Source organism: Novosphingobium sp. HR1a (genome assembly GCF_015594425.1).
Lineage (GTDB): Bacteria > Pseudomonadota > Alphaproteobacteria > Sphingomonadales > Sphingomonadaceae > Novosphingobium > Novosphingobium resinovorum_A.
On sequence record NZ_JABXWS010000023.1, the window covers coordinates 57,672 to 115,342 of the forward strand.

49 protein-coding genes (2 of these 49 cut by a window edge) are annotated in these 57,671 nt (G+C 66.8%); 33 read left to right on the plus strand and 16 right to left on the minus strand.

The window, feature by feature from the left end:
* Positions 1 to 697, minus strand: partial view of an acyl-CoA dehydrogenase gene (locus tag HWN72_RS03970; RefSeq protein ID WP_211149916.1) — the 5' end (the start) only. It extends 1,058 nt beyond the left edge of the window; the window shows 697 of its 1,755 coding nt (coding positions 1-697); it begins with the start codon at positions 695 to 697; the stop codon falls past the left edge of the window.
* Positions 698 to 834: 137 nt separating this feature from the next.
* Between HWN72_RS03970 and HWN72_RS03975 the strand changes: the two genes are divergently transcribed.
* Positions 835 to 1,410: a TetR/AcrR family transcriptional regulator gene (locus HWN72_RS03975; RefSeq protein WP_211149917.1), complete on the plus strand. Its 576-nt coding sequence runs from the start codon at positions 835 to 837 to the stop codon at positions 1,408 to 1,410.
* On the opposite strand, the gene HWN72_RS03980 is transcribed toward HWN72_RS03975, so the two are convergent.
* The 5 genes from HWN72_RS03980 to HWN72_RS04000 are packed head-to-tail and all read right to left on the minus strand — an operon-like array spanning position 1,392 to position 6,184.
* Entirely contained in the window at positions 1,392 to 2,264 is an 873-nt protein-coding gene (locus tag HWN72_RS03980; protein WP_211149918.1) for an acyl-CoA thioesterase II, read from the minus strand. The two genes, HWN72_RS03975 and HWN72_RS03980, sit on opposite strands and share 19 nt — an antisense overlap.
* On the minus strand, positions 2,257 to 2,676 hold the full coding sequence (locus tag HWN72_RS03985; RefSeq protein ID WP_008832270.1) for a MerR family DNA-binding transcriptional regulator: 420 nt from the start codon (positions 2,674 to 2,676) through the stop codon (positions 2,257 to 2,259). Before HWN72_RS03985 ends, HWN72_RS03980 begins: the two co-directional genes overlap by 8 nt.
* Positions 2,673 to 4,391, minus strand: coding sequence for a long-chain fatty acid--CoA ligase (locus HWN72_RS03990; RefSeq protein ID WP_008832269.1), 1,719 nt, complete (start codon positions 4,389 to 4,391; stop codon positions 2,673 to 2,675). Before HWN72_RS03990 ends, HWN72_RS03985 begins: the two co-directional genes overlap by 4 nt.
* Positions 4,391 to 5,689 carry an OmpP1/FadL family transporter gene (locus HWN72_RS03995; protein WP_008832268.1) on the minus strand — a complete coding sequence of 433 codons (1,299 nt, stop codon included), beginning with the start codon at positions 5,687 to 5,689 and terminating at the stop codon, positions 4,391 to 4,393. The genes HWN72_RS03990 and HWN72_RS03995 overlap by 1 nt, the downstream gene beginning before the upstream one ends.
* Before the next feature lie 54 nt (positions 5,690 to 5,743).
* Complete coding sequence (locus HWN72_RS04000) at positions 5,744 to 6,184, minus strand: DUF2147 domain-containing protein (RefSeq protein ID WP_211149919.1); 441 nt, start codon at positions 6,182 to 6,184, stop codon at positions 5,744 to 5,746.
* A gap of 219 nt (positions 6,185 to 6,403) precedes the next feature.
* Between HWN72_RS04000 and HWN72_RS04005 the strand changes: the two genes are divergently transcribed.
* The 3 genes from HWN72_RS04005 to HWN72_RS04015 are packed head-to-tail and all read left to right on the plus strand — an operon-like array spanning position 6,404 to position 11,693.
* Positions 6,404 to 7,540, plus strand: coding sequence for a thiolase family protein (locus tag HWN72_RS04005; RefSeq protein ID WP_008832266.1), 1,137 nt, complete (start codon positions 6,404 to 6,406; stop codon positions 7,538 to 7,540).
* Entirely contained in the window at positions 7,537 to 9,861 is a 2,325-nt protein-coding gene (locus HWN72_RS04010) for a 3-hydroxyacyl-CoA dehydrogenase/enoyl-CoA hydratase family protein (RefSeq protein ID WP_211149920.1), read from the plus strand. Before HWN72_RS04005 ends, HWN72_RS04010 begins: the two co-directional genes overlap by 4 nt.
* A 41-nt stretch (positions 9,862 to 9,902) precedes the next feature.
* Positions 9,903 to 11,693, plus strand: coding sequence for an acyl-CoA dehydrogenase C-terminal domain-containing protein (locus HWN72_RS04015; RefSeq protein ID WP_211149921.1), 1,791 nt, complete (start codon positions 9,903 to 9,905; stop codon positions 11,691 to 11,693).
* Positions 11,694 to 11,888: 195 nt separating this feature from the next.
* On the opposite strand, the gene HWN72_RS04020 is transcribed toward HWN72_RS04015, so the two are convergent.
* The gene (locus tag HWN72_RS04020; RefSeq protein ID WP_008832263.1) at positions 11,889 to 12,938 is read right to left on the minus strand and encodes a Glu/Leu/Phe/Val dehydrogenase dimerization domain-containing protein; all 1,050 of its coding nucleotides are present in this window, start codon (positions 12,936 to 12,938) and stop codon (positions 11,889 to 11,891) included.
* A gap of 135 nt (positions 12,939 to 13,073) precedes the next feature.
* On the opposite strand from HWN72_RS04020, the gene HWN72_RS04025 reads away from it, so the two are divergent.
* From HWN72_RS04025 to HWN72_RS04050, 6 genes are all read left to right on the plus strand, one after another.
* Entirely contained in the window at positions 13,074 to 13,535 is a 462-nt protein-coding gene (locus tag HWN72_RS04025; protein WP_036522468.1) for an Lrp/AsnC family transcriptional regulator, read from the plus strand.
* A 144-nt stretch (positions 13,536 to 13,679) separates the two neighbouring features.
* Complete coding sequence (locus HWN72_RS04030) at positions 13,680 to 15,002, plus strand: MFS transporter (protein ID WP_211149922.1); 1,323 nt, start codon at positions 13,680 to 13,682, stop codon at positions 15,000 to 15,002.
* A gap of 321 nt (positions 15,003 to 15,323) precedes the next feature.
* Positions 15,324 to 15,962: an aldehyde dehydrogenase iron-sulfur subunit PaoA gene (paoA, locus tag HWN72_RS04035; RefSeq protein ID WP_211149923.1), complete on the plus strand. Its 639-nt coding sequence runs from the start codon at positions 15,324 to 15,326 to the stop codon at positions 15,960 to 15,962.
* Positions 15,959 to 16,909: a xanthine dehydrogenase family protein subunit M gene (locus HWN72_RS04040; protein WP_211149924.1), complete on the plus strand. Its 951-nt coding sequence runs from the start codon at positions 15,959 to 15,961 to the stop codon at positions 16,907 to 16,909. Before paoA ends, HWN72_RS04040 begins: the two co-directional genes overlap by 4 nt.
* Positions 16,906 to 19,101 carry an aldehyde oxidoreductase molybdenum-binding subunit PaoC gene (gene paoC, locus HWN72_RS04045; protein ID WP_211149925.1) on the plus strand — a complete coding sequence of 732 codons (2,196 nt, stop codon included), beginning with the start codon at positions 16,906 to 16,908 and terminating at the stop codon, positions 19,099 to 19,101. The genes HWN72_RS04040 and paoC overlap by 4 nt, the downstream gene beginning before the upstream one ends.
* Before the next feature lie 194 nt (positions 19,102 to 19,295).
* On the plus strand, positions 19,296 to 20,201 hold the full coding sequence (locus tag HWN72_RS04050) for a LysR family transcriptional regulator (RefSeq protein ID WP_211149926.1): 906 nt from the start codon (positions 19,296 to 19,298) through the stop codon (positions 20,199 to 20,201).
* Positions 20,202 to 20,303: 102 nt separating this feature from the next.
* Here the strand turns inward: HWN72_RS04050 and HWN72_RS04055 are convergent, their stop codons facing one another.
* On the minus strand, positions 20,304 to 21,290 hold the full coding sequence (locus HWN72_RS04055) for an aldo/keto reductase (RefSeq protein WP_211149927.1): 987 nt from the start codon (positions 21,288 to 21,290) through the stop codon (positions 20,304 to 20,306).
* A gap of 193 nt (positions 21,291 to 21,483) precedes the next feature.
* Between HWN72_RS04055 and fumC the strand changes: the two genes are divergently transcribed.
* The 19 genes from fumC (at position 21,484) to HWN72_RS04150 (ending at position 42,288) form a co-directional block, all read left to right on the plus strand.
* The gene (gene fumC, locus HWN72_RS04060; protein ID WP_211149928.1) at positions 21,484 to 22,866 is read left to right on the plus strand and encodes a class II fumarate hydratase; all 1,383 of its coding nucleotides are present in this window, start codon (positions 21,484 to 21,486) and stop codon (positions 22,864 to 22,866) included.
* 270 nt (positions 22,867 to 23,136) lie between these two features.
* Complete coding sequence (locus HWN72_RS04065; RefSeq protein ID WP_155986136.1) at positions 23,137 to 23,313, plus strand: hypothetical protein; 177 nt, start codon at positions 23,137 to 23,139, stop codon at positions 23,311 to 23,313.
* Complete coding sequence (locus tag HWN72_RS04070) at positions 23,310 to 24,665, plus strand: AtzE family amidohydrolase (protein WP_211149929.1); 1,356 nt, start codon at positions 23,310 to 23,312, stop codon at positions 24,663 to 24,665. The genes HWN72_RS04065 and HWN72_RS04070 overlap by 4 nt, the downstream gene beginning before the upstream one ends.
* Positions 24,666 to 24,670: 5 nt before the next feature.
* Positions 24,671 to 26,038: an NCS2 family permease gene (locus HWN72_RS04075; protein ID WP_069707407.1), complete on the plus strand. Its 1,368-nt coding sequence runs from the start codon at positions 24,671 to 24,673 to the stop codon at positions 26,036 to 26,038.
* A complete protein-coding gene (locus HWN72_RS04080; RefSeq protein WP_211149930.1) occupies positions 26,038 to 26,979 on the plus strand; it encodes a 5'-methylthioadenosine/S-adenosylhomocysteine nucleosidase in 942 nt (313 codons plus the stop codon). Before HWN72_RS04075 ends, HWN72_RS04080 begins: the two co-directional genes overlap by 1 nt.
* Before the next feature lie 8 nt (positions 26,980 to 26,987).
* Complete coding sequence (locus HWN72_RS04085; protein ID WP_211149931.1) at positions 26,988 to 28,565, plus strand: gamma-glutamyltransferase family protein; 1,578 nt, start codon at positions 26,988 to 26,990, stop codon at positions 28,563 to 28,565.
* 151 nt (positions 28,566 to 28,716) lie between these two features.
* The gene (locus tag HWN72_RS04090) at positions 28,717 to 29,961 is read left to right on the plus strand and encodes an allantoate amidohydrolase (protein WP_211149932.1); all 1,245 of its coding nucleotides are present in this window, start codon (positions 28,717 to 28,719) and stop codon (positions 29,959 to 29,961) included.
* Between the two features lie 43 nt (positions 29,962 to 30,004).
* Entirely contained in the window at positions 30,005 to 31,186 is a 1,182-nt protein-coding gene (locus tag HWN72_RS04095; protein ID WP_211149941.1) for an alanine--glyoxylate aminotransferase family protein, read from the plus strand.
* A 118-nt stretch (positions 31,187 to 31,304) separates the two neighbouring features.
* A complete protein-coding gene (puuE, locus tag HWN72_RS04100) occupies positions 31,305 to 32,195 on the plus strand; it encodes an allantoinase PuuE (RefSeq protein WP_211149933.1) in 891 nt (296 codons plus the stop codon).
* Positions 32,182 to 32,577, plus strand: a complete 396-nt coding sequence (hpxZ, locus tag HWN72_RS04105; protein ID WP_211149934.1) for an oxalurate catabolism protein HpxZ — start codon at positions 32,182 to 32,184, stop codon at positions 32,575 to 32,577. Before puuE ends, hpxZ begins: the two co-directional genes overlap by 14 nt.
* Positions 32,574 to 33,014: a 2-oxo-4-hydroxy-4-carboxy-5-ureidoimidazoline decarboxylase gene (gene uraD / locus HWN72_RS04110; RefSeq protein ID WP_069707412.1), complete on the plus strand. Its 441-nt coding sequence runs from the start codon at positions 32,574 to 32,576 to the stop codon at positions 33,012 to 33,014. The genes hpxZ and uraD overlap by 4 nt, the downstream gene beginning before the upstream one ends.
* Positions 33,011 to 34,441: an FAD/NAD(P)-binding protein gene (locus HWN72_RS04115; RefSeq protein WP_008832245.1), complete on the plus strand. Its 1,431-nt coding sequence runs from the start codon at positions 33,011 to 33,013 to the stop codon at positions 34,439 to 34,441. Before uraD ends, HWN72_RS04115 begins: the two co-directional genes overlap by 4 nt.
* Positions 34,438 to 34,770, plus strand: coding sequence for a hydroxyisourate hydrolase (gene uraH / locus HWN72_RS04120; protein ID WP_008832244.1), 333 nt, complete (start codon positions 34,438 to 34,440; stop codon positions 34,768 to 34,770). Before HWN72_RS04115 ends, uraH begins: the two co-directional genes overlap by 4 nt.
* Positions 34,706 to 36,190: a xanthine dehydrogenase small subunit gene (xdhA, locus tag HWN72_RS04125; RefSeq protein ID WP_248005803.1), complete on the plus strand. Its 1,485-nt coding sequence runs from the start codon at positions 34,706 to 34,708 to the stop codon at positions 36,188 to 36,190. Before uraH ends, xdhA begins: the two co-directional genes overlap by 65 nt.
* Positions 36,183 to 38,489 (plus strand): xanthine dehydrogenase molybdopterin binding subunit, encoded by a 2,307-nt coding sequence (xdhB, locus tag HWN72_RS04130; protein ID WP_069707414.1) that lies wholly within the window; start codon positions 36,183 to 36,185, stop codon positions 38,487 to 38,489. Before xdhA ends, xdhB begins: the two co-directional genes overlap by 8 nt.
* The gene (xdhC, locus tag HWN72_RS04135) at positions 38,486 to 39,409 is read left to right on the plus strand and encodes a xanthine dehydrogenase accessory protein XdhC (protein WP_069707415.1); all 924 of its coding nucleotides are present in this window, start codon (positions 38,486 to 38,488) and stop codon (positions 39,407 to 39,409) included. Before xdhB ends, xdhC begins: the two co-directional genes overlap by 4 nt.
* 136 nt (positions 39,410 to 39,545) lie before the next feature.
* A complete protein-coding gene (gene guaD, locus HWN72_RS04140; RefSeq protein WP_008832240.1) occupies positions 39,546 to 40,814 on the plus strand; it encodes a guanine deaminase in 1,269 nt (422 codons plus the stop codon).
* Positions 40,811 to 41,821 carry an adenosine deaminase gene (locus HWN72_RS04145; protein WP_069709099.1) on the plus strand — a complete coding sequence of 337 codons (1,011 nt, stop codon included), beginning with the start codon at positions 40,811 to 40,813 and terminating at the stop codon, positions 41,819 to 41,821. The genes guaD and HWN72_RS04145 overlap by 4 nt, the downstream gene beginning before the upstream one ends.
* 179 nt (positions 41,822 to 42,000) lie before the next feature.
* Positions 42,001 to 42,288, plus strand: coding sequence for a GIY-YIG nuclease family protein (locus tag HWN72_RS04150; protein ID WP_008832238.1), 288 nt, complete (start codon positions 42,001 to 42,003; stop codon positions 42,286 to 42,288).
* An 8-nt stretch (positions 42,289 to 42,296) separates the two neighbouring features.
* Here the strand turns inward: HWN72_RS04150 and HWN72_RS04155 are convergent, their stop codons facing one another.
* From HWN72_RS04155 to HWN72_RS04165, 3 genes are all read right to left on the minus strand, one after another.
* Positions 42,297 to 42,875 (minus strand): TIGR00730 family Rossman fold protein, encoded by a 579-nt coding sequence (locus tag HWN72_RS04155; protein ID WP_008832237.1) that lies wholly within the window; start codon positions 42,873 to 42,875, stop codon positions 42,297 to 42,299.
* A 2-nt stretch (positions 42,876 to 42,877) separates the two neighbouring features.
* A complete protein-coding gene (locus tag HWN72_RS04160; RefSeq protein WP_036522491.1) occupies positions 42,878 to 43,411 on the minus strand; it encodes a phosphoribosyltransferase in 534 nt (177 codons plus the stop codon).
* Between the two features lie 82 nt (positions 43,412 to 43,493).
* Positions 43,494 to 44,435 carry a LysR family transcriptional regulator gene (locus HWN72_RS04165; RefSeq protein WP_008832235.1) on the minus strand — a complete coding sequence of 314 codons (942 nt, stop codon included), beginning with the start codon at positions 44,433 to 44,435 and terminating at the stop codon, positions 43,494 to 43,496.
* A 292-nt stretch (positions 44,436 to 44,727) separates the two neighbouring features.
* On the opposite strand from HWN72_RS04165, the gene HWN72_RS04170 reads away from it, so the two are divergent.
* The 4 genes from HWN72_RS04170 (at position 44,728) to HWN72_RS04185 (ending at position 51,167) form a co-directional block, all read left to right on the plus strand.
* Complete coding sequence (locus HWN72_RS04170; protein WP_197524411.1) at positions 44,728 to 45,837, plus strand: purine nucleoside permease; 1,110 nt, start codon at positions 44,728 to 44,730, stop codon at positions 45,835 to 45,837.
* On the plus strand, positions 45,834 to 47,369 hold the full coding sequence (locus HWN72_RS04175; protein WP_069707418.1) for an adenosine deaminase: 1,536 nt from the start codon (positions 45,834 to 45,836) through the stop codon (positions 47,367 to 47,369). Before HWN72_RS04170 ends, HWN72_RS04175 begins: the two co-directional genes overlap by 4 nt.
* Before the next feature lie 146 nt (positions 47,370 to 47,515).
* Complete coding sequence (locus tag HWN72_RS04180) at positions 47,516 to 49,981, plus strand: TonB-dependent siderophore receptor (RefSeq protein WP_231958109.1); 2,466 nt, start codon at positions 47,516 to 47,518, stop codon at positions 49,979 to 49,981.
* A 67-nt stretch (positions 49,982 to 50,048) separates the two neighbouring features.
* Positions 50,049 to 51,167, plus strand: coding sequence for a purine nucleoside permease (locus HWN72_RS04185; protein WP_083274555.1), 1,119 nt, complete (start codon positions 50,049 to 50,051; stop codon positions 51,165 to 51,167).
* Positions 51,168 to 51,313: 146 nt separating this feature from the next.
* On the opposite strand, the gene HWN72_RS04190 is transcribed toward HWN72_RS04185, so the two are convergent.
* The 5 genes in view from HWN72_RS04190 to HWN72_RS04210 are tightly spaced (at most 31 nt apart) and all read right to left on the minus strand, a layout consistent with a single transcriptional unit that may run on beyond the window.
* A complete protein-coding gene (locus HWN72_RS04190; RefSeq protein ID WP_051586665.1) occupies positions 51,314 to 52,000 on the minus strand; it encodes a cytochrome b/b6 domain-containing protein in 687 nt (228 codons plus the stop codon).
* 8 nt (positions 52,001 to 52,008) lie between these two features.
* Positions 52,009 to 52,485 (minus strand): cytochrome c, encoded by a 477-nt coding sequence (locus HWN72_RS04195; RefSeq protein ID WP_069707420.1) that lies wholly within the window; start codon positions 52,483 to 52,485, stop codon positions 52,009 to 52,011.
* Positions 52,486 to 52,516: 31 nt separating this feature from the next.
* A complete protein-coding gene (locus tag HWN72_RS04200) occupies positions 52,517 to 53,959 on the minus strand; it encodes an ankyrin repeat domain-containing protein (protein ID WP_248005804.1) in 1,443 nt (480 codons plus the stop codon).
* Positions 53,952 to 55,289: a DUF1552 domain-containing protein gene (locus HWN72_RS04205; protein ID WP_069707422.1), complete on the minus strand. Its 1,338-nt coding sequence runs from the start codon at positions 55,287 to 55,289 to the stop codon at positions 53,952 to 53,954. Before HWN72_RS04205 ends, HWN72_RS04200 begins: the two co-directional genes overlap by 8 nt.
* Positions 55,286 to 57,671, minus strand: partial view of a DUF1592 domain-containing protein gene (locus HWN72_RS04210; RefSeq protein ID WP_069709101.1) — the 3' portion only. The gene runs 242 nt beyond the window's last position; the window shows 2,386 of its 2,628 coding nt (coding positions 243-2,628); its start codon lies off the right edge, out of view; the stop codon is at positions 55,286 to 55,288. The genes HWN72_RS04205 and HWN72_RS04210 overlap by 4 nt, the downstream gene beginning before the upstream one ends.

Genomic DNA, 57,671 nt, shown 5'->3' on the forward strand with positions numbered 1-57,671 from the left:
CGAGCAGCAGGCTGATGCCCTTCACTCCGGCCGGAGCATCGGGCAGGCGGGCGAGGACGAGGTGGACGATGTTGTTGCCGAAATCCTGGTCGCCCGAGGATATGAAGATCTTGGTTCCGGTCACCGCATAGCTGCCGTCGCCGCGTGGCTCGGCGCGGGTGCGCAGCAGGCCGAGGTCGGTGCCCGCCGAAGCCTCGGTCAGCGCCATCGCGCCGCACCACTCGCCGGTCACGAGCTTGCCGAGGTACGTGGCCTTGAGTTCTTCCGAGCCGTGTGCGGCAAGCGCTTCCGCCGCGCCCCGGGTAAGGCCGGGGAACAGGCCGAAGGACAAGTTGGCGGCGGACACCATCTCGTCGAGCATGATCTGCACGGTGCGCGGCAGGCCCTGTCCGCCGAACTCGGGATCGCCTGCGAGGCCGGGCCAGCCCGCTTCGACGAATTCCGCATAAGCCTCCGCGAAGCCCGGTGCGGTGACGACGTTACCGTCGACCAGCTTCGTGCCCGCCGCGTCGCCCGGCAGGTTCAGCGGGGCTAGGCGTTCGGTGCACATGCGACCGGCCATCGTCAGGACTTCGCCTGCAAGCTCGCTCGTCACTTCCTCCAGTCCCGGCAGCGCGGCCATCTGCGCGTCGAAATCGAGCACGTGCTCCAGCAGGAAACGCATCGTCGCGACGGGGGGCTGGTAGGTCGAGGGCATGGTCGTCTCCACAGGGGCTTGCGTGCTTGCGCTACTTTCCATTTCACTGTACCAAACGATCGTTACAATCAAGGCGATGTTGCCATGATCCTTGAATTTCCTTGCCGATCGGTCGGCCGCGCGCCAACGCAGGCCGAATGAACGCACGCCATCCCGACAAGTCGAACCCGTCGCGCGAGGACGAGGTCGTGACCGCCGCCGCTGCCCTCTTCGCCGAGCGGGGCTATGCCGCGACCAGCATTCGCGACATCGGCGAGCGGGTGGGCCTGCTGGGCGGCTCGCTCTACCACTACATCAAGAGCAAGGACGCGCTTTTCGTGCGCATCCACGATGCGGCGCTGCAGGCGGCGGAAGACCGCATCCGCGCGGCGATCGAAGGGGTGGAGGAGCCCGCTGCGCGGCTGGCCAGGGCGTGCCGGGTGCTGCTGGCGATCCAGCTCGACCCGGCCTCGCTGACGATGCCGCTGATGAACGACTTTCGCGCGGTGCCCGACTCCGTGCGCGTGCAACTGGTCGCGCGGCGCGATGCGTTCGAGCTACTGTTCGCGGACCTCGTAGATGCCCTGCCGCCGCAGCCGGGGCGCGACCCGGCGATCTATCGCATCCTGCTGCTCGCCACGCTCAATTCGGCGAGCGAGTGGTATCGGCCGGGGCGCCTCACCCTCGATGAAGTCGCCGACCAGATCCTCGGGGTCTACGCGGTCGGTTCCTGAGCGGGGACGGCGCGGCAGAGTCCTTCCTGCGCCACGCTGGCGACTAGCGTTCCCGCGCGGTCGTAGAGGGCACCGCGCGCAAAGCCCCTCGCGTGGCCGGCCCAGGGGCTGTCCATCGCGTAGAGCAGCCAGTCGTCCACCGGCGGAGTGGAATGGAACCACACCGCATGGTCGAGGCTGGCGACCTGCATGCCGGGCGAGAAAATGGCCTTCGAATGGGGCAGGATCGCCGTGGAAACGAGTGCGAAGTCGCTGGCGTAAGTCAGCACGACGCGCCTGAGCACTTCGTCGCTGTCGATCGGCGCGGCCAGCCTGAACCACAAGAACTGGTGAGGGGTATCCGAGCCCTGCACGGCGGGCGGGCCGGGCCGGATCTCGAAAGCGGCAAGGCGGTCGAGCATGGCCTGCGGGAATTTCTGGCCCGTCGCCGCGAGTGCCGTGACGAGGTCCGGGCACTGCTCGGGCGAGGGCACTTGCGGCATGGCGGCGGCGTGGGCGAAGCCGTCCTCGCGCCGATGGAACGAGGCCGCCAGGTTGAGGATCGGCTTGCCGCCCTGCATCGCCACGACGCGACGGTTGGCGAAGCTGCCGCCGTCGAAGTCGCGCAGCACGCGGTAGATGATCGGCCGCGTCGTATCCCCGGCGCGCAGGAAATAGGCGTGGAGCGAGTGCGCCTGCCGATCGCTGCCCGCCAGATCCCGTGCGGCGGCCGCCAGCGCCTGCGCCACCACGAGCCCGCCGAACACGCGGCCGGGCCGTTCCTCGGAGGCGCCGCCACGGAACAGGTCGGTGTCGATCTCCTCGACTTCGAGGAGAGCGCGCAGTTCGGCGACGGCAGCAGCAGGGTCAGTCATCGACGGGCCTTAGCGGGGAGCCTTCGAGCCACGCAAGGGCCTGCCGCTCGATCGAGAGCAGTTCCTCCAGTGTCTGGTCGATCGCCCGCTTCTGCTTGCGCAAGTCGGCGATACGCTCGCCGACCTTGGACTTGAGGGCGCGGACCTGTTCGTGATGCTCGGGATCGACGTCGTAGAGATCGAGGAACTCCTTGATCTCCCGGATCGAGAAACCGAGCCGCTTGCCGCGCAGGATCAGTTGCATCCGCCCGACCTCGCGCCGCGAATAGATGCGGGTGGTGCCGACCCTCTGCGGCGCGATCAGGCCCTTGTCCTCATAGAAGCGCAAGGTGCGCATCGTCACGCCGAGCAGGGTTGCGGCTTCCTGGATGCCCAGAAGTTGCGGCGGTTCGGGAGCGGGCGCGGCGCTCAAGCTGTGGTTCCGCCCGAGCCTTGGCCAGAGTTTTGGCCCTCACGCTTGGCAGCTTCTTCCGCGACGAGGTCTTTTTTGGACAGCTTGCCTACCATGGTCTTGGGGAGCGAATCCCGGAACTCGATCGAGGCGGGCATCTCGATCTTGTTCAGCCGTTCACGCAGGAAGTCCAGCAATGTCTCCTGATCCAGGATGTCCCCCCCGTGCAGCACTACGAATGCCTTGGGAGCCTGCCCGCGATAGGCATCGGGGATGCCGATCACGACCGCCTCGGCGACCATCGGATGCTCGTAAAGCGCTTCCTCGATGATGCGCGGATAGACATTATAGCCCCCGCAGAGGATCACGTCCTTGATCCGGTCGACGAGGAACAGATAGCCGTCCTCATCCAGATAGCCGATATCGCCGGTGCGCAGGGCACCGTAGATGAAGGTCTTCTCGGTGTCCTCGGGACGGCCCCAGTAGCCCTGCATGATCTGCGGGCCGCGCGCGCAGACTTCGCCCTTTTCGCCGGGCGCGCAAAGGCGGGTGGGGTCGGAGGGATCGCGGATTTCCAGCGCGGTGCCGGGGAAGGCGGGGCCGCAGGCGTTGTCCTTGACCAGCCCTTCGAGCGGGTTGCAGGCGATGATCGGGCTTGCTTCGGAGAGGCCGTAGCCCTCGACGACGTTCACCCCGGTCTTCTCCTCGAACTCGCGGCGGACCTCCAGCGGCAGCGGCGCGCCGCCGGAGATGCAGACGCGTACGTTGTCGAACTCGCCGTGAAGCTGTTGGTGGTTGAGCGCGGTGTAGAGCGTCGGCACCCCGAAGAACTGCGTCGGCTTCGTGCGCTTGGCGGTGGCGAGGAAGGACTTCATCTCGAAACGGGGGAGCAGTATCATTTCCGCCGCCGTGTCGACCGAGTAGTTCAGCACCGTCGTCAGCGCGAAGACGTGGAACAGTGGCAGGACGCCCAGGGTGCGCTCCTGATGCTCGGGCATGTGGCCGACATGCGCGATCATCTGCGCCGAATTGGCGGCGAGGTTCGCATGGCTGAGCATCGCGCCCTTGGGGACGCCGGTGGTGCCGCCGGTGTACTGCAGCACGGCGAGATCGTTGGGATGGCGTTCGACCGGGTCCGGCTCGGCATCGCGGGCGATCAGGTTCGCCCAGCGGGCATAGCGCAAGTCGTGCGGCTCATGCGCGATGTCGTGGCGCTTGAAGAGCAGGAAGGCGCGGCGCTTGATCGCGGGCAGGGCGTCGGCGAAGGGGCAGACGACCACGCGCTTGAGGCAGGTCTTACCCACCAGCGGCTCCAGCTTGGGCAGGCAGAGCGCGAGATCGGTGGCGATCATCACCTCGCAGCCGGAGTCGGTGACCTGATGCGCCATCTCGCGCTCGGTGTAGAGCGGGTTGAAGTTCACCACGACAGCGCCAATCCGCAGCACCGCGAAGTAAGCGACCACGTAGTAGGGCGTATTGGGCAGGCACAGGCCGACACGGGTGCCCTTGGTGACACCAAGGTCCTGCAGGCCGCGGGCGGCTCGCTTCGCAAGCGCGCCGATTTCCGAATATGTCCACTTGCGGCCCATGAAGTCGACCGCCGGCCATGGCCCGTGGGCGTCCACGGCATGGTCGAGCAGGTCGGTCAGAAGACGCGGCGCGATCGGCGGCATCTCGTCCGTCGTTGAGGAGGCAGTGGCGGGAGCGACCCCGCCGATCGTCGCCGCGTCGATCATTAGAAGTGCATCCTTGCGCCGAGGGAGAAGACAAGAGCGGAAGCGTCCTTCAGCTCGCCGTTGGTGATCACCGGCGTCTGCACCGCCGTGCCCGCATAGGCAGCGGTGATGCGGTCGATCGGCGCATCCTTGAAGGTGATGTACGAGGCCGCCGCGTCGATGGTGAAGGCCGGGCTCGGCGAATAGCTGGTGCCTGCCGAGAAGTTCCAGCGGTTGCTGTCCGGCACGCGCGCGTCGCGGTTACCGTCCTGCGTCGGGGTGATGCCGCGCTGGAAGCCGGTGCGCAGGACCCACTGCGGGTTGACCTGATAATCGGCGCCGATCGCCCAGGTCCAGCTGTTGCGGTAGTTCTCGGGGATCGACTGGTTGATCGGCGCGCCGATGTCGATGGTGTCGAACTCGCTCCAGCCCATGCGCACGACCTGCGCGTTGAGGGTCAGGCTCTTGCTCATCTGCGCGCGGGCGCTGCCGATGAACATCCACGGTGTGCTGAACGAAGCCTTGGCGTCGATCGTACCGTTCTGCGCTGCGAGCGGACCGGCCAGCCCTTCGAGCGTCACCGTGCCATCCAGCTTGTGCTTGATCGAGGACTTGTAGGCAAAGCCCAGCGAGACCGGGCCGTCATGGTACTGCACACCGGCCGACCAGCCCACATCCCAGCCGTTGCCCTTGAGCGTCTGGTGCCCGTCCGCGAGCAGCGGCGACAGGTTGGGGAGGTAGTTGCCCAGCGTCGCATCGACGTACTCGATGTTCGCCGCGCCGCCGATGTAGAGGCCCTTGGCCAGTTCCACCGCGATCGAGGGCTGGATGTCGTAAGTGCGCAGCTTGGTCTTGTCGGCGCTGTAGCGCGCCCAGCTGTCGGCGTCGTAGTCGGTGGTGAACGAATAGGGTGCCGTCAGCGACAGGCCCACCGCCACGCGGCCAAACCCATAGGCGATCGCTCCCGAAGGCAGGTAGCCGTTATCGATCGGGTTCTTCGCCACCGGATTGCCGCCGACCGAGGCCGGGGCCTGCAGCGGCCGCACGATCACGGTGCCGTTGTCCACGACCTTGCCGCGCGGCAGGATCGCGCTGGCGCGCACGGATGCCTCGCCGCCCTGCATGCCCGCGATCGAAGCCGGGTTCCACCAGAGGGAATCGACGCCGGTATCAGCCGCCTCGCCCGAGAAGGCGCGGCCCTGTCCGCGGACGGACTGCTCCTGAAGGTAGAACGCCTGCGCGCTCGCCGATCCGCTCCACGCGAAGGCGACGACGCTGGCCGCGCTCGCAAGGAAGATGCGGTTGTACTTGGTATGCATTCGGTACTCTCCCTAGGTAATTGCTTTTTGGCAGCTACTTAACTGCCGTGCGGGCTACTTGATCCGCGTCCATGTCTGGGTTTTGCATAGCGGCCAGACGATGCAGCCCTTGAGCTTGAGGGTGTCCGCGCCCGCCGGGGTGATCGTGGCCTTGTAGGTGCCGCCGTCTTCCGGGTTGTAGATCGTCCCGCCCGACCAGGCGTTGCCGTCTTGCTTGAAGCCGCCGAGGATCTGAAGTCCCTTGAGGCGGCGGTCGCGCTTGGACGCGTCCTTGTTGTTGATGTCCTTGAGTTCCGGGTTCTTCAGGATGTTCTCGGAAGACACCAGCTTGCCGCAGATCGAACCGCCGCAGCGTTCGATCTCGACCACGCCATGCTTGGCAGGCGTGCGCCACGAGCCGGCCAGCGCGCCCGCATCCGCCGCCAGCACCGGCGATGCGGTGACGATGGCGGCGCTGGAACCCAACGCCAGCGTTGTCAGTTTAAGGAAGTGCATTTGCGACCTCTCCATCTCTCTCGCCCGGATTTCTAAGCTGGAACCGTGCCCCTGACTTCGCAGGTGACGACCGATCCCGACCGGATGGACTCGGCATATCCCAAAATTTGCTTGACGTATAGGGAAAGATTCGCACCTTAAGGGAAGACGTTCGGGAGAACGAGGATCGCTATGGATTCGGCACTCAAGCCGGCCGGGTCCGCCCATGGAGAGGAATGCATGCAAAGCGTCGTGATCGCGGGCTACGCCCGTTCGCCGTTTCACCTGGCCAACAAGGGCGCACTCGCCCGCGTCCGCCCCGACGACCTCGCCGCGCAGGTGATCCGGGGGCTGATTTCCAAGACCGGCGTGGAGCCCGCCGATATCGAGGACATTATCGTCGGTTGTGCTTTTCCCGAGGGAGAGCAGGGGCTTAACGTCGCGCGCCTGATCGGTCAGATTGCGGGACTGCCGCAGTCGGTCGGCGGGATGACGGTGAACCGTTTCTGCGGCTCCTCGATGAGCGCGATTCACATCGCCATGGGTCAGATCGCCGTAGGGGCTGGCGAGGTGTTCATCTGCGCCGGTATCGAATCGATGAGCCGGGTGCCGATGAGCGGCTTCAATCCGCTGCCGAACCCGGCGCTGGCCAAGTCGACCGCCGCTTACATCGGCATGGGCGAGACGGCCGAAAACGTCGCCACCCAGTATCAGATTTCGCGCGGCGAACAGGAAGCGCTCGCCGTCGAGAGCCAGAAGAAGGCCGCCGCCGCGCGCGAAGCCGGCAAGCTGGCCGACGAGATTGTCCCCATCGAAACCAAGGGCGGCACCGTCAGCGAAGATGGTACGATCCGTCCCGAAACCACCGCCGAAGCTCTTGCTGGCCTCAAGCCCGCGTTCGATGCCAACGGTTCGGTGACGGCGGGCACGTCCTCGCCGCTGACCGACGGCGCCAGCGCGGTGCTGGTGACCACCGAGGAATACGCGCGCGCCCACGGCTTGCCGATCCTCGCCCGCATCAAGTCGGTCGCGATCTCCGGCTGCGCACCCGAGACGATGGGCCTCGGCCCGATCCTCTCGAGCCAGAAGGCGCTGGAGCGCGCGGGGATTTCCGCCAGTGACCTCGACGTCGTGGAACTCAACGAAGCCTTTGCGTCCCAGGCACTTGCCTGCATCAAGGACCTGAACCTCGACACCGCCAAGGTGAACATCGACGGCGGCGCCATCGCCATCGGCCACCCGCTTGGCGCGACCGGTGCGCGCATCGTCGGCAAGGCGGCATCGCTGCTCAAGCGCGAGGGCGGCAAGTACGCGCTCGCCAGCCAGTGCATCGGCGGCGGTCAGGGTATCGCCACCGTTCTGGAGGCGGTGGAATGAGCGGCACCATCAAGAAAGTCTGCGTCATCGGCGCGGGCACTATGGGTGCCGGGATCGCCGCGCAGGTCGCCAACGCGGGCGTGCCGGTGCTGCTGCTCGACATCGTCCCGAAGGATGGCGCGAACCGCAATGCCGTGGCCGAAGGCGCGGTGGCGAAGATGCTCAAGACCGAGCCCGCGCCGTTCATGAGCAAGGCCGCCGCCAAGCTCGTCGAGACCGGCAACATCGAGGATCACCTTGAAAAGATTGCCGAATGCGACTGGGTGATCGAGGCCGTCATCGAGCGTCTCGACATCAAGCAGGGCCTTTATGCCAGGCTTGAGGCGGTGAAGCGCGAGGGGACGGCGGTGTCGTCCAACACCTCGACGATCCCGCTGGCGCAGCTGGTCGATGGCCGTTCCGAGGCGTTCAGGCGCGACTTCCTCATCACCCACTTCTTCAACCCGCCGCGCTACATGCGGCTGCTGGAGATCGTGACCGGGCCGGATACCGATGCCGGTGTCGCCGCCAAGGTCGAGCAATTCGCTGACGTGGCGATGGGCAAGACGGTGGTGAAGGCCAAGGACACGCCGGGATTTATTGCCAATCGCATAGGCACTTACTGGATTCAGCTGGGCCTCAACGCGGCCTTCGACCAAGGCTTGAGCGTCGAACTGGCCGATGCCGTCGCGGGTAAGCCCATGGGCGTGCCCAAGACCGGGATTTTCGGCCTCGTCGATCTCGTCGGAATCGACCTGATGCCGCATTTGCAGGCCAGCCTGACCTCGACGCTGCCCAAGGACGACCCCTACCACGCCATCGCGCGCAGCCATCCGCTTATCGAAAAGATGATCGCCGACGGCTATACCGGACGCAAGGGAAAGGGCGGATTCTACCGCCTTAACAAGGAGATGGGCCGCCGCAAGGAGACCATCGACCTTGCGACCGGCGAATACCGCGAGACCATCCGCGCCGCCGGTCCCTTGGGCAAGGCGGGCCGCGGCGACCTGCGCGCGCTGGTCGAGACCAAGGGGCCGATCGGCGAGTACGCCTGGGCGGTTCTGGGCGGGACGCTGGCTTATGCGGCCTCGCTGGTTCCCTCAGCGGCGGACGATGTGGTTGCGATCGACGATGCGATGAAGCTCGGCTACAACTGGAAGGCCGGGCCGTTCGAGATGATCGACAAGCTGGGCGCCGCCTGGCTGGCACAGCGCCTTGAATCCGAAGGAAAACCGGTCCCTGAAATCTTGAAGGTCGCGGGCGACAGGCCGTTCTATCGCATCGAAAACGGGGTGCGACAGGCACTGGCACTCAACGGCACCTACGGGGACATTAAACGCCCCCAAGGCGTCATCAGCCTCGCCGACGTGAAGCTGGCAGGCAAACCGCTGCTTAAGAATGCGTCCGCCGCGCTGTGGGACATCGGCGACGGTGTCACCGCCCTCGAATTCACCGGCAAGATGAACGCGCTCGACGGCGAGGTCATGAAGCTGATCGTCGAGGCGATCCCGCTGGTGGCTTCGAAGTACAAGGCCCTGGTTGTCTACACCGACGCCGACAACTTCTCGGCGGGGGCCAACCTCGGCCTCGCGATCTTCGCGGTGAATATCGCCGCGTGGAGCGAGATCGAGAAGCTCGTCGCCGGTGGGCAGATGGCGTACAAGGGCCTCAAGTACGCGCCGTTCCCGGTGGTCGGCGCGCCGGCGGGCATGGCGCTGGGCGGCGGGTGCGAGATCCTGCTCCACTGCGACGCGATCCAGGCCCATGCCGAGCTGTACATGGGCCTCGTCGAATGCGGTGTCGGCCTTGTCCCGGGCTGGGGCGGCAATGGCGAACTGCTCGACCGCTGGCAGAGCAATCCGATGATGCCCAAGGGGCCGATGCCCGCTGTCGCCAAGGTGTTCGAGACGGTGTCCACCGCCTCGGTATCGAAGTCGGCCGCGCAGGCGAAGGAGATGCTGTTCCTGCGCGCGGACGATGCGATCACCATGAACCGCGACCGCCTGCTCTACGACGCCAAGCAGAAGGCACTGTCGCTGGTCGATGGCTACAAGCCGCGCGAGGCCCCGCACTTCCGTCTGCCCGGCGAGAGTGGCCGCACCGCGCTGTCGATGGCGGCCGAGGGCTTCCGCAAGCAGGGCAAGGCCACCGACTACGACATGGTCGTCTCCGACGCGCTGGCGACGGTGCTGACCGGCGGCGAGGCCGATCTGGTCGATGTGGTGAGCGAACAGGAACTGCTCAAGCTGGAGCGCGAGGCGTTCATGCGGCTGGTGCGCAGCCCGCGTTCGATCGCCCGGGTGGAGCACATGCTCGAAACCGGCAAGCCGCTGCGCAATTAAGATAACAGGGCGGCCACCGCGCCGCCCGAGGAGAGTGACACATGCAAGTCTATGAGGCGCCCCTGCGCGACATGCGGTTCGTGATCCACGAACTCCATCAGGACGACGGCTTCGGCAATCTGGAGGCGCTGGAGGAATTCAGCCCCGACCTCGTCGACGCCGTGCTCGAAGAGGCGGCCAAAGTGGCGCAGGAAGTTCTGCTGCCGCTCAACCGCTCGGGCGACATCGAGGGCTGCGTGCTGGAAAACGGCGTGGTCCGCACCCCCAAGGGCTTCAAGGAAGCCTACGAGATGTTCCGCGACGGCGGCTGGTGCGCGCTCGCGTCCGATCCCGAGTGGGGCGGGCAGGGCCTGCCCGAGGCGGTGAACAAGATGACCGAGGAGATGATCTGCTCGGCCAACCTCTCGTTCAGCCTCTACCCCGGCCTGACGCACGGCGGCACCACTGCGATCGAGGCTTACGCCAGCGAGGATCTGAAGCAGTTCTACCTGCCGAAGATGGTCTCGGGCGAATGGTCGGGCACGATGTGCCTTACCGAGCCGCACTGCGGCACCGACCTTGGAATGCTGCGCACGAAAGCCGTGCCGCAGGAGGATGGGTCCTACAAGCTGACCGGCGCCAAGATCTTCATCTCGGCGGGCGAGCATGACCTGACGCCCAACATCGTCCACCTCGTCCTCGCGCGGCTGCCCGATGCGGCAGAGGGCGTGAAGGGGATCAGTCTGTTCCTCGTGCCCAAGTACCTGCCGAAGGACGACGGCACCCCCGGTCCGTCGAACGGGGTCTCGGTCGCGGCGATCGAGCACAAGATGGGGCTCAAGGCCTCGGCCACCTGCCAGCTCAACTTCGACGAGAGCACCGGCTGGATCGTCGGCAAGCCGGGCAAGGGCATGGAGGCCATGTTCAAGATGATGAACACCGAGCGCGTCTCGGTGGGCGTGCAGGGCCTTGGCGTCGGCGAGGCGGCCTATCAGTCGGCGGTCTACTACGCGAAGGACCGCCTGCAGGGCCGATCGCTCTCAGGCGTCAAGAACCCGAACGGCCCGGCCGATCCGATCATCGTCCACCCCGACGTGCGCCGCATGCTGATGACGATGCGCGCCTACAACGAAGGCTGCCGTGCGCTGGGCGGCTGGGTCAGCCGCGCGCTCGATGCCGAGAAGCACGCCACCGACCCGGCGGTGAAGCAGAACGCCGAGGACTTCATCGCGCTGATGACCCCGGTGGTGAAGGCGCTGTTCACCGACCTCGGCCACGAAAGCGCCAATCTGGCGGTGCAGGTCTATGGCGGTCACGGCTACATCGCCGAGAGCGGCGTGGAGCAGTACGCCCGCGATGCGCGCATCGCGATGATCTACGAGGGCACCAACGGCATCCAGGCGCTCGATCTGGTGGGCCGCAAGATGCCCGCGCACATGGGGCGCTATCTGCGCAGCTTCTTCCATCCGGTGTCGGCTTTCGTCGAGGCGAACAAGGCGGACGCGCAGTTCGGTCCGATGATCGCCGCGCTGGAGAAGGCGTTCGGTGCGCTGCAGCTTTCCACCGGCACCATCGCGCAGAAGGGCATGAAGGATCCCGAGGAAGCAGGCGCTGCGGCGACTGATTACCTGCGGCTGATGGGGCTGGTGGCGATGGCCTACTGCTTCGCGAAGTCGGCGATGATCGCGCGGGACAGGCTGGGCGAAGGCAGCGAGGACGCGGGCTTTTACAAGGCGAAGCTGGCGACGGCGCAGTTCTACTTCGACCGCATCCTGCCGCAGACGACGGCAGCGTTCCTGGCGATCAAGGCGGGCAAGGCCTCGATGATGGCGCTGGAAGACGCGGCGTTCTGATGGGGGAGGGGTGGGGGTTGCCCACCCCCTCGTTCTAAAATCCGTCATCCCCGCGAAGGCGGGGACCCATCTGATGCCGGTGCAACAGGCTCTGTCATCAGTTGGGTTCCCGCCTTCGCGGGAATGAAGACGTGTAAACGAGAGTGACCTCTCATTCCCCTCCCGCTTGCGGGAGGGGGCAGGGGTGGGCCTCTATTAAGCCGCCACCGTCTCCGGCCGCATCAGTTCCTCGGCCATGCGATCGGCCACGACCGGCGGCGGCAGACCGTCGCTGGCGGCGGTGTCCAGCAGTTCGCGCATGCGCGGACCGATCGCCATGACCCGGCCGCGCACTTCGCTTTCGCTCTCGCCGAGGTATTCGGCCGCGACGTTGATGATGCCACCCGCGTTGGCGACGTAGTCCGGGGCATAGGCAATGCCGCGCTCCATCAGCAGGTCCGCGACATGCGGCGCGGCAAGCTGGTTGTTGGCCGCACCGCACACGACCTTTGCGTGCAATGCCTCGACCGTCGCGTCATCTAGCGCACCGCCCAGCGCGCAGGGCGCGAAGACTTCGGCCTCCACGGCGGCGATGCCCGCGATCCCCATGATCCGCGCGCCGGTTTCCTCGGCGAGACGCGCGCAGCGCAGCGGGTCGATGTCGGCAACCACCAGCTTCGCGCCCGCGCCGTGGAGCAGCCGCGCCAGCCCCGCGCCGACATTGCCGACGCCGGAGATCGCCACCGTCACGCCCGCAAGGCCGCTTCCGTAGCGGAACTCGACCGCCGCCTTCATCGCCTCGAACACGCCGAGCGCCGTCCAGGGCGAGGGATCGCCGCCGGCCAGACCCGGCAGCGCGGTGCGTCCGGCGACATGGCGGGTATGGCGGGCCACGCACTCCATGTCGGCGACGCCGGTGCCGACGTCCTCGGCGGTGACGTAGCGGCCATCGAGCTTCTCGACCGCCTCGCCGAATGCCTCGAACAACGCGCGGCGGTCGAAGTCACCGGCGGGGCGGCGTAGCACGGCCTTGCCGCCGCCGAGCGGCAGGTGGGCCATGGCGTTCTTGTAGCTCATGCCCTCGGCCAGCCGGAAGGCGTCGCGCATGGCGGCTTCGGGGTCGTCGTATGTCCACAGGCGGCAGCCGCCCGCCGCAGGCCCGCGCGCGGTGGAGTGAATGGCGATAATGCCGTCAAGACCGGCGGCTTCGTCGGACAGGCGGACATATTCGATCGGCGGCATCATGCGCCGGGTCTGGGCAACCATCGTCAAGGCTCCATGCGGGAGTGGTGTTAGCCCCTGCATTATGCCGCTGCGGGCGAGAGCGTTCTGACCTCATTTGGAGTGCTTTACGGAAAATTCGACGCGACGAAGTCGGGTGTGCCGTGATATTCGGTGAAAATGACCGAGCTTGATCCATATGAGCGAAAAATTCTCCGCGAACTGCAGCGCGACGCGAATCAGACCACGGCGCAGATCGCCGAGCGGGTGGGCCTGTCCCCCTCGCCCTGCTGGCGGCGGATCGACCGGCTGGAGCGCGAGGGCTTCATCCAGCGCCGCGTGGCGATCGTCGACCGGCACAAGGTGGGCCTCAACGCGCATGTCTTCGTGCAGGTGAAGCTGAACGCCCACGGCCGCGCCAACCTCGACGAATTCGCCGCCAAGATCCGCGAATATCCAGAGGTTCTGGACTGCTACGTGCTGCTGGGCTCGGTCGATTTCATGATCCGGGTGGTCGCCGAGGACATCAGCGCCTATGAGCGCTTCTTCTTCGAGAAGCTGTCCCAGCTTCCCGGCGTTCAGGAAATTACCTCGACGGTCGCGCTGTCGGAGATCAAGGCGACGACGGCGTTGCCGATCTGATGGGGCTTCGACAAATTGTGCCTGACCCTTCGACAGGCTCAGGGTGAGCGGGGGTAGTGTAAATTCCCAATTCCGCTCAGGCTGAGCTTGGCGAAGCCCCCTCGGTACAACCTGCCAGCGGTTCTGGATGATGAAAGGTTTTGGATGTCGCACCCCCTCACGATCGAACCCACCCCCGAAGCGCCGCAACTGACGGACAGGATGCGCCTCAAGGCCATCGTCGCGGGCTCTGCGGGCAATCTGATCGAGTGGTACGACTTCTACGTCTACGCCTTCACCGCGCTCTATTTCTCCTCGGAGTTCTTCCCCAAGAGCGACGCGCTGGTGCAGGTCATGGCGACCAGCGGCATCTTCGCGGTGGGCTTCCTGATGCGGCCGATCGGCGGATGGTTCTTCGGGCGCTATGCCGACCGGCACGGGCGGCAGAAGGCGATGGTCGTCTCGGTGCTGATGATGGGTGCGGGGGCGCTGCTGATTGCTGCGCTGCCGACATACACGACGATCGGCGTCGCGGCCCCGGCGCTGCTGCTGGTGGGACGCATGCTGCAGGGCTTCTCGACCGGCGGGCAGTACGGCACGGCGGCTACGTATCTCTCCGAGATCGCCGGGCCGAAGCGACGCGGGTTCTGGTCCTCGTTCCAGTACGTCACGCTGATCGGCGGGCAGCTGACCGCGACGCTGGTGATCCTGGTGCTGCAGCAGCTCTTGGGCGACGCCGGGATGAAGGCCTGGGGCTGGCGCATCGGCTTCCTGATCGGGGCCGTCGCCGCCGGATGCATCGTGCTGCTGCGCGACCACATGCACGAAACCGCCGACGCCAAGGACCGCGAGGGCGCCGAGGCTGGAAGCCTTGCGGAACTATTCCGCCACTCGACCCGCGCCTTCCTGATCGTTGCGGCGCTGACGGCGGGCGGCAGCCTGATGTTCTATTCCTTCACCACCTATATGCAGAAGTTCCTCGTCCTGACGGTAGGCATGGCCAAGGAGACGGCGACGCTGATGATGACGGCGGTGCTGATCGTGTTCATGATCCAGCAGCCGCTGATGGGCCTGCTCTCCGACCGGATCGGGCGGCGCAACAACATCGTCGCCTTCGCCGCGCTGGGCGTGGTGTTCACGGTGCCGCTGTTCAGCGCGCTGGCGGTGACGAAAAGCCCCGTCACCGCGTTCCTGCTGATCGCGGCGGGGCTGACGATCTGCAGTTTCTACACCTCCGTCAGCGGGCTGTTCAAGGCGGAGCTGTTCCCCGTCCATGTCCGCGCGCTGGGTGTGGGCCTTGCCTACGGCGTCGCCAACGCGCTGTTCGGCGGCACGGCGGAGAACGTGGCCTTCGCCTTCAAGCAGATCGGGATGGAGCAGGGCTTCTACTGGTACGTCACCGCGTTCTGCGTGGTGTCGCTGGTGGCGGCGCTGATGCTGCCCGACACCCGCCGCGAAAATCCGCTGGACCGCGTGGCCACGGCCTAGAGCCTGCATCGTCGTTGCGAGCGAAGCGAAGCAATCGAGGGCAGTCTTGCGCCGCTCTGGATTGCTTCGCTGCGCTCGCAATGACGAGAAGAGATGTAATCCAACATCGACATGCGGGACGGTACTATATCCTGCCGTGTATAGTTATGCTGTGCACAGTGATGAACATTACTCAACATCGCATGCAATCGTGAAGCCGTAGCGCCGGGCAACTTATCCGGGCAGAGTGGGTTGATGATCACATAGGGCGCGCCTTGGGCAAGGAAGGCGTGAACCGGCTGCGGTTTTGCCGTGGTCGTCTCTTAAACGAAAGCATCACCCATGACGGAAGGATACGGAGCGATCTCTCGGCGCGACGTTCTCAAGACCAGTGCGACGGGCGCGGCGATCGCCGGTTCGCTCGGCCCGGGCAACGTGGCGATGGCACAGGCTCAGACCGCCGCGCCGCCGCATGCCGCCGTCAACCTCAAGATCAACGGCAAGGCGACCCGGCTGGAGCTGGACACCCGCACCACGCTGCTCGATGCCCTGCGCGAGCATGTGAAGCTGACCGGCACCAAGAAGGGCTGCGACCACGGCCAGTGCGGCGCCTGCACGGTCATCGTCAACGGCCGCCGCATCAACTCGTGCCTGACCCTGGCGGTGATGCACGAGGGCGACGAGGTGACCACCATCGAAGGCCTCGGCAGCCCCGACAACCTGCACCCGATGCAGGCCGCCTTCGTCGAGCATGACGGCTACCAGTGCGGCTACTGCACCCCGGGCCAGATCTGCTCGGCCGTCGCGGTACTGGAGGAAATCCGCGCCGGCGTGCCCAGCCACGTCACGGCCGACGTCTCCAAACCCTCGCCGATGACGACGACCGAGATGCGCGAGCGCATGAGCGGCAACATCTGCCGCTGCGGCGCTTACTCCAACATTGCCGAAGCCATGGCTCAGGTCGCAGGAGTGAAGGCATGAGGCCGTTCACCTATGAGCGCGCCACGAGCGCGCAGGATGCGGCTGCGAAAGTCGCCGCGACGCCGGGCGCGCGCTTCATCGCGGGTGGCACCAACCTGCTCGACCTGATGAAGCTGGAGATCGAGACGCCGACGCACCTGATCGACGTCAACGGCCTCGGCATGGACAAGATCGAACCGATAGAAGGCGGAGGCCTGCGCATCGGTGCGCTGGTCCGCAACACCGACCTCGCCGCCGACGCGCGCGTGCGCAAGGACTACGGCGTGCTCACCCGCGCGCTCGTTGCGGGCGCTTCGGGCCAGCTGCGCAACAAGGCGACGACGGCGGGCAACCTGCTCCAGCGCACCCGCTGCCCGTATTTCTACGACGTCAACATGCCCTGCAACAAGCGCAAGCCCGGCTCGGGCTGCGCGGCGATCGGCGGTTTCAGTCGTCCGCTCGGCGTGATCGGCACCAGCGACGCCTGTATCGCCACGCATCCCAGCGACATGGCGGTGGCGATGCGCGTGCTCGATGCCTCGGTCGAGACGATCCGCCCCGACGGCACCACCCGCGCCATCCCCATCGCCGACTTCCACACGCTGCCGGGCCAGACCCCGCACGTCGAAACCGCGCTGGAGAAGGGCGAGATGATCATTTCCGTCGCGCTCCCCAAGCCCAAGGGCGGTACGCATATCTATCGCAAGGTTCGCGACCGTGCCTCTTACGCCTTCGCGCTCGTCTCCGTCGCGGCGGTGATCGGCAAGGACGGGAAGGGCGCCGTCGCCCTCGGCGGCGTCGCGCCGAAGCCGTGGCGTGTCGAGGAAGCCGACGCCCTGCTGCCCAAGGGCTCGAAGGCCGTCGCCGAGCGCCTCTTCGCCGGAGCCACCCCGCGCGAGGACAATGCATTCAAGCTGACCCTCGCCCAGCGCACCATCGCGGCGGTTCTTGCGGAGGCAAAGGCATGAAGTTCGACCAACCCGCAGGGACCAACCCGATCGACCGCATGAAGGTCGTCGGCAAGCCCACCACGCGCATCGACGGCCCGCTCAAGGTCACCGGCCACGCGCCTTACGCCTACGAGCATCAGGAACTGCCGGGGAAACCGGCTTACGGCTACGTCGTCGGCTCGGCGGTGGCGAAGGGCACGATCCGCTCGATGGACACCTCCCGCGCCGAACGCGCGCCGGGGGTGGTCGCCGTGGTCACGCACCGCAACGCGGGCAAGATCGCTAAGGGCAACTTCAACACCGCGATGCTGCTCGGCGGCCCGAAGATCCAGCACTACCACCAGGCCATCGCCGTGGTCGTCGCCGAAACCTTCGAGCAGGCCCGCTCCGCCGCCGCGCTGATCGACGTCGATTATGCGCGTGACGGCGGCGCCTTCGACCTCGCCGTGGCCAAGGTCGATGCGCCCGATGCCACCGGTTCGGACGCGCCGACCGCCGTGGGCGACTTCGCGGGAGCCTTCGCCGCCGCGCCGGTGCAGCTCGACCAGATGTACACCACGCCCGACCAGAGCCACGCGATGATGGAGCCGCATGCCACCATTGCCGCGTGGGAGGGCGACAAGCTCACGGTCTGGAGCGCCAACCAAATGGTCGCGTGGGGTGCGGGCGACCTTGCCCGCACGCTGCAGATTCCCCCTGAGAACGTGCGCCTGATCGCGCCCTATATCGGCGGCGGCTTCGGCGGTAAGCTGTTCCTGCGTTCGGACGTGCTGATGGCATCGCTCGGCGCGAAGGCGGCCAAGCGTCCGGTCAAGGTCGCGCTGACGCGTCCGTTCATGGGCAACAACACCACGCACCGGCCCGCGACGATCCAGCGCATCCGCCTCGGCGCGACGAAGGACGGCAAGCTGACCGCCATCGGTCACGAAAGCTGGTCGGGCGATCTCGAAGGCGGCGGCCCGGAAAGCGCCACGCAGCAGACCAAGCTGCTCTACGCGGGCGCCAACCGCATGACCGCGCTGCGTCTCGCCGTTCTCGACCTGCCCGAAGCCAACGCCATGCGCGCGCCGGGCGAGGCACCGGGCCTGATGGCCCTGGAAATCGCCGTCGACGAACTGGCCGAGAAGCTGGGCATGGACCCGGTGAAACTGCGCGTCATCAACGATACCCAGGTCGATCCCGAGAAACCCGAGCGCCCGTTCTCGCAGCGCAATCTCGTGCGCTGTCTGGAGGAGGGCGCCGAGCGCTTCGGCTGGGCGCGGCGCAAGGCTCCGGGCCAAGTGCAGGACGGCCGCTGGCTGATCGGCATGGGCGTGGCGGCGGCGTTCCGCAACAACCTCAACATGAAGTCCGGCGCGCGTGTTCGCCTCAGCCCTTCGGGGCAGGTGACGGTCGAGACCGACATGACCGACATCGGCACCGGCACCTACACCATCATGGCGCAGACCGCGGCCGAGATGATGGGCGTGCCGCTCGCCAAGGTAACGGTGAAGCTGGGCGATTCCTCGTTCCCGGTCTCTGCCGGATCGGGCGGGCAGTGGGGGGCGAACTCCTCGACGGCGGGGCTCTATGCCGCCTGCGTCAAGCTGCGCGAGGCGATCGTCACTAAGCTGGGCCTCGGGCCGGGCGAGGCGGTGTTCGAGAACGGACAGGTCCATGTCGGCAACCGCGTCGCGGACATTGCTGCTGCGGCCAAGGGCGGCGAGATCGTGGTGGAAGACTCGATCGAGTTCGGCGATCTAGGCAAGAAGTTCCAGCAGTCCACCTTCGGCGCGCACTTCGTCGAGGTGGCCGTCGATCGCTACACCGGCGAGACGCGCGTGCGGCGCATGCTGGCGGTCTGCGCGGCGGGGCGCATCCTCAACCCCACGGCGGCGCGCAGCCAGGTCATCGGGGCGATGACCATGGGCGTGGGCGGCGCGCTGATGGAGGAACTGGCGGTCGACAAGCGCTTCGGCTTCTTCGTCAACCACGACCTCGCCGGGTACGAAGTGCCGGTCCATGCCGACATTCCGCATCAGGAGGTCGTGTTCCTCGACGAGGCGGACGACAAGGTCTCTCCCATGAAGGCCAAGGGCGTGGGCGAACTGGGCCTGTGCGGCGTCGGCGCGGCGGTGGCGAACGCGATCTACAACGCCACCGGCGTGCGCGTGCGCGATTATCCGATCACGCTGGACAAGCACCTCGACAAGCTGGGCGAAGTGGTCTGAATCCTCCTCCGACGGGGGAGGGGGACCATGCGAAGCATGGTGGAGGGGCACAGGCGGCTAACGTGACCTCTCGTAATCCGAGAGTGCCCCTCCACCACCTTTCAGGTGGTCCCCCTCCCCGCTTGCGGGGAGGAATTGAAGCGGCGCGCTTTGCGGCCTACGCTGGGGTCATCATCTTCAGGACACACCCGTAAATGCCCTTCCGGCGTTCCGATCTTGCCGACCTTTCGTATTTCCTCGCCATCGCGCGGCACCGCAACTTCCGCAAGGCAGCGACCGAACTGGGCGTCAGCGCCTCGGCGCTCAGCCATTCGCTGCGCGGGCTGGAGGAGCGGCTCAAGGTCCGGCTCGTTAACCGCACCAACCGCTCGGTCACGCTGACGGCCGCGGGCGAAGACCTGCAGGCCGCGATCCGCGACCCCTTCGCCGCGATCCACGAAGCCGAGGATCTGCTCAACCTCCACCGCGACGCCCCCACCGGCCGCGTGCGCCTCAACGTCCCGGACGAGGCGGCGATGCGGATGCTGGCGCCGGTGCTGCCCGAATTCGTCACGCGCTACCCCGACGTGGAACTGGATATCAGCGTGGACAACACGATGGTGGACGTGATCGAGGCGGGCTTCGACGCAGGCATCCGCTTCGGCGGCACCGTGCCCGAGGATATGATTGCCCAGCGCCTTTCACCCGATTTCCGCTGGGTGGTGGCAGGCGCGCCCGCCTACTTCGCAAAGCACGGCGAGCCGCAGCATCCCGAGGACCTGATGCACCACCAGTGCATCCGCCTGCGGCTCGGCAATGGGCGTATGTATAACTGGGATTTCGACCGGGGCGAGGAGTCCCTCGCGCTGGCGGTGCCCGGCGGCATCATCGTCGACAACGGCAGCGTCAGCCGCGCATTGGCCCTGAGCGGCATGGGCCTGATGTACGCGGCGGAACCGGCCATCGCTCCGCTGCTGGCCGACGGCTCATTGCGCGCGGTGCTGCAGGAGTGGGCCTCGCCGGGGCCGGGCTACTTCATCTATTATTCCAGCCGGCGCCAAGTGCCGAGGGGCCTTCGCCTGCTGATCGATCTGATCCGCGAGATGAAGCCGCTGGGGTGAGCAGACCCTTCGACAAGCTCAGGGTGAGCGGAATTGGTGTAAACCTTCCAATCCGCTCAGGCTGAGCTTGTCGAAGCCCCATCGGGAAAGACTGCGCCCGCCTCAATAATCCTCGGTGTCGATCGAGGCATTCATGGTCGGCGAGTAGCGGTGACCGCTGACCGTCTGCTGGTTGATGATCTCTCCGGCGCGCGCGATCACCTCCGGCGCGATGTCCAGCGTCATCGTCCCGTGGTTCTGGTCGAAGTGCGCGATCGAACGGGTGCCGGGGATCGCATGCAGGTGCTCGCCCTGCGCCAGTACCCAGGCCAGCGACAGCTGCGCGGGCGTCGCCCCGGCTTCTGCGGCGAGGGCGGCAAGCTGCTCGATCAGCGCGAGGTTGGCCGGCCAGTGCTCTGCCGAGAAGCGCGGCATGCTCAGGCGGATGTCCTTGCCGCCCAGCTGCTCGGGCGCGGTGATCTCGCCGCACAGCGCGCCGCGTCCGACCGGGGAGAACGCGACCAGCGCGATGCCGAGTTCGCGCGTGGTGTCGAGCACGCCCAGCTCGACGTTGCGGGTCCAGAGCGAATATTCGGTCTGCACCGCCGCCATCGGGTGCACTGCATGGGCCTCGCGGATATGGGCGCTCGACCATTCGGAGACGCCGTAGGCCCCGATCTTGCCTGCCTCGATCAGCCGCGCCATCGCGCCGACCGAATCCGCGATAGGCGTGTCGCGGTCGAGCCGGTGCATGTAGAACAGGTCGACATGGTCGGTGCCCAGCCGCTTGAGGCTGGCGTCGATCGAGGCGGCGATGCTCTCCGGGCGGCAGTCGGTGCCGCGACGCTCGCCTTCGAGCACGATGCCGGTCTTGGTGGCGAGGAAGAATTCGTCGCGCCGGTCCATGATCGCCTCGCGCAGGGTCTCCTCGCTGACGCCCATGCCGTAGATATTCGCGGTGTCGAAATGGTCGCAACCGGCGTCCAGGGCATGGCGGAATAGCGAAACCGCATCCGCGCGGTCGGGCGCCTCGCCGTAGGCCCAGGCGATGTTCATGCAGCCGAGGCCGATGGCGGCGACTTCGCGGCCGGCGAGAAGGCGTTTGGTCATGGGGTATCCTGTATTCGGGGGAACCGCAGAGGTCGGCCAAATTGCCTGGCCAGTCAAGCGCGTGGGACGCAGCAGGCTTGCAGAGATTGCATGTGAATATATGCAACTAAGTCGCAATAGCGATGGACATGATGAACTTGTGCCTTATCTAACCCGCTGACGACATTGTATGAGCGAAGGAGGTCTCGAAGCCATGGAAACCCGCCGCGAATCCGACAGCATCGGTGAAATCGACGTACCCGCCAGCGCCTACTGGGGCGCGCAGACCCAGCGCTCGATCGAGAACTTCCCCTTCGGCGAGACCGAACGCATGCCGATCGCCATCGTCCATGCCCTGGCGCTGGTGAAGCAGGCGGCGGCGCGGGTGAATCGCAAGCACGGGCTCGACGCGAAAGTGGCCGACGCCATAGAGAGCGCCGCGCAGGAAGTCGTCTCGGGCAAGCTCGACGACCAGTTCCCGCTGGTGATCTGGCAGACCGGCTCGGGCACGCAGTCCAACATGAACGTCAACGAGGTGATCGCGGGCCGCGCCAACGAGATCCTGACCGGTACGCGCGGCGGCAAGTCGCCGGTCCATCCCAACGACCATGTGAACATGGGCCAGTCCTCGAACGACAGCTTCCCCACCGCGCTTCATGTGGCGGCGGCGCGCGCGGCGAACGACAAGCTCTACCCCGCGCTGGCGCAGCTCCATTCCTCGCTTCAGGCCAAGTCGGAAGCGTGGAAGGACATCGTCAAGATCGGCCGCACGCACCTGCAGGACGCGACGCCAGTGACGCTGGGGCAGGAATTCTCCGGCTACGTCCAGCAGCTTCACCTTGCGCGCGGCCGCATCGAACCGGCCGTCTCGGGCGAAGTGAGCGCGCTGGCGCAGGGCGGTACGGCGGTCGGCACCGGGCTGAACGCGGTGCCGGGCTTCGACGTCGACGTGGCGGCCGAATTGGCGAGTCTCACCGGCCTTCCGTTCCGCACTGCCGAGAACAAGTTCGAGGCGCTCGCTTCCAACGATCCGCTGGTGCACTTGTCCTCTACGCTGGCGACGCTGGCGGTGGCGCTGACCAAGATCGCCAACGACGTGCGCTGGCTGGGCTCGGGCCCGCGTTCGGGCCTTGGCGAACTGGACCTGCCGGCGAACGAGCCGGGCAGCTCGATCATGCCGGGCAAGGTCAACCCGACCCAGTGCGAGATGCTGACGATGGTGTCCGCGCAGGTGATCGGCAACCATCAGGCCGCGACCATCGGTGGCCTGCAGGGCGCGTTCGAGCTGAACGTGTTCAAGCCGCTGATCGGGGCGGCGGTGATCCGCTCGATCGACCTGCTCTCGGTCGGCATGATCAGCTTCGCCGAGCGCTGCATCGACGGCATCGAGCCCAACCGCGCGCGGATCGCCGAACTGCTCGACCGCTCGCTGATGCTGGTGACGGCGCTGGCGCCCGAAATCGGCTACGACAACGCCGCCAAGATCGCCAAGCACGCTCATGCCGAGGGCCAGACGCTCAAGCAGGCGGCGCTGGAACTGGGGCTGGTGGACGAAGCGACGTTCGACCGCGTGGTGCGGCCCGACACGATGGTGTGACCGGCGAAGGGGGAGGGCGCTTCCCCCCTTTTTTCGTCATTGCGAGCGAAGCGAAGCAATCCAGCGCGGCTTGGTGCTGCCCTGGATTGCTTCGCTTCGCTCGCAATGACGAGACTGGAATGGGGTTGGTGCTCTCATTTTTGCAACGATCTGTTCCGATCATTGCGTTTGATCGCGCAGGTCTGGCAAGGCAGTTAGGACCCGGGTGCGGGGCGTGGACTTTGACGGTCACGTGGCGCACCTTCCTGACCCTTCCGACCGCGCGAGACCATGGCCGAACACCCCGCCAATTCCCCCCGTCCTGAAGTACCGCAGGGCGAAGCGGAGATCGCCGCCGCGGCTGCCGCGCGTGCCTTGCCGATCCTGCCCGAGTGCGCGCCCGGCGTTGCCGCCAACCTCGCGCTGCTGGCGCGCCATGTCCGCACGATGCGCGGCGAACCGGCATGAGGTCGATCGCGCAAACCGCAGCTGCCGTGCGCGCCGGGACGCTCAGCGCCCGCGCCATGGTGGAAGAAGTGCTGATCGCCCTGGTCGCCGACGAGCATGTAGCCGTCACCCGCGTCCTGCACGACCGTGCTCGTGCCGAGGCCGACGCGGTCGATGCGATGGTGGCTGCCGGGCGCGATCCGGGGCCGCTGGCGGGCGTGCTCTATGGTGTGAAGGACCTGTTCGACCTCCAAGGGCTGCCGACCACGGCAGGCTCCACGATCTACGTCGACGCCGCCCCCGCCAGGTCCGATGCCGAGGCAGTGGCCAGGCTCAAGGCGGCGGGCGCGATCTGCCTCGCCACTCTCAACATGGACGAGTTCGCCTACGGCTTCGCGACGATCAACGCGGCTTACGGCACGACCCGCAATCCTCACGATCCCTCCCGCCTTGCAGGCGGTTCCTCGGGCGGCTCGGCTGCGGTCGTCGCGGCCGGGCTGCTCGCTTTCGCGCTGGGATCGGACACCAACGGCTCGATCCGCGTGCCCGCCAGTTTGTGCGGTCTCTATGGCCTGAAGCCCACGCATGAGGGCCTGCCGCTGGGCGGCGTGTTCCCCTTCGCCGAGAGCTTCGACGACATCGGCCCCTTCACTCGCTCGGTGGAGGATATGGCGCTGGTCTGGCAGGTACTCGCAGGGCGCGAGCCCGCAAGCCGCAGCGAGTTTCGCATCGCCCGCCTCGGCGGCCGTTTCCGCGAGAACGCGCAAGGCGAGCAGCTTGCCGCCATCGATGCCATCGCCCCCGATGCACCGCTGATCGAACTGCCCGAGATTGCTCGCGCGCGCTCTGCCGCCTTCATCATCACCGCCTATGAGGGCGGCACGCTTCACCGCCAGGCGCTGGCGGTGAATGCGATGGGTTTCGACCCGCAGGTCCGCGACCGCCTGCTGGCCGGTGCCCTGCTGCCCGATGCGCTTTACGAGGAGGCGCAGGCATTCCGCGCCGAATACCGCGCCCGGATCGAGGCACTGGTGGCCGATTACGACGTGCTGCTCGCCCCGGCGACGCCGACTTTCGCGCCGCCGATCGCCGATCCGCGCATCCTGATCGATGGCGCGCTGTCTCCGGCGCGGGCGGATCTGGGCATTCATACCCAGCCGATCACCTTCACGGCATTGCCGTCGCTGGCGGTTCCGCTCTACCGGCCGGGCATGCTGCCGATCGGCCTGCAACTGATCGGCGGACCAGGGCGAGAGCCCGACCTGTTCGCCTTCGCCGCCATGCTCGAAGCGAACGGGACGATCGGATTTTCCATGCCGCTGGGGGCGGCGCGTATTATTGATTTTACGCCGCCTGTGGCGGCGAGGGGGTAACAGGCGTGACGCAGACCGCAACCACCATCGATGCACCGGAGGTCGTGCCTTCGGGCAAACTGGACCGCTACTTCTCGCTGACCGCGCGCGGCACCACCGCGCGCACGGAAGTGCTGGCGGGCATGACCACGTTCCTGACAATGGCCTACATCGTGCTGGTCAACCCGGCGATCCTGGGCAGCGCGGGCATGCCGGTCGCCTCGGTGGCGGCGGCGACGTGCTTTGCGGCGGCCTTCGCCTCGATCCTGATGGGCTTCGTGGCCAACACCCCGCTGGCGCTGGCGCCGGGCATGGGGCTGAACGCCTATTTCAGCTTCACCGTCGTGCAGCAGATGGGCGTGCCCTGGCCAGTGGCGCTGGGCTGCGTGTTCATCTCGGGCGTGGCATTCCTGCTGCTGACGCTGACGGGCATCCGCCAGCTGATCGTCACCTCGATCCCGCAGTATCTCTTCGCGGCGGTGGCGGGTGGCATCGGCCTGTTCATCGGCTTCATCGGCCTCAAGGATTCCGGCATCGTCGTTGCCAATCCGGCGACGTTCGTGGCGCTTGGCGACCTGAAGGCGCCCGGAGCGGCGCTGGCGCTGTTCGGCCTGCTGGTGATCGGCGCGCTGTCGGTGTGGAACGTGCGCGGGGCGATGCTGATCGGCATCCTCGCCACCACCGTGGTCGGCTGGATCGCGGGCATGGTCTCGATCAGCCCCGAGCCTTACTCGCTCTCCGCGCTGACCGGGACCGCGTTCCAGCTCGATCTTGCGGGCGTCTTCGGGCTTTCCGGCAAGCATGGCCTCGGCCTGCTGGAGATCCTGTTCGTCTTCCTCTTCGTCGACCTGTTCGACAACATCGGCACCCTCGTCGCCGTCACCAAACGTGCCGGGCTGATGGACGCGGCAGGACGCATTCCGGGTCTCAACCGCATCCTCGTGACCGACGCTGTCGCCACGATGGTCGGCTCGATGGCGGGCACCAGCACCGTCACCAGCTATGTCGAGAGCGCCGCGGGCGTGCAGGTCGGCGGCCGCACGGGCCTGACTTCGGTGGTCACCGGCGTGCTGTTCCTGGCAATGATGTTCGTCGCGCCTTACGCGCAGGTGATCCCGCTGGCCGCGACCGCGCCCGCGCTCATCATCGTCGGCGGCCTGATGCTGCTGCCGCTGACCGAAGTGGAATGGGAGGACCCGCTGGCGGCGATCCCCGCGTTCCTGACGGTGGCGATGATCCCGCTGACGTTTTCGATCGCCAATGGGCTCGCCTTCGGCATCACCGCCCACGCCGTGCTCAAGATCGTACGCGGGACGATCACGAAGAAGGACGGCTTCCTGCTGGTGCTGGCGCTGCTGTTCGTCGCCCGCTTCGTGTGGATGGGCGGCGCCTGATGCGCGCCGTCATCGCCTCGGCTCTTGCACTCGTCGCCCTGTGCCTCGCTGCGCCTGCGATGGCGGACGAGCGGCTGGACCTCACCCCCCGTACCCTGGTAATGACGGCCTATCAGCCCGAATGGAACGCGCTGGTCCATGCCGTGAGCGAGCGGAAGGAATATAGCCTCAACGGCTCGACTTACCTGACCGGTACGCTGGAGGGCAAACCGGTGCTGCTGATGCAGAGCGGCGTGTCGATGGTGAACGCGGCGATGAACACCCAGCTGGTGATTGACCGCTTCACCGTGAAGCGCATCGTCTTTTCAGGCATCGCGGGCGGTGTCGATCCGTCACTGACGATCGGCGACGTCATCGTGGCGGAAGACTGGGGCCAGTACCTGGAAGTCAACTTCGCGCGCAAGGCGGGCCGCAAGGGCTGGAAATCGCCTGAAGCCGTCTCGCCCGAGGCGCCGGGCAACTGGAACTTCATCTTCCCGCGCGGCGTGACGGTGCCTAATGCGGCGACCCCGTCGAAGCGGTTCTTCACCTTCGCGATGGACCCGGCGCTGCTGGACCTCGCGCGCAAGGTCGCGCCGACGATCGCGATGGAACGCTGCGTGCCGCCTTCGCAGCACCAGCTTCCCGGCAGCGAACTGTGTCTCGCCAAGCCGCCCAAGGTTGTCGTCGGCGGCACGGGCGTCAGCGCAGGGGTCTATGCCGACAATGCCGAGTTCCGAGAGTATCTCTACAAGGCGTGGCACGCCCGCGTGCTCGACATGGAGAGTGGGGCGGTGGCCCAAGTCGCCTATGCCAACCAGGTGCCGACAATCGTGTTCCGATCCTTGTCGGACCTTGCGGGCGGCGACAAGCACAAGAACATGGAGGACACCTACGAGCGCCTCGCCTCGGTGAACTCCGCCCACGTGGTGCGCGCCTTCGTGGCGGCGCTTCCGGACTGAGAGGTTTTATGCAGACCGTAACCGTCCGCAACGGCATCGCCACCGCGCCGCACTTCCTCGCCGCGCAGGCGGGCCGCGACGTGCTTGCCGACGGCGGCAGTGCGGTGGAGGCGTGCGTCGCCATCGCCGCGACGCTGGCCGTCGTCTACCCGCACATGACCGCGATCGGCGGCGACGGCTTCTGGGTGATTCGCGAGCCGGACGGCACCGTGCACTCGATCCACGGCTGCGGCGGCGCGGCGGCGACGGCCGACCTGTCGCTCTATGCCGGGCTGGAGGCGGTGCCGACGCGCGGGCCTCTGGCGGCGAATACGGTGTCGGGGACGATCTCCGGCTGGGCGGCGGCGCTGGAGGCAGATTACTGCACCTTGCCGCTTGAGCGGCTGCTGCGCGATGCGATCACCCATGCCCAGAACGGCGTGACGGTGACGAAGGGCGGCGCAGCCATCGCGGCAGGGAAGGGCGACGAACTGCGCGGACAGCCCGGCGCCTACGCCGCGACCTTCGAGCCGGAAGGCCGCCCGTTGGCCGAGGGCGACACGCTGCGTCTCCCTGCGTTGGCGGAGACCTTGCGCAAGCTGGCTGCGAACGGGCTGCAGGACTTCTACACCGGCGAACTGGCCGCTTTGATCGCCGCCGATCTGGAGGCGCTAGGCAGCCCGGTTTCCGCCGCAGACCTCGCCGCGCACACGGCGACCCGGCCGGACCCGCTGTATACGCGCGTCGGCGGTGCGACGCTCTACAACGCGACGCCGCCGACGCAGGGCTTTGCCTCGCTGCTGATCCTGGCGTTGTTCGACCGGCTCAAGGCCGATGCCCCCGAAGGCTTCGACCACGTCCATGGCCTTGTCGAGGCGACCAAGCAGGCGTTCCTGCTGCGCGACGTGCATGTCGGCGACCCGGCGTATACGGACTTCGACTTTCAGGCGCTGCTCTCCGACCCCGCCGCGCTGGACGACCTCGCCGCGCGGATCGACCCGGCCAAGGCGCTGGAATGGCCGCAGCCGCCGCAGTGGGGCGATACCTGCTGGTTCGGCGCCGCCGATGCCGAGGGCCGGGTGGTGTCGTGCATCCAGTCCACCTATTTCGAGTTCGGCTCGGGCCTCGTGCTGCCGCAGACCGGTATCACCTGGCAGAACCGGGGCAGCTCGTTCCGGCTGGCGGAGAGCGGCTGGAATGCCCTGCAGCCCGGGCGCAAGCCGTTCCACACGCTCAACCCCGCGCTGGCCGTGTTCGACGATGGGCGCATCATGGCCTACGGCACGATGGGCGGCGAGGGCCAGCCGCAGACGCAGGCCGCGCTGTTCAGCCGCTACGCCCGCTTCGGCATGGACCTCCAGGACGCGATCAGCGCCCCGCGCTGGCTGCTCGGCCGGACCTGGGGGGACGTCACGACCTCGCTCAAGCTGGAGGACGGTTTCGACGAGGCGCTTTACGGCCAGCTGGCCGAGGCCGGGCACGATGTCGAGCGCGTCGGTGGGCTGACCGCGACGATGGGGCATGCGGGTGCGGTGGTGCGCCTTGCAGGCGGTTCGTTCGAGGGCGCATCCGACCCCCGCAGCGATGGCCAGGCAGCCGGATGGTGAGCTTTGCGCTTCGCCTTGGGGGCTTCGACAAGCTCAGCCTGAGCGGGATTTGGGCGGAGTGTGTCAAACCTGTCGGCATTTCCTCCACCCCGCTCAGGCTGAGCTTGTCGAAGCCCGGGCACTGTCTTCTCCTCCATGCCGAGACAATCGCATGACCGCCCTCGACATCCCCGGTGGCACCCGCGCTGTCGCACGGTGCGATGCCTTGCGGATAGCGCCTTACAGCGACATGGAGGGCGGCCTGTTCCGCGCCTACCTCACTCCGGCTTATGTCGCCGCGCAGGAGCAACTGGGCCGGTGGATGGAGGCCGCAGGCATGCGCGTCCATGTCGACGCCGCCGCCAATCTGGTGGGCCGCTATGACGGCCACCTCGGCCATGCCCCGGCGCTGGTGATCGGGAGCCACCTCGATTCCGTGCGTGACGCAGGGCCTTACGACGGGCCGCTGGGCATCATGCTCGGTATCGAGGCGGTCGCCGCGCTCCATGCCGAAGGGCGTAGACTGCCGTTCCCGATCGAGGTCTACGCCTTCGGGGACGAGGAAGGATCGCGCTTTCCCGCCGCGATGCTGACCAGCCGGGCGGTGGCCGGGACGCTCGATGCCGCCGCGCTCGATATCACGGATACGGCGGGCGTGACGCTGGCTGAGGCGCTGGTCACCACGCCCGACTATCTCACTGCCGCCCGCTCGCCCGATACCACGCTGGCCTACCTCGAGGCGCATATCGAGCAGGGGCCGGTGCTGGAGGCGGACGGCCTCGCGGTCGGCACCGTCACCGGCATCGCCGCGCAGTTGCGCTACCGCGTCACCGCCAAGGGCATGGCCGGGCACGCGGGCACCGCGACGATGCGCCTGCGCCGCGATGCGCTGGCGGGTGCGGCAGCTATGGTGCTGGCGGTGGAGCAGATCGCCCGCGCGGACAACTCCGACGTCGTCGCCACCGTGGGCGTGCTGGAGGCGCTGCCCGGCGCCCCCAACGTCATCCCCGGCGAGGTCCGCTTCACTATCGACGTTCGCTCGGGCGCGGAAGAACGGCGTAACGCGGTGGCCGAAGCGATCCTCGCCCGCATCGGGGAAATCGCCGAGGCGCGGGCGCTGGAACTGGCCGTCAGCCTGATCCACGATCTTGCCGCCAGCCCCAGCGACCCTGCGCTGATGGACATGATGGACGATGCGCTCGCAGCCGCCGGGCAGCCGGTGCGTCGTCTGGTGTCGGGCGCCGGGCACGATGCCATGAACATGGCCGCGCTGTGCCCCACTGTCATGCTGTTCATCCGGTGCCGCGAAGGCATCAGCCACAATCCGGCCGAGCATGTCGAGCCTGCCGATGCGGAGATCGCGTTGCGGGTAATGCTCGGTTTCATAGACCGCCTTGGAGATTCCTTTGTCGCTTGATCCGCAGCTCTTTGGAGAAATCGACCCGCCCCAGCGCCTGCTGATGGGTCCGGGGCCGATCAATGCCCACCCGCGCGTGCTGCGGGCGATGAGCGCCGACCTGCTCGGCCAGTTCGATCCCGAGATGACCGGGTTCATGAACCAGGTCATGGCGCTCTACCGCCCGATCTTCGGGACGCAGAACAAGTGGACGATGCTGGTCGACGGCACCGCCCGCGCCGGGATAGAGGCGGCGCTGGTCAGCCTCGTCGCGCCGGGCGACGTGGTGCTGGTGGTCAACTTCGGCCGCTTCGGCCTGCTGCTGACGGAAATCCTCCAGCGCATCGGCGCGATCATCGAGACGGTCGAGGCGCCCTGGGGCGAAGTCGTGCCGATGGAGCGCATCGCCGAGGCTATCGCCCGTTGCCATCCCAAGATCGTGGCGACCATCCACGGCGACACCTCGACGACGATGGCGCAGCCGCTGGAAGGCTTCGGAGAACTGTGCCGCCGGGCGGGCGCGCTGTCCTACGTCGATGCCACCGCAACGATCGGCGGCATGGAACTGGCGGCGGATCGCTGGGATGTCGATGTGGTCACCGGCGGCCTGCAGAAGTGCCTCGGCGGCCCCTCGGGATCGGCCCCGATCACGATCTCCGACCGCGCCGCCGAGCACATCGGCAAGCGCCGTCATGTCGAGCAGGGCATCCGCGTCGCCGGAACGGTCGATGGTGCCGGGCCGCGCATCGGCTCGAACTACTTCGACCTCGCGATGATCATGGACTACTGGTCCGAGAAGCGCTTGAACCATCACACCGAGGCGACTTCGATGCTCTACGCCGCCCGCGAATGCGCGCGCATCGCGCTGGGCGAGGGGCTTGAGGCGCGCTATGCCCGCCATGCCTCGGCGGGCCGGGCGATGACGGCGGGCCTGCGCGCGATGGGCCTGACGGTGTTCGGCGACGACCGCTATCGCATGACCAACGTGACTGGCGTGTACATCCCCGCGGGCGTCGATGGCGAGGCCGTGCGCGGGGCCATGCGCGAGCTGTTCGAGATCGAGATAGGCACCGCTTTCGGTCCCTTGCAGGGCAAGATCTGGCGCATCGGTGCGATGGGTTACAACGCGATGAAGCACAAGGTGCTGCTGACGCTGGCGGCGCTGGAATCGTGTCTGGTGATGCAAGGCTTCGCGCTGCCGATGGGCGCGGCGGTTCCGGCGGCCATCGCGGCGTGGGAGGCATGAGGATGGGCGTGCAGCATGGGCTTCGACAAGCTCAGCCTGAGCGGAATTTCTCAATGCCGCTTACCCTTTCTCCGCTCGTCCTGAGCTTGTCGAAGGACCACAGTGCCACGGTGCATCCATGACGCGCGACCTCATCGGCTATGGTCAGAACCCGCCCGACCCGCAGTGGCCCGGCGGCGCGCGCGTGGCAGTGCAGTTCGTCGTCAATTACGAGGAAGGCGCCGAGAACTCGGTGCTGAACGGCGACAAGGGCTCAGAGGCGTTCCTGTCCGAAATGGTCGGCGCGGGCAGTCACCCGGACCGGGCGATGGCGATGGAGAGCCTCTACGAATACGGCAGCCGCGCCGGGTTCTGGCGCCTCCACCGCCTGTTCACCGAGCGCGGGCTGCCCGTCACGGTCTTCGGCGTAGCCAAGGCCATGGAAATGAACCCCGAGGCGGTCGCGGCGATGCTTGCGGCCGACTGGGAGATCGCCAGCCACGGCCTGCGCTGGATCGACTACCAGTACCAGCCCGAGGCGGTTGAGCGCGCCCACATCGCCGAGGCTATCGCGCTCCACGAAAAGCTTACCGGCCAGCGCCCGTTCGGCTGGTATCAGGGCCGGACCTCGCCCAATACCGCGCGGCTGGTGGCCGAAGAGGGCAGGTTCCTCTACGATGCCGACAGCTACGCCGACGACCTGCCTTACTGGGACACTCGATACGGCAAACCGCAGCTGATCGTACCCTACACCCTCGACGTCAACGACATGAAGATCGTCGCGCTCAACGGCTTCACCGAGGGCGAGCAGTTCTTCCGCCACATGCGCGACACCTTCGACCAGCTTTGTGAAGAAGGCGGAAGGATGATGTCGATCGGCCTTCACGCTCGCATCGCCGGCAAGCCTGGCCGCGCGCGGTGGCTGGCGCGGTTCCTCGACCATGTCACCGCCAGCGGCGACGCCTGGGTGGCGCGGCGTATCGATATCGCCCGGCACTGGATGGAGGTGCATCCTCATGCGGATCAATGACCCCGTGCGCCTCGCCGAAGTCAGTCACGCCTTCCACGCCTACGAGACGGCGCTGATGGCGGACGATATCCCGGCGATGGACGCGCTGTTCCACGATGCGCCCACCACCAACCGCTACGGCGTGGGCGAAGTGCTCTATGGCATCGAGGCAATCCGCGCGTTCCGAAAGGGACGCGGCGGGTCTCCGCAGCGCAAGCTGGGGAAGGTCGCGATCACCGTTTACGGCGATACTTTCGCCACCGCCGATGCCGAATTCTTCCGCGAAGGCTCCGCCCCTGAAGCTGCTGGCCGCCGGGGGCGCCAGACGCAATCGTGGGTGCGCTTTGCGGACGGCTGGAAGGTCGTTTCCGCTCACGTCAGCCTTGAGGGGAGCATATCGTGACCGCGCTGTTCGAACACAGCCCCTGGGTGGAAGAGCGCGCCGACGCACGGCCGTCTTCCGGCGATCGTCATGCCGATCTGATGGCGGTCCTGTATGCCGCCAGCCCGGACGAGCAACTCGCGCTGATCCGCGCCCACCCGGAACTGGCGGGCAAGGCCGCGATCGACCGCACCCTGACCGAGGCCAGCACCGCCGAGCAGGCCAGCGCCGGGCTCGACCGCCTGACCCCTGAGGAATATGCCGAGTTCCACCGCCTGAACGCCGCTTACCGCGCAGCGTTCGACTTCCCTTTCATCATCTGCGTGCGCCTGACCGACAAGGCTGGTATCCTCGCCGCGATGGACCGCCGCCTCGCGAACGACCGCGAGACCGAAGTGGCGACCGCGCTGGAGCAGATCGGCGAAATCGTGCGCCTGCGCCTGGAAGACATGACATGACTGACAAGATCGGCCTTCCTGCGCTCGAGGCGCAGCTTGCCCGCGAGCTGGAGTTGATCGGCTTCGCTCGCCCCGAATGGGTGCGTAGGCGCGCGGTCGAGGGCGCGCCGGTGCTCGATGTCGCGGTGATCGGTGGGGGGCAGTGCGGCCTCTCCGCCGCATTGGGCCTGAGGCGCGAAGGCGTGACCAACGTGCGCGTCTTCGACGAAAACGAAGCCGGGTTCGAAGGGCCCTGGGAAACGTATGCGCGCATGGTCACGCTGCGCACGCCCAAGCATCTGAACCCGATCGATTTCGGCGTGCCCTCGCTGACCTACCGCGCATGGTGGGAAGCGCAGCACGGCGCGGCGGGCTGGCAGGCGGTCGACAAGATCGCGCGCGGCGACTGGATGGAGTATCTGCGCTGGTATCGCCGCGTGCTCGACCTGCCGGTGGAGAACGGCGCGAAGCTCCAGCGGATCGAGCCGGTCACGGCGCATGGCGTGCATTGCCTGCACTTCTCTGACGGCAGCGTGGCGCTGGCGCGCAAGGTGGTGCTGGCCACCGGCATCCAGGGCGGCGGCGAATGGCACACCCCGGCGATGGTGCGCGACAACCTGCCCCGGCACTTGTGGGCGCACACCAGCGAGCCGATCGACTTCGCGGCACTGCACGGCAAACGCATCGGCGTGCTGGGCGGCGGCGCCTCGGCCTTCGACAACGCCAACTTCGCCCTGACGCAGGGCGTGGCGGCGGCGGAAGTGTTCATGCGCCGCAAGGAACTGCCCCGCATCAACCCGATCCGCTTCATGGAGCGCGTCGGCTTCACCGCTCGCTACCCGGCGCTGGACGATCAGACCAAATACGCGGCAATGGACGCTTTCCTCGGTCACAACCAGCCGCCGACGAACGACACCTTCGAGCGTGCGGCGGCATGGCCCGGCTTTGCCCTGCACCTCGGCGCGCCTTGGCTGGACGTGAAGGAACATGACGGGTTGGTGCGCGTCACGACGCCGCACGGGCATCACGACTTCGACTTCGTCGTCGTCTCCACCGGCCTCCTCAGCGATCCCGGCCTGCGTCCAGAACTGGCGGACGTGGCCGACCTCATCGCCCGCTGGTCCGATCGCGTGACGCCTCCGGGCAAGCCCAATGCGCTCATCGATGCTCACCCCTATCTCGGCACCGCTTTCGAATTCCTGCCGCGCGATGGAGTGGACGGCGCGCCGCTGCACGGATTGTTCGCGTTCAACTATTCGGCGCTGGTGAGCCTGGGGCTCTCCGCCTCGGCACTGTCGGGCCTGCACAATGCGCTGCCCCGGCTGGTCAAGGGCGTGGCCGACCAACTCTTCCTCGACGACCGGGAGGCTCTGGTGGCCGACTTTCTCGACTATGACGAGCACGAATTCCTCGGCCAGTGGCCGCGTGAGGAGGAGACGGTCGCATGAGCAGTCTGTCCACGCACGTCCTCGATACGACACACGGCGCTCCCGCGACGGGGATTTCCCTGTGTCTCGAAACCGGGTCGGGCACGATCCTGTTCACCGGCGAGACCAATGCCGACGGCCGCTGCCCGGGTCTCCCGGCGCTGCCGACCGGCACGTATCGCCTGACTTTCGCGGTGGCCGCCTATTTCCGGGGCAAGGGGATCAAGCTGCCCGAGCCGCCGTTCCTCGACCATGTCTCGATCGATTTCGGCATTGCCGACCCCGATGCGCATTACCACGTACCGCTGCTGGTCTCGCCTTTCGGCTACTCCACCTACCGGGGCAGCTGACGTGCCGGTGCGCTTCCTTCTTGATGGCGAAGTGGTCGAACTGGACGCGGTCGATCCGACCGCGACGGTGCTCGATCACCTGCGCTACACGATGCGACGCACCGGGACCAAGGAAGGCTGCGCCGAGGGTGACTGCGGCGCCTGCACGGTGCTGGTCGGCGCGCTGGAAGGCGAGGGCGTGGCATGGCGCGCGGTCAATTCCTGCATCCAGTTCCTGCCGATGCTGGACGGCAAGGCGGTTATGACCGTCGAAAGCCTCAAGAACGATACCGGCACGCTCAATGCCTTGCAGGAGACGATGGCCTGCAACGGGAGTTCGCAGTGCGGCTTCTGCACGCCGGGCTTCGTCATGTCGCTGCACGGCCGCACCATCGGCGCGCGCGGCTGCGATCTGCCGGTAGAGGAAGTGATCGCGGGCAACTTGTGCCGCTGCACCGGCTATGGTCCGATCATCGAGGCGGGGGAAGGTGCCGGATCTTGCGAGCAGGACGATACGAGGGTGATCGCCGCGCTCAAGGCGCTGGAGGGCAGCGCTTCGGGCGAGTGGCGGGGCCGCCGCTGGTTCGCGCCGCGCACCTGCGATGAACTCGCTGTATTGCTGGCCGAACATCCCGACGCGCGTTTGGTGGCCGGGGCTACCGACGTGGGCCTGTGGGTAACCAAGGGCCTGCGCGATCTGGGCACCGTGATCTTCCTCGGCGGCATCGCCGAACTCGCGGCGATCGAAGAAAGCGACGATGCGCTGACCCTCGGTGCGGGCGTGCGTTACGCCGATGCGCATGCGGCGATGGCTCGATTGCACCCGGACCTCGGCGAACTCGTGCGCCGCATCGGGGGGCTTCAGGTACGCAACGCGGGGACCATAGGGGGCAATATCGCCAACGGTTCGCCGATCGGCGATGGCCCTCCGGCGCTCATTGCGCTTGGTGCCGAACTTACGCTGCGCAGCATGGCGGGGCGGCGGACGATGGCGCTGGAGGACTACTTCCTCGCTTACGGCAAGCAGGATCGGCAGCCTGGCGAGTTCGTCGAATCCGTGCGTATCCCGCGCCCTCCGGCGGATGCGGTGATCCTGATTTCCAAGCTCTCGCGCCGGTTCGACAGCGACATCTCGGCGGTCTGCGGCGCCTTCGCGCTGCGTGTAGAGGACGGCGTGATCGAAGAGGCGCGCGCCGCGTTCGGCGGCATGGCGGCGACTCCAAAGCGGGCCGGCACGTGCGAGGCCGCGCTGATCGGCCAGCCTTTTGCCGAAGCCACGTTCACCGCCGCTGCCGAAGCGCTGAAAGCGGACTTCGAACCGCTGACCGACGTGCGCGGCTCTTCCGCCTACCGCGTCGAGGCCGCTGCGAACTTGCTGCGCCGTCTCTGGCTGCGCTCTCAGGGTGTCGCGACTTCCGTGCTGGAGGCTGTCGATGGCTGAGCGCGATCCCGCCTGGAAGGTGCTGCCCAAGCCCTCGCACCCGCACGACAGCGCGCGGCTCCATGTCGCGGGCGAGGCGCGCTATGCGGACGATCTGACCGAACCTGCGGACATGCTGCACCTCGCCTTCGGCCAGTCGAGCGAGGCGCGCGCGCGGATCGTCTCGATGGACTTGTCCGAGGTGCGCGCGTCTCCCGGCGTCGTCGCGGTCTATACTGCCGCCGACATTCCCGGCGCGAACGACGTCAGCCCGGTCGCTGGCGACGACCGGTTGCTCGCCGATGGGGAAGTCATCACCCACGGACAGGCGGTGTTCCTCGTGGCCGCGACCAGCCAGCGCGCGGCCCGCATCGCCGCGCGTCTCGGCCGCATCGCGTACGAACCGCTCCCAGCCGCGCTCACGGTCGCCGAGGCGCAGGCTGCCGGATCGCACATCGAGCCCGCGCAGCGCATGGCCCGGGGCGATGCTCCTGCCGCGCTGGACGCCGCGCCTCACCGCCTCTCGGGCCGCTTCGCCATGGGCGGACAGGACCATTTCTACCTTGAGGGCCAAGTCTCCGTCGCGACACCGGGCGAGGACGGGCAGGTCCACGTCCTGTGCTCCACCCAGCACCCGAGCGAGGTCCAGCACCTCGTCGCGCACATGTTGCACGTATCGTCCGCCGACGTGACGGTGGAGGTGCGGCGCATGGGCGGTGCGTTCGGCGGCAAGGAGACGCAGGCCGCGCTGTTCGCCGCCGCCGCCGCGCTCGTCGCCAGCAAGACCGGTCGCCCCGCCAAGTTCCGCGTCGATCGCGACGACGACATGGTCATGACCGGCAAGCGCCATCCCTTCGATGTCGCCTACGAGGTCGGCTTCGACGACGCGGGCCGCTTGCTGGGGCTGTCGCTGCACCTCGCCTCGGCGTGCGGGGCGACGGTGGACTTGTCCCCGGCGATCAACGACCGCGCGATGTTCCATTCGGACAACTGCTACTTCCTTCCCGACGTCGAGGTCATTTCGGAGCGCCTCAAGACCAACACCGTCTCGGCAACCGCCTTCCGCGGCTTCGGTGGGCCGCAGGGCATGCTGGCGATCGAGCGCGTGATCGACGACGTGGCGATGGCGCTGGGCCGCGACCCGCTCGATGTGCGGGTGCTGAACCTCTACGGTCCGGGGCGCGAGACGACCCCTTACGCGATGACCGTCGCCGACAACGTCGCCCCGCAGATCATCGCCCGGCTGCGAACGACTTCGCGCTACGATGAGCGAGCGAAGGCGATCGAGGCTTTCAATGCCGCCAATCCCGTGCTCAAGAAGGGCATCGCGCTGACGCCGGTGAAGTTCGGCATCAGCTTCACCACGACCCATCTCAATCAGGCCGGCGCGCTGATCCACGTCTATGCCGACGGTTCGATTCAGGTGAACCACGGCGGCACCGAGATGGGGCAGGGGCTCTACACCAAGGTCGCGCGCGTGGTGGCGGACGTCTTCGCGGTGCCGATGGAGATCATCCGCATCACCGCGACCCGCACCGACAAGGTGCCCAACACCTCGGCCACGGCGGCGAGTTCCGGCGCGGACCTCAACGGCATGGCGGCACACAACGCGGCGATGACGATCCGCGACCGGCTGACGGATTTCCTCGCCCGCACTTACAGCTTGGAGGAAAGCGAGGTGCACTTCACCCCCGGCGGCGTGATCGTCGGCGCGGAGACGCTGGATTTCGCGCAAGTCGCGCGCAAGGCGCATATCGGGCGCGTGTCGCTGTCCTCGACCGGCTACTATGCGACGCCGGGGATCGAATACGACCGCTCGGTCTTCAGGGGGCGTCCGTTCTATTATTTCGCCTATGGCGCGGCAGTGAGCGAGGTCGTGATCGATACCCTGACCGGCGAGCATAAGGTGCTGGCCGTCGACATCATCCACGACGTCGGCCGCTCGCTGAACCCGGTGATCGACAAGGGCCAGATCGAGGGCGGCTTCATCCAGGGGCAGGGCTGGCTGACGACCGAGGAACTCGTGTGGGATGCCAAGGGGCGCTTGCTGACGCACAGCCCCGCGACGTACAAGATCCCCACCGCCTCCGACCGGCCCGCGCATTTCACCGTGACCTTGTGGGATGGCGAGAACGTCGAGCCGACCATCAACCGCTCCAAGGCGGTGGGCGAGCCGCCGTTCATGCTGGCGATCTCGGTTTTCTCGGCGCTGAACCGCGCCGTTGCCGCGACGGTGCCCGGCAAGCGCGCGTTGCCGCAGCTCGATGCGCCCTGTACGCCTGAGCGTATCCTCAAGGCGATCGCGGCGTTTTCGGCATGACGCAGTGGATCGGCTGGCTGCGGCGGCTGGACCGGACGGTCCCGACCGCGATGGTGTCCGTGCTCGCCAGTGAGGGCTCTGCTCCGCGCGGGGCGGGTACGCGGATGCTCGTTACTGCGCAGGGGCAGGAAGGGACTATCGGCGGCGGCCAGCTGGAATACCGCGCGGTCGAGCAGGCGCGCGCGATCCTCGATCATGCGCCGGGTTCGTGGCGGGTGCAGGACTATCCGCTCGGCCCGCTGTTGGGGCAATGTTGCGGTGGCCGGGTGCGGGTACTGGTAGAACATCTCGACACCGGGGCGCTCGACTGGCTGCATGATGCCGAGCCCGGCCGGATGCTGGCGACCCGCTTTGCGCAAGATGCATTGGACCGCCGCGTGTTCGAGCGCGAGACCGCGACCCGCCAATCCGCGCGCGGCGATAGGCCCGAGGTCGGCGCCCGCATCGTCGAGCCGGTCGGCGAGCGGCCGCGCCCGGTCTATCTGTTCGGTGCGGGCCATGTCGGGCAGGCCATCGCTCGTCACATGACCGGGTTGCCGCTGCAACTCGCGTGGTTCGACACCCGGCCCGAGCAGGCGCATATCGACGGTGTGACGCTGGTGGCCGAGGAAGACATCGCGCACTGCGTCGCCGAGGCTCCAGCCGACGCGGCCATGCTGATCCTGACGCACGACCATCCGCTGGACTATCACCTGACGCTGGCGGCGCTGGGGCGTGCCGAGTTGGCGGCGTTCGTCGGCCTCATCGGCTCATCCACCAAGATCTCCCGTTTCCGGTCGCGACTGGCGGCGGACGGCATTTCACCGGAGGCACTGGACCGCCTCACCGCGCCGATCGGCGTGCCCGGCGTCTCCGGCAAGGAGCCGGACGTGATCGCCATCGCGGTCTGCGCGCAGCTGCTGCAATTGAGAGGAAAATGATGAATATCGATCGTCGTCCCGGACGTGATCCGGGACCGGTGGTAGTCCTTGAGCGCGAAGCATCGGCAAGGCGCCAGGCCGAAAAGTGGGCTGTTCACGGCCAGCGGTCCCGGATCACGTCCGGGACGACGCGGGCATGATCCGCGCTTATCGCGCCGAACTGCTCTCGGTCCCGCATGACGCGCCCGATGCCGTGCGCCATGAACCCGACGGCCTGCTCGTCGTCGAGGATGGCGTGGTCATCGCGCGCGGCGCTTACCCGGACCTCGCGGACAAGTATCCCGATGTCGAAATGCTGCCCGGCCTCGTCGTGCCCGGCTTCATCGACGCGCACGTCCATTACCCCCAGACCGACCGCATCGCCTCCTACGGGGAACAGCTTCTCGACTGGCTCGACAAGCACATCTTCCCGGCGGAAAAGGCGTTCGCGGACAAGGCCCACGCCGATGCCGTGGCGGCGTTCTTCCTCGACGAACTGCTGCGCAACGGAACCACCAGCGCGCTGGTCTATCCCACCGTCCACGAACAGTCGGTCGATGCCCTGTTCGAGGCCGCGCTGGAGCGGCGAATGCGCATCGTTTCCGGCAAGGTGCTGATGGACCTCGGCCCCGAAGGCCTGCAGGATACCGTCGCTTCGGGACGGGCCGAAACCGAGGCGCTGATCCGGCGCTGGCGCGGGCGGGGCAGACTGGGCTACGCGGTGACCCCGCGTTTCGCGCTCGCCTCCAGCGATGCGCAACTGGCCGACGCAGGCGCGCTTCTGGCCAAGCATCCCGACGTGCTGATGCACACGCACTTGTCGGAGAACGTCCACGAAGTCGCCGCCGTCGCCGCGCGGTTCCCGGACAGCGCCGACTACCTCGATGCTTACGACCGCTTCGGACTGGTCACGCCGCGCTCGGTCTTCGCGCACGGCATCCACTTGTCCGACCGGGCCTGCACGCGCCTGCACGAGAGCGGCGCGGGCGTGGCAGTCTGTCCTTCGTCCAACCTGTTCCTTGGGTCCGGACACTTCAACTTCGGACAGGCGGACCGGCACGCGCTGCGGCTGGGCCTGGGCACCGACGTCGGGGCGGGCACGTCGTTCTCGATGCTGCGCACCGCCGGGCTCGCCTACCAGGCCGCGCTGGCCCGCGAGGACCGGCTCGATCCGTTCCGCGCGCTCTATCTCGCCACGGCGGGAAGCGCCTCGCTGCTGCACATCGCCGACCGCGTGGGGGCGCTGGAAGTGGGGCAGGAAGCCGACTTCGTCGTGCTCGACAGCGCCGCCACGCCGCTGATGGAGCGACGGACAGAAGGCGCGGACCTTGCCACGCGGCTCTTCGCACTCCAGATCCTCGGCGACGAGCGCGCCATTTCCCGTACTTACCTGCTGGGCGAATGCGCGTACAAAAGGACACCATGACCGATCTTGCCCAGTTCATCGCCGGCCTTCCCAAGGCCGAATTGCACCTCCACATCGAAGGCAGCCTCGAGCCCGAACTGATGTTCGCGCTGGCGCAGCGCAACAATGTCGCCATTCCTTACGCCTCGGTGGAGGAGGTGCGCGCCGCCTACGACTTCTCGAACCTGCAGGATTTTCTCGACATCTATTACGCGGGCGCCGACGTGTTGCGCACCCGCGCGGATTTCCATGACCTCGCGATGGCGTACTTCACGCGCGCTGCGGCGGACGGCGTTGTCCATGCGGAGATCATGTTCGATCCGCAGACCCACACCGATCGCGGCATTCCCTTTGCCGAAGTGATCGAGGGCCTGTTGTCGGCAATGGCGGCGGCCGAGGCCGAATTCGGCCTGACGTCGCAACTTATTCTCTCGTTCCTGCGCCATTTGCCGGAAGAGGCCGCCTTCGCCACTCTGAAGATGGCCGAGCCCTGGCTGGGCAGGATCACGGCGGTGGGGCTCGACAGTTCGGAAGTCGGCCACCCGCCCGCCAAGTTCGCCCGCGTCTTCGCGGCGGCGCGCGAAAAGGGCCTGAAGATCACCGCCCATGCCGGGGAGGAAGGCCCGCCCGCCTACGTCCACGAGGCGCTGGACCTGCTTGGCGTCGACCGCATCGACCACGGCAACCGCGCGCTGGAGGACGAAGCGCTGGTTGCGCGCCTCGCAGCCGAGGGAATGACGCTGACGGTCTGCCCGCTGTCGAACCTCAAGCTCTGCGTGGTGAAGGACCTTGCCGATCACCCGCTGGACCGGATGCTGGCGGAGGGCTTGAAGGCTACGGTGAATTCCGACGATCCGGCTTATTTCGGCGGCTACGTGGCGGACAACTACCGGGCCGTCGCCGAGGCGAGGGGGCTTTCGCGCGATGACCTGGTGACGCTGGCGCGCAACAGCTTCACCGGCTCTTTCCTGCCGCAGGAGATGGTCGCACGGCATGTCGAGCGGCTGGAGGCTTACGCCGCAGGGTAACCTGCCGTCGTCCCGGACTTGATCCGGGACCGGTGGCTGTCTTTAGGTGAGAGCTTGCAGCGCGTGCAGCGAAGTGGGCTGTTGATGGCCAGCGGTCCCGGATCAAGTCCGGGACGACGAGGATTAAACTTTCGCCACCGGGTTGATCCTCACTCGCCAGCCTGGCCATGCTTCGCGCTATGGAAAAAGGCGGCTTCAGCTACATCATGGCGAACCGGCCCTTCGGCGTGCTCTATGTCGGCGTCACTAACGACATTCATGTTCGGATGCACCAGCATTACGAAGGGCGCGGATCGCGTTTTTGCCAGCGCTACGGTATCGACCGGCTGGTGCTGGTCGAGCCGCATGGCTCCATTCAGGAGGCCATCGCGCGCGAAAAGCAGCTGAAGGCCTGGCGGCGAGAGTGGAAACTGGAATTGATAGAACAGGTCAATCCGATATGGGATGACCTGTCCGGGTTGTTGTAAATCGGGCTCTAAACGTCCTGAGCGCCGAGCCAGTGCTCGTTTTCGGGCGGGACGAAGTTGACGATCCGATCGATCATCGCCTCGGGGTCCTTCTCGACGATCAGCATCGCGCGGTGGCGCGGCTGGAGGAAGCCTTCCTCCACCACGTTGTCGATGAACTGGCCCAGCCCCGAGTAGAACCCGTTCACGTCAAGCAGGCCCACCGGCTTGTTGTGATAGCCGAGCTGCGTCCAGCACCACGCCTCGAACATTTCCTCGAACGTGCCGATGCCGCCGGGCAGGGTGACGAAACCGTCCGAGAGGTTGGCCATCATCGCCTTGCGCTCGTGCATGGTCTTGACGACGTGAAGCTCGGTGATGCCCTGGTGGTCGTGCTCGCGCGCGCGAAGGGCCTCGGGGATGACGCCGATGACTTCGCCGCCCGCCGCGCAGGCCGCGTCCGCGACCACGCCCATCAGGCCGACCATGCCGCCGCCGTAGACGAGGCCGATGCCGCGCTTGGCCAGCAGCGTACCGAACTGGTGCGCAGCTTCGCGATACAGGGGATTAACGCCCGCAGAGGAGCCGAGATAGACGCAGATCCGCATGATCAGCCAAGCCTCTCGGGGACCGAGCGCGCTTCCTCGACGATGGCGTCCTTGGTGCCGACCGATTCCCACGGGAACACGAACCAGCGCTTGTCCTCGTCACGGTCGATGGCGTCGACGTAGAGTTCGGCCACGGCCTTGGAACGGGTGTTGTTGATCAGCACCGCGAAGCGCAGGTTTTCGGCATCGCAGCCGTTGTCGCCCAGCAGATTGCGGATGTACTCGATGGTGCCGCCGCTGTCGTTGATGTCGTCGACGAAGAGCAGGCGCTTGCCCTCGGCGGTCATCCCTGCGACCTTGCCGAGCAGTTCGTCGGCAAAGCCGGGAACCTTGGCCGAGTGGTCGATCGACAGCATCGGCACTTCGAGCTGGTGCGAGATGTAGACCGCCGGCACGAGGCCGCCGCGGCCGACGCCGATGATGAATTCGGGCTGCCATTCGCCTTCGCGGATCTTGCGCGAGAGCACGCGGACTTTGGCGAGGAAGTCCTCGTAGTATTCGAGGTAATGCAGTTGCGGTTCTTCGGTCTGGCTCATGCGGAGCGAATCCTGTCCGGCGATGTCGGGAAAGGTGTGCCGATAGGGACACTATGGCGCAAGGGCAACCGGGTGAGCAGCATCATGCGTCGTTCTCTTCCGTCGAGAGCATCGATTCCACATAGCTGAGGCCCGCGAACCCGTTCTCGATCTCCGACAGAACGAGACTGGCCGCATAGGAAGGGGTGCGCGCGGAGTTGGTACAGAGCGCCAGCGTCATCGGCCGCAGCAGCGCGTCGGAGATGCGGGTGAAGGACACCTGGCCCGCTTGCACTTCGGTGATCACGTCGAGGGAGGACAGGATACCCACGCCCGCCCCGGCCTGCACCAGCGAGGCGATCATCTGGATGTTGTCGGAGGTCGCGATCCGGCTCATGTCCATGCCTGTCGTGCCTTCGAGGACGGCGATCTGCTGGCTGATCGCCAGAACTTCGGCCGGGACGATCAGCGGCTCGCCGATGGCGGCGGAGAAGCGGGCCTCGGACAGTTCGCCCAGCGGGTGCCCCGGCGGCGTGATGAAGCCCAGAACCACTTCCACGAAGGCGCGTACCGTCAGGTCGCGGTAGCTGTGCGGTTCGAACAGGATGCCGAAATCGACCTCGCCGCTGGCGACGGCTTTGCGCACCTCGTCGTTGGCCTGAACCTTCACGCCGACGGTAATGCCCGGATACCGTTCCTGCACCGAGCGGACGACCGAGGGAATGTAGCCCTTGGCCAGCGCGTCGATGATGGCGAAGTCCACGTGACCGCGTTTGAGCCCGCGCAAGTCCTCTATCTGCGCGCGGATGTCCTGCATGTTCTTCTGCCAGCGGTTGCCCGCCGCCATCATGATCTCTCCCGCCGCCGTCAGGCGCAGGCCGGTGGGCAGACGCTCGAACAGGGGTGTGCCGATCTCCGCCTCGACGTTGAGGATCTGGCGGGCGATGGCGGAGGCCGAGACATTGAGTTCGTCGGCGGCCTTGCGGATCGAACCGTGGCGGCCGACGACCATGAAATAGCGCAGAAAACGGGAAAAGGCGGGCATGGCGACTTTAGACCTGCTCTAATTTTTGCAACGGACCGTGGGATTCATTGCGTTTGCTAGCACTATCTCCTGTGCCGTACCACCGCTAGCAATACCGGAAGGTGCGATCCGACGAACGCGATTTCCCGATCCTCTCCCTACAGGGGGATCGTCGGTCGCCGGAGCCGCACTTTTGGTAAGGGGGCGCGCCGGTGCCGGGTGAATCCACCGAACCTGCGCGGGTGCGCCCCCCGTTCTCGGGGTTCTAGTTACAATGATTGCTTATCGATCCGGCCGCCCCTTGAGGGCTTCCTTGCGTGCGCTGGCGCTTGCCGCAGCAGCGGGCCTGCTTGCGCCCGTCGCTGCGGCAGCGGCGGAGCCTGCCTTGCCGGAAATTCCCAAGGTCACGCCGATTCCGGTGAAGGTCATCGTCGTCGCCACGTTCGAGCCGGGCGAGGACAAGGGCGATGCCCCAGGTGAATTCCAGGCCTGGGCCGAGCGCGAGCATCTCGACGAGGTGATCCCGGTCAAGGGCACGCTCCACCCGCTGCGCCGCAATGCTGACGGGCTTTATGGCATGGTCTGGGGCAGCCCGGACACGATGATCGGCAGCGTGTCCGACCAGCTGACCGCGCTGCTGATGGACCCGCGCTTCGATTTCACGAAGACGTACTGGCTGTTCACCGGCATCTCCGGCGTCGATCCGCAGCTGGCCTCGGTCGGCAGCGCAGCGTGGTCGCGCTGGGTGGTCGACGGCGACAAGCTGCGCGAGTTCGACGACCGCGAAGTACCGAAGGACTGGCCTTATGGCTTGTTCGCGATCGGCGCCGACAAGCCGAACACTCTGCCCGGAGCCACCCAGGACTTCGCCGGCTTCACGGACACCCGCAAGCTGTCGATGTCGGCCGAGCTGAATCAGGGGCTCGCTTACTGGGCCTATGGTCTCAGCAAGGACGTGAAAATCCCCGATTCGCCGGAGCTTAAGGCCGACCGCGCGCGCTGGAAGGGCTGGCCCAATGCGCAGAAGCCGCCGTTCGTGCTGATGGGCGAGACCTTGGGCGGCCTGCGCTACTGGCATGGTCCGAGCCGCACGCAGTGGGCGCGCGATTGGGTCAAACTGTGGACCGGCGGCAAGGGCCGCTTCGCCATGACCAACATGGAAAGCCAGATCCAGCAGGGCTCGATCCTGATCGCGGCCAAGAACGGTCTGGTCGATGCGAACCGTGTCATGGTGCTGCGCACGGGCTCCAACCCTTCGATGCCGCCTCCGGGCATCTCGGCGGTTGAGAGCGTCGCCAACGAAGGCGCGGGCCAGAAGGCCGCGTTCGAGGCGAATTACCTCGTCGGCGCGCCGGTCGTGCACGAACTGCTCAAGCACTGGGACAAATACGAGAACGCCGTACCGGAGGCCCCCGTACCGTGAGGCGCCTCGTTTCCACCCTGCTGACGACGCTGGCCTTGCCGCTCGCGGCTCCGGCCGCGCATGCGGACGAGGCGGCGGCGTCTGCCATGCTCGACGAAATGGCGGGCAATGCCGGGCGGCTGCGCGTGTTCCTGCAGGCGATGCCCAAGGGCGGCGATCTGCACAACCACCTCGGCGGTTCGGTCTATGCGGAGGACTTCCTCAAGGTCGCCGCCGCCAAGGGCATGTGCGCGGACGCCGGGATCACCCGCATCGTGCCGGGGCCGTGTCCCGCCGAACTCCAGATCGGTCCGATGGCCGAGAAGGACCCGTTCACTTACGCGAAGCTGATCGACGCGATCTCTACGCGGGGCTTCCAGAAGGGCATCGGCCCGGCTCTGGTCTCCGGCCACAACCAGTTCTTCTCCAGCTTCCGCAAGTTCGGTCCTGCGGCGGACGGAGAGGACGCGCGCTGGCTGGCCGACGCTTTCGCCAGCGCGGGCCGCAACAACCTCGTCTACGTCGAACTGATGCACAATCCGGACAGCACGACGCCATTCATGCTGTCCGCGCCCGATGCTCCGCTGGGCGTCGATGGTATTGCCGCCGCCTACAAGCGCGACCTTCCGGCGGCTCAGGCGCTGGTCGCGCCGGCTATCGCGGAAGTGGACGAGGAGGAAGCCTTCGCGAAGAAGCGCCTCGGCTGCGGCACGAAGGCGGCCGATCCGGGCTGCGGCGTGGCGATGCACTACATCTACTCGGCCATGCGCGGGTTGCCGCCGCAGGTCGTGTGGCGCTCGATGCTCGCGGGCTTCGTGCTGGCGGACAAGGACCCGCGCTTCGTCGGCGTCAACATCGTCATGCCCGAGGACGATCCGGTCGCCTTGCGCGACTACGACCTGCACATGGCGATGTTCCGCTTCCTCGAAGCGAAGTATCCCAAGGTCAACGTCACCATGCACGCGGGCGAACTCGCGCTCGGTCTGGTGCCGCCCAAGGATCTCGAGGACCATATCGGCAAGGCCGTCGCCTCGGGTGCCAAGCGCATCGGCCACGGCGTCGACATTGCCTATGAAGTCAACGCCCCCGAAACCCTCGCCCGCATGGCGCGGGACGGGATCGGGGTGGAGATCAATCTCACCAGCAACGCTGTAATCTTGGGCGTGGAGGGCGGCGTCCATCCGCTGCACCTCTACCGCTCGATGGGCGTGCCGGTGATGCTCTCCACCGACGACGAGGGCGTGCTGCGTTCCGACATGACCAACGAGCATGTCCGCGCGGTGCAGCAACAGGGGCTGCACTACACCGACCTCAAGGAACTGGCGCGCAACAGCCTGGAATATTCCTTCGCACCGGGCGCGAGCCTGTGGGCGGACCGCCGCTACGGAGCAGTGGTGGCGCCGTGCGCGACGGATTTCACGGCCGGGTCCTGCAAGGCATTTCTCGCAAAGAACGAGAAGGCCACGCTGCAGGCACGGCTGGAAATGAACTTCGACCGGTTCGAGCGCTCGCTCGACCGGTTCAAGGCCAGACAGGGAGCGGCGGGGGACTGAATTCCCCGCCGCGATCGCGGATGCTTGCCGTCAAAGCAACGGCGCACCGTAAACAGGGAACTGCACAGAGAAGTGCGGGAGAGGAGGGACACAACAGCACGCGGCGGGCGGCAAGGACCGTTCCCGCCGTATCAAGGGGGCATACCATGAGGGATATGATCCGTTTCACTGCGCGCAAGACGGTATTGGCCGCGAGCGCGCTGCTTTGTTGCACTGCGCTGACGACACCGGCTTTGGCTCAGGCGGCCGCCGATGAAACCACCGAGGACGGCAAGGACATCGTCGTCACCGGTTCGCTCGGCGCTCTGCCGATCGAGGGTGTCGGCACCGTCTTCGGCTTCGACAAGACCGTGACCGAGACGCCGCGTTCGGTCTCCACCATCAGCGCCGAGCAGATGGAACGCTTCGGCATTACCGACATCTACGACCTCGTCGCGCAGTCGCCGGGCACGTTCACCAACTCGTTCTTCGGCGTCGGCGGCGCGCTCGACATTCGCGGTACTCCGGGCGAAATCTACTTCCGCGGCATGCGCCGTCTCGACAACCCCGGCAACTATCCAACCCCGATCGGCGCCTCCGAGCGCATCGACATCGTGCGCGGCCCGGCCTCGCCGATCTACGGTCCGTCGAAGACCGGCGGCTACATGAACTTCGTGCCGAAGTCGGCGCGCGTTCAGGGCGGTTCCTACCTCGCCAGCCCCGAGGGTGAAGTCACCATGACCGGCGGCAGCTGGCGCAAGGCCGATATCAAGGCCGAAATGCGCGGCCCCGGCAAGATCGGCACGCAGGAATTCGGCTACAGCCTGTTCGCGGAAGTCGAGGATTCGGGCAGCTACTACGACAACATGTCGACCCGTCAGACGATCCTGCAGGGTTCGTTCGACACCGACCTGACGCCCAACCTGCGCCTCGAATTCGGCGGCATGTACCAGAACTACAAGGGCCAGCAGAACGGCGGCTGGAACCGCCTGACGCAGGACCTCGTCGACAACGGCACGTACATTACCGGCTCGGCAAAGCCGCTCGACACCAACGGCGACGGCCAGATTTCGCAGGGCGAGATCAACGCGGCGGTTCCCGGCGGCATGTCGATCTTCGGCGGCTTCGCCTGCGGTGGCGGGGTGTTTGCATCGTCGATCACGGACGCATGCTTTACTAGCTCGCCGAACAGCGCGCTCAACCTGACCAACGTGGGCACCGCCAAGCTCAGCCGCCGCAAGACGCTGACCGGGAAGAACGATCGCCTCGATAACAAGGGCAGTACGCTTTACGCCGACCTGATCTGGAAGGGTGCCGGCGATCTCGAGATCAAGAACCAGTTCTTCTTCGACTCGTACGACAACATCAACGAGAATTCCTACGGCTTCTCGCAGTTCCACGATTCCTACGCGATCGAGAACAAGGTCGTCATCTCGGACAAGTTCGAGAACGACATCGGCAAATTCGCGTTCCAGGTATCGCCGTCGATCCGCTACACCAATTTCAAGCACGGTGACGATTTCAACTACGAATACTTCCACCGCGTCGACCTGACCGTCGGCTACACCCCGGCGTCGGATCGCCTGCTCTCGACCGAGTGCGACTGCGATTACACCAACTATGTCACCGGCCACTACACCGATTACTCGATCGCCGCGCTTGCGGACTTCGACTTCAGTTTCGGTCTCGATGTGACGGTGGGTGCCCGTTACGACTACCTCAAGGCGAAGTCGGCCTACAACATCGGCAAGATGGAAGCGGCGCAGGTCGCATCCAATCGGGCGGACGGCATTCCCGACAGCGCCAGCGGTAACAAGGGCGCATGGTCGTGGTCGGCCAGCGCCAACTACAAGCTGCCCTACGGCCTGATCCCCTATGCCACGATCGCGCGCCAGTCGACCGTGATCGCCGGGCAGGGCGCTGAACTCTATCCGGGCGACATCGCCGGACAGACCTTCGTTTCGGCCTCCAAGCTCTACGAAGGCGGCCTGAAGGGAAGCTGGCTCGACGATCGCCTCTATGCGGCGGTGTCGATCTACAAGCAGAAGCGCACCGACTACAACATCCAGTCGGTCACGGTGAACCAGTCGGTCGAGACCAAGGGCCTCGAAGCCGAGTTCCGCTGGTCGGTGGACAAGCACCTGCTGATCACCGGTGGCTACACGCGCACCAAGGTCTACAACCTGACCGCGCTGACCAATGGCACGCTGTTCAGCTTCTTCGGCATCGAGGATCTGGTCAACGTCAGCGATCCGTCGCTCTACCTCGGCGGCCAGCCGATCGGCCTCGTGCCGATCACCAGCAAGAGCGACTCGCGCCGTGCCGGTATCCCGACCAACCTCTACTCGCTGACAGCGACGTATGCCTTCGACAACGGCCTCGCGCTGAGCGCCAGCGGGGTGAAGGTGGACTCGGTCTACTCGGGCCAGTCGCAGGCGGTGAAGCTGCCCGCTTACACCAAGATCGACGCGGCCATCTCGTACGAGACCGGCCCGTGGCTCGCCCGTCTGGTCGTGAAGAACGTCACCGACAAGAAGTACTTCCGTGCCAACTTTACCGAACTGTTCGGCTCCACGATCGTCCTGCCGGAGCTGCCGCGCAGCTTCCAGGCCTCGTTGACGTACAAGTTCTGATCCCCCGAGAGGGAGCGTCGGCGATCGCCGGCGCTCCCTTCTTGCGGTTTGAATCGAAAGGTTACCCATGCGCTCCCAGACGCTCGCGACTCTCATGGCGGGCGCCGTGCTCGCTGCGGCCACCCCGGCGTTCGCCGCCGATGCCACGGCATCGCCACCCACGACTTCCGCCGTCGCCGACTGCGATCCCGGCGCGCCTTGCGACCATCCGCTGCCGGTCAAGGTGGTGATCGTCTCGCTCTTCGAGATCGGCAAGGACGAGGGCGACGTCGCGGGCGAGTTCCAGCTGTGGAAGGCGCGCCGCGGCCTGACCCAGCGTATTCCCTTCCCGCAGTCGTTCCACGACCTCTACTACAATCCCGAGACGCAGGTGCTCGGCATGGTGACCGGGATCGGCACCGCGCGCTCGACGGCGGCGACGATGGCGCTCGGCCTCGATCCGCGTTTCGATCTGAGCCAGGCCTACTGGCTCGTCGCGGGCATCGCGGGAATCGACCCCGAGGATGCTTCGATCGGCTCGGTCGCCTGGGCGCGCTACGTCGTCGATGGTGACCTCGCGCACGAGATCGACGCACGCGAAATCCCGGCCGACTGGAAGACCGGCTACTTTGCCCGTCACACCAAGGGGCCGAACGACAAGACCACGAAGCCCGATCCGTCCGGCGGCGAGATGTTCCAGGTCAATCCCAGCCTCGAGAAGTGGGCTTATGAGCTGACGAAGAACATCGAGCTTCCCGACTCTCCGGCGATCGCCGCGGAACGCGCGAAGTTCGTCGATTACCCGCACGCGCAGGAAGCGCCCTTCGTCCTTGAGGGCGATACGCTCTCCGCCATGACCTTCTGGCACGGTGAGAAGCTGACCGACTGGGCCAACGACTGGGTTCGCTACTGGAGCGGCGGGCAGGGCGAGTTCGTGACTTCGGCGATGGAGGACACCGGCGTCATGCAGGCGATGACTTACCTCGACGCCGTGGGCCGCGCCGACCGTGACCGCGTGCTGGTGGTGCGCGCCGGTTCCAACTTCACGATGCCGCCGCCGGGCGTCGATGCGGCGACCTACCTGCTGCGCGAAAACGAGGGCTATGCGGGGCTCGAGGCGGCTGTGGAGAACCTCTACACCGTGGGCTCGAAGGTGGTCGACGAACTGCTCGGCAACTGGGACCGCTATAAGGACGCGACGCCCTGAGGCGCGATCAATCCTGTATTGAAACTTTCGTCGTCATTCCCGCGAAGGCGGGAACCCATCTCCTGACGGTGCCCGTTGCCAGGACATCAGATGGGTCCCCGCCTTCGCGGGGATGACGACGATGTAATTCATTGGGGTGGGAGTTCTCAATAGGCGGGCGCGTTGCCGAACTGGAAGCCGGTCGAGACTACCCATGCGAAGGCCACGGCGATGACGATGCCGATCAGCGCCTTGACCGGCGACCAGCGCAGGTCCGTCACGTCTTCTCCCGCAGCAACCGGGCGCTTGCCGGTCACCATCGGCCGCACGAGGTTCTGGCGCTTCCACGCAAGGTAGAACACCACCGCCACCACGTGCAGCGCCACCAGCGCAAGGATCACGTTGAAGATCGTCGAATGCAGGTCCGACGCGGCCGAGGACTGGTCGAACGACACGTACGTCGCCAGCGGCCCGTCGTAGAGCATGTCGATGTCGCTGGCGAACAGCCCCGCCGTCACCATCGCGCCGACGGCCAGCAGCATGGCGACCACGCTCCACCCGCCAAGCGGATTGTGCCCGTCGGCATGGCTCGCGGTCCGGTGGCCAAGGCCCTTGAAATAGGCCGCGACCGCACCCGGCCCGCGTACGAAGCTGGAGAACCGCGCGGTACGGGGGCCGAAGAATCCCCAGTAGACGCGGAACACCAGCAGCGCGAGGATGCCATAGCCCGACAGGCGATGGCGTTCGAGGTCATGCTGTTCCCCGCTCCACCACGAAAAGGCGATGAGCGCGACCAGCAGCCAGTGGAACAGGCGGATGGTCGGGTCCCAGACGGGGGTAGTGGAGCGGGTCATGCGTATCCTCAGTCGTCGGCGCGGAACTGCTTGTGGCACGAGCCGCAGGCGCCGCCGACGGCCTTGAACTGCGCGCCGATGGCCGCGGCATTGCCGGTGCCCGCGACGGCGACCAGCTTGTCGGCTTGGGCGATATAGGTCTTCATGGCGCCGTCGAAGGCGGCGCGGTTGGTCCAGATCGCGGGCAGGGCTTCGGTCTTCACCCCGGAAGACGGGCCCGAGCCGTTAGGGAACAGGCCAACCTGCGCGCGGCCGGTGGCAGCCAGCGTCTTGGCGGCGGCGACGGCCTGGACCTTGTCGATCGAGCCGCTGGCGAGCTGGTCCTTGAGGACCTTCATGGCGCCACCCATCTTCTTGAAGTTGGCGTGGCGGGTGGCGATGGCGGTCTCGGCGGGCGAGGCGGCGATGGCGACGGTCGCGCTCACCGTCAGAACGGCGGCGGACACGCCGAGTACGGCAAGCGAGAGCTTGTTGGAAAGCGTCATGGTTTTTCGATCCTGATCGGTTTGTTGGGATTCAAGGACGATTGGTGGCTAACACAGGCGCGGCCGTTTGGCCAAAGACTTGATCGTAGACCGCTTTTACCGTCGCAAGTCCGCCTTCGGCCATCTGCGCGGGCGTTGTGCCGCGCGCATTGGCGAGGGTAGGTTTCGCGCCGTGCGCGGCCAGCACCTTGAGCATCGCGCCGAGTTGGTCGTGCATGCCGCCACCGATTACCAGGTGCAGCGGCGTGGTGCCTTTCGCGTCGGCGACATTGGCATTGGGGGCCAATGCCAGCGCCTCCTCCAGCGCCGCCGCACTGTGGCCCGAAGCGGCGGCGAGGACGACGTTGACGCCGTTCTCGGCGACGAAAGTGCGGTTCGCTCCGCCTGCGACAAGACGCTTCATCGCCTTGACCTGCCCGGCCTGCGCGGCCAGCAGCAGGGGCGGTGTGGGCGGTACGGGGGCGGGCGGCATGCCGAAGTTCGCCTCCGTCACCCACTTGATCCGCGAAGGGCCGGTGAGGCCGTTCACATCCGCGCCTTTCGCCAGCAGCAGGTCGATCAGCGCCGTGTCGCCGCCCTTCGCCGCGACGTGGAGCGGCTGTTCGCCGTTGCGGTCGCGCTCGGCGAGGTCGAAGTCCAGCGGCGCCAGCATTTCGGCGGCGCGCCAGTTCTTCTGGTAGAGCGCCAGTTGCAGGGCGCTGGTGTTCTCCGGCCCGCGATGGGTTGTATCGGCTCCGGCATCGAGCAGGGCGCGGGTCGCCTCGCCCGAGCCGCTGGTGATGGCGAAGAACAACGGAGTGAAGCCTTCCCCGGTGGCCCGGTTCACCTTCGCTCCCGCCTTGAGAAGCGCGGCGATCGCGCCGAGGTTTCCGGCGGAGGCGGCCCACATCAGCGGCGTCTGTCCGCGCGCATCGAGGCTGTCGGCCTTCGCGCCCTTCGCCAGCATCTGCGTGACGGTCTCTGCGCCCGAGTAGCGCGCGCAGACCGCGAGCGGGGTGACGCCGTCAGGCCCGGGCTTGCGTACATCGGCGCGAGCGTCGAGCAGTTGCACGACAATGGCCGTGCTGCCGCGCTCACAGGCGAGGGAGAGGGGAGTGAGGCCTTCGGCATCGATGACATTCGGCTTCGCGCCATGCTTCAGCAGGACGGCGACGAGCGCGGGATCCTGCGTCTCGATGGCGTGCGCGAGCGGGCTTTCGCCATAGAGCAACGGCGCGTTCGCATCCGCACCCGCCTTCAGCGCGCCCTCGACGGTGATCGGATCGGCGGTGGCGAGGGCATCGGCCAAGGTATCGGCCTGCGCGGGCGTGGCGATAAGGCAAGCCAGGGCGGTCAATGCTCGCCGTCCCGGACTTGCTCCGGGACCGGTGGCGATCTTTAGGCGCGGCGTCGCGTGATGCGCCTTGCCGGGGCGTGGGCCGTTCACGGCCGGCGGTCCCGGAGCAAGTTCGGGACGACGAGGAGGCTCACGCATCGGTCAGTTCCCGCAAGGGCGCCGTACTGTCGCCGAACTTCGCGGCGGGCACGCCCAGCGTCTGCAGGCCCGCCAGCATCAGGTTGGACATGGTGGTGCCCTTCTCGACCCGGCTGTGGCGCCCGCCCTTCACCAGCCCGCCCGCGACGATCACCGGCAGGTCCATGTAGTCGTGCTCGTTGGAATCGCCGAAGGCCGAGCCCCGGATCACCAGCGTGCGGTCCAGCAGCGAGGCCTCGCCATCGCGCGTGTCCTTCATCTTCTGGAGGTAATAGGCGAAGAATTCCATGTGATAGCGGTTGATCTTCGCCAACTGCGCCATCTTGTCCGGGTTGTTGCCGTGGTGGCTGAGCATGTGGTGCGAATCCGGCACCCCGATCTCCGGATAGGTGCGGTTCGACAGTTCGCGCCCGATCATGAACGTGCCGACGCGGGTTACGTCGGCCTGCATGGCGAGCACCTGCAGGTCGATCATCAGCTTGACGTGCTCGGCGAAGTCGTCGGGAATGCCTGCGGGTTGCTGCAGGTTGGCGGCCTGCGTGGTGGCGGGCGAAGCGGCGCTGCGCTGGATGCGCTTCTCGATGGCGCGGGTGGCGTCGAGGTATTCGTCGAGCTTGCGCTTGTCCTCCATGCCCAGCTGGCCCGAGAGGCGGCGGGTGTCGTCCATCACGAAGTCGAGGATCGAGGACTGGCGCCGCAACTGGGCGAGGCGGCCCGCTTCATCGGTGTCGCCATCGCCGAACAGCCGCTCGAACACGGCGCGCGGGTTCGCCTCGACCGGCAGCGGCACCGTGGGGGTGAGCCACGAGATGCCGTTGGTATAGGCGCACGAATAGTTGATGTCGCACGATCCGAGCAGGCTGGCGGTGTCGATCCCCAGCTCCAGCGAGGCGAGCGGGGTGGCATCGCCCAGATGCTGCGCGAAGACCTGGTCCATCGACACGCCCGCGCGGATGTCCGGCCCTTCGGTCTGCTTGGCGTGCGCCCCGGTGAGGAAAGCGGGGCACGAGCGTCCGTGGCCTGCCGGTCGGTCGCCCATGGCAGCGGCCTGCGGATGGCCGAGGCCGCTGATGACGGCGATCTGCTCGCGGTGAGGCGCGAGGGGCTGGAGTGAGGAGGGCAGGACGTAATCGGCCCCTGTCGCGGTGGGCAGGAAGTCCGGCATCGTCATGCCGTTGGGTGAGTAGAATACCTGAAGCCGCTTGGGCCGCGAGGACAAGTCGGCGGCCTTGGCGCTCGGCATCATGGCTTCGAGGAAGGGCAGCGCCATGGCGGCACCGGCACCGCGCAGCACGGTGCGGCGCGAGAGGGCGGGGCGGATCACTCTCATTTCAGGGCCTTCCGGGGAATGGCGATCAGAGACAGGGCGGCGGGCCTTGCCGACGGGGCTTCGACAAGCTCAGCCTGAGCGGAATTGAGAGCGCTTTTGCCAGAGACATAACCCCAACCCCGCTCACCCTGAGCTTGTCGAAGGGGCAGGCGCGGGGTCTGGCCATAGGCCGCCTTGAACGGCTGCGGCACGCGGCGCAGGGCGAAGGCGGGGCTTTGCGCGATCCCGCGCACGATGGTCTGGATGCGGTACTGGTCCGCCGCCGCCGCAGAGGCGATCGCGCGCACCGTGGGCATGTCGTTGGCCGAAAGCCCGCGCGCCACCGCATAGGTCATCAGCCGTTCGGTGAAGGCGCGGGTGAACTCGTCCTTGCGGTCCATGAGAACCTGCTGGAGCCCGGTGAGACCGTCGAATTTGAACCCGTCGGGCATCGTCGCGATCGTGTCGATCGGCTGGCCCGCATCCACCGTCCGCCACTGGCCGACCGCATCGAAATTCTCGAGGGAGAAGCCCATCGGATCCATCTTCACGTGGCAGGCGGCGCAAGTCGGGTTGGCGCGGTGCAGTTCGAGTTGCTGGCGCGCGGTGAGCAGGCGGCCGTCGTGGCTGGTCTTGAGCGCGGGCACGTCCGGGGGCGGCGGGGGCGGCGCGGCGGCGAGCATGTTCTCCAGGATCCACTTGCCGCGTTTCACCACGCTGGTGTGGTTTCCGTAGGAGGTAACGGTCAGCACGCTGGCCTGCCCCAGCAACCCGCCACGATGCCATTCGGGACGCAGCGCCACGCGGCGGAACGCGGGGCCGGAGACGCCGGGGATACCATAGTGCTCGGCAAGGCGTTGGTTGAGGAAGGTGTAGTCGGCGCTGATGAAGTCCAGCACCGGGCGGTCGCTTCGCAGCACGTCGGCGAAGAACATCTCCGTCTCGGTCGCCATGGCTGACTTGAGGCGTACGTCGAACTTCGGGAACACCTCGGTGTCGGGGCGCTGCTGGTCGAGGTTGCGCAAGTAGAGCCATTGCCCGGCGAAGTTCGTCGTCAGCGCCTTCGCGCGCGGATCGGCGAGCATGCGGGCGATCTCGGCGTTCAGTACGGCGGGCTGGCTGAGCTTACCCTGCTCGGCGATGGTCAGAAGCCGATCATCGGGGATCGAACTCCACAGGAACAGCGACAGGCGCGTCGCCAGTTCGAGGTCGGAGACGCGGTTGACGCTCCCGGGCATCGCGCCTTGCGGATCGCGCTCCACCACGAAGAGGAATTCAGGCGAGACCAGCACGGCTTCCAGCGCCGCCTCGATGCCGTGCTCGAAGTCCGATGCCTTGCGCTCCTCGGCGTAGATGCGCAGCAGAGGAGCGACGTCGAAGCCGGCGACCGGGCGGCGCCAGGCGCGGCGGGCGAGGGTGGTGATGATCTTCGTCGCGCAGGCATCTTCCTCGCTGGCCTTCTTCGGGCGGCAGAGGAACACGGCGCGGCGGCTTGCGGTGTCGGGCACGTCTGCGGCATCGAACGGCCCCGCCACATCGACCTGCAGCACGTCGCGCGGGAAGTTCTGCTGCGAATAGCGCTGGTGCATGCGGTAGCTGGGTACGCTCAGCGTCTTGGCCAGCTTGCCGTCCACCCACACGTCGAGGGGGAGCATCTTCGGCTTGTCGAGGGGCAGCGGCACCTTGTCCGTATCGTTGCGCAGCACCTGCACCGCCTCGGACGGGGCGATGGTGCGGCGGAACGACAGCGCCACGAGGTGCGAGCCCGCCTGCATCGGCACGCGGGCGGTGACTTTGTCCTCGGCCAGACGGTCGGTTTCGTTGTTGGTGTTGGCGTTGAGCCAGGCCGAAACGTCGTACTGGCCGTCGTAACGGGCATAGTAGCGCTGGGCATAGCCGCCGCGCGAGGCCAGCGGCAGCATCGCGCCCGCGCGCTCGTTATACGCCGGCACGCCCGAGTTCTGGACCGACCCGTCCTTGGGCACCTGCCATGTCGTCACCACCTCGCGTCTTGAGGTGAGGCCGGTGGCCATGCGGCCGACCTTGCCTGCCACCGCGACGTAGCGTTCCATCAGCGTGGGCGAGACGGAGAGCACATCGGCGATGTTGTCGAAGCCGAAGCCGGAGTTGTCGGCAGGCAGTTCGCGGCTGAAATCGACGTCGAGCGCAAGCAGGTCGCGCACCGCATTGGCGTATTCCATGCGGTTGAGGCGGCGCAGCGCCGGGCGGCCGGGATCGGGATTGGCGGCGAGGTAGCCCGCGCGAGAGGTGTCGAGCCAGTTCACGAAGGCGGCGCGCATCTGCGCCGAGGGCTGCGTCTTGCCGTGGGGCGGCATTTCTCCGGCGGCGACGCGGCGCAGGATTTTCTCCCATTCGTCGGCGTGTTTGCCGGTGCGGATGTCG

Coding starts and splice junctions, on each gene's coding strand:
- HWN72_RS03975 (WP_211149917.1), top strand. CDS start 835: ATGAACGCACGCCATCCCGACAAGTCGAACCCGTCGCGCGAGGACGAG.
- HWN72_RS03980 (WP_211149918.1), bottom strand. CDS start 2,264: ATGACTGACCCTGCTGCTGCCGTCGCCGAACTGCGCGCTCTCCTCGAA.
- HWN72_RS03990 (WP_008832269.1), bottom strand. CDS start 4,391: ATGATCGACGCGGCGACGATCGGCGGGGTCGCTCCCGCCACTGCCTCC.
- HWN72_RS03995 (WP_008832268.1), bottom strand. CDS start 5,689: ATGCATACCAAGTACAACCGCATCTTCCTTGCGAGCGCGGCCAGCGTC.
- HWN72_RS04000 (WP_211149919.1), bottom strand. CDS start 6,184: ATGCACTTCCTTAAACTGACAACGCTGGCGTTGGGTTCCAGCGCCGCC.
- HWN72_RS04005 (WP_008832266.1), top strand. CDS start 6,404: ATGCAAAGCGTCGTGATCGCGGGCTACGCCCGTTCGCCGTTTCACCTG.
- HWN72_RS04010 (WP_211149920.1), top strand. CDS start 7,537: ATGAGCGGCACCATCAAGAAAGTCTGCGTCATCGGCGCGGGCACTATG.
- HWN72_RS04015 (WP_211149921.1), top strand. CDS start 9,903: ATGCAAGTCTATGAGGCGCCCCTGCGCGACATGCGGTTCGTGATCCAC.
- HWN72_RS04020 (WP_008832263.1), bottom strand. CDS start 12,938: ATGGTTGCCCAGACCCGGCGCATGATGCCGCCGATCGAATATGTCCGC.
- HWN72_RS04025 (WP_036522468.1), top strand. CDS start 13,074: ATGACCGAGCTTGATCCATATGAGCGAAAAATTCTCCGCGAACTGCAG.
- HWN72_RS04030 (WP_211149922.1), top strand. CDS start 13,680: ATGTCGCACCCCCTCACGATCGAACCCACCCCCGAAGCGCCGCAACTG.
- paoA (WP_211149923.1), top strand. CDS start 15,324: ATGACGGAAGGATACGGAGCGATCTCTCGGCGCGACGTTCTCAAGACC.
- HWN72_RS04040 (WP_211149924.1), top strand. CDS start 15,959: ATGAGGCCGTTCACCTATGAGCGCGCCACGAGCGCGCAGGATGCGGCT.
- paoC (WP_211149925.1), top strand. CDS start 16,906: ATGAAGTTCGACCAACCCGCAGGGACCAACCCGATCGACCGCATGAAG.
- HWN72_RS04050 (WP_211149926.1), top strand. CDS start 19,296: ATGCCCTTCCGGCGTTCCGATCTTGCCGACCTTTCGTATTTCCTCGCC.
- HWN72_RS04055 (WP_211149927.1), bottom strand. CDS start 21,290: ATGACCAAACGCCTTCTCGCCGGCCGCGAAGTCGCCGCCATCGGCCTC.
- fumC (WP_211149928.1), top strand. CDS start 21,484: ATGGAAACCCGCCGCGAATCCGACAGCATCGGTGAAATCGACGTACCC.
- HWN72_RS04065 (WP_155986136.1), top strand. CDS start 23,137: ATGGCCGAACACCCCGCCAATTCCCCCCGTCCTGAAGTACCGCAGGGC.
- HWN72_RS04070 (WP_211149929.1), top strand. CDS start 23,310: ATGAGGTCGATCGCGCAAACCGCAGCTGCCGTGCGCGCCGGGACGCTC.
- HWN72_RS04080 (WP_211149930.1), top strand. CDS start 26,038: ATGCGCGCCGTCATCGCCTCGGCTCTTGCACTCGTCGCCCTGTGCCTC.
- HWN72_RS04085 (WP_211149931.1), top strand. CDS start 26,988: ATGCAGACCGTAACCGTCCGCAACGGCATCGCCACCGCGCCGCACTTC.
- HWN72_RS04090 (WP_211149932.1), top strand. CDS start 28,717: ATGACCGCCCTCGACATCCCCGGTGGCACCCGCGCTGTCGCACGGTGC.
- HWN72_RS04095 (WP_211149941.1), top strand. CDS start 30,005: ATGGGTCCGGGGCCGATCAATGCCCACCCGCGCGTGCTGCGGGCGATG.
- puuE (WP_211149933.1), top strand. CDS start 31,305: ATGACGCGCGACCTCATCGGCTATGGTCAGAACCCGCCCGACCCGCAG.
- hpxZ (WP_211149934.1), top strand. CDS start 32,182: ATGCGGATCAATGACCCCGTGCGCCTCGCCGAAGTCAGTCACGCCTTC.
- HWN72_RS04115 (WP_008832245.1), top strand. CDS start 33,011: ATGACTGACAAGATCGGCCTTCCTGCGCTCGAGGCGCAGCTTGCCCGC.
- uraH (WP_008832244.1), top strand. CDS start 34,438: ATGAGCAGTCTGTCCACGCACGTCCTCGATACGACACACGGCGCTCCC.
- xdhA (WP_248005803.1), top strand. CDS start 34,706: ATGCGCATTACCACGTACCGCTGCTGGTCTCGCCTTTCGGCTACTCCA.
- xdhB (WP_069707414.1), top strand. CDS start 36,183: ATGGCTGAGCGCGATCCCGCCTGGAAGGTGCTGCCCAAGCCCTCGCAC.
- xdhC (WP_069707415.1), top strand. CDS start 38,486: ATGACGCAGTGGATCGGCTGGCTGCGGCGGCTGGACCGGACGGTCCCG.
- guaD (WP_008832240.1), top strand. CDS start 39,546: ATGATCCGCGCTTATCGCGCCGAACTGCTCTCGGTCCCGCATGACGCG.
- HWN72_RS04145 (WP_069709099.1), top strand. CDS start 40,811: ATGACCGATCTTGCCCAGTTCATCGCCGGCCTTCCCAAGGCCGAATTG.
- HWN72_RS04150 (WP_008832238.1), top strand. CDS start 42,001: ATGGAAAAAGGCGGCTTCAGCTACATCATGGCGAACCGGCCCTTCGGC.
- HWN72_RS04155 (WP_008832237.1), bottom strand. CDS start 42,875: ATGCGGATCTGCGTCTATCTCGGCTCCTCTGCGGGCGTTAATCCCCTG.
- HWN72_RS04160 (WP_036522491.1), bottom strand. CDS start 43,411: ATGAGCCAGACCGAAGAACCGCAACTGCATTACCTCGAATACTACGAG.
- HWN72_RS04165 (WP_008832235.1), bottom strand. CDS start 44,435: ATGCCCGCCTTTTCCCGTTTTCTGCGCTATTTCATGGTCGTCGGCCGC.
- HWN72_RS04180 (WP_231958109.1), top strand. CDS start 47,516: ATGAGGGATATGATCCGTTTCACTGCGCGCAAGACGGTATTGGCCGCG.
- HWN72_RS04185 (WP_083274555.1), top strand. CDS start 50,049: ATGCGCTCCCAGACGCTCGCGACTCTCATGGCGGGCGCCGTGCTCGCT.
- HWN72_RS04190 (WP_051586665.1), bottom strand. CDS start 52,000: ATGACCCGCTCCACTACCCCCGTCTGGGACCCGACCATCCGCCTGTTC.
- HWN72_RS04195 (WP_069707420.1), bottom strand. CDS start 52,485: ATGACGCTTTCCAACAAGCTCTCGCTTGCCGTACTCGGCGTGTCCGCC.
- HWN72_RS04200 (WP_248005804.1), bottom strand. CDS start 53,959: ATGCGTGAGCCTCCTCGTCGTCCCGAACTTGCTCCGGGACCGCCGGCC.
- HWN72_RS04205 (WP_069707422.1), bottom strand. CDS start 55,289: ATGAGAGTGATCCGCCCCGCCCTCTCGCGCCGCACCGTGCTGCGCGGT.